Genomic DNA, 48,840 nt, shown 5'->3' with positions numbered 1-48,840 from the left:
TTCAGCTCGGGTGCCCCAAACACCACCAATATTCCTGACTTTGGAATATTGGCTTGTGGGACTTATATGGCCGGAAGCTGCGGCTCTTTCGCACGTTTCAGCTCGGGTGCCCCAAACACCACCAATATTCCTGACTTTGGAATATTGGCTTGGGGGACTTATATGGCCGGAAGCTGCGGCTCTTTCGCACGTTTCAGCTCGGGTGCCCCAAACACCACCAATATTCCTGACTTTGGAATATTGGCTTGGGGAACTTATATGGCCGGAAGCTGCGGCTCTTTCGCACGTTTAGGCTCGGTAACTCATCATTACATCCACAAAAATGGCTCAACATTCAAATAGACAGAAAACTATTCTGCCATCCGCCGGTTCAATCACAACTGCAATTTAAAACGAGTGGACCAAGACAAAATTTGTTTATTTGCCTTGGCCCACTCGTTTTTGTTGTTTTTGATAATAATCGGAGCCATGTTGTAGATAATTTATTTGAACAACATATGGTTAATGATACTTGTTAGTTAAACCTAGCACCTGAAGCTTTTCGGACACTTAATTGTTCAACACCCCGTCGAATTTCATCAGGCTGATTAACTATTAGACTCGCATGCGCTTGAGAAAGTTCCGGGACATCCCCAAAGCCATAAGTCACGCCCAATGTCTTGACCTGATTTTCATAGCCGCCAATCATATCGGTGTCCCGATCACCAATCATGACGCTGTCTTTATGATTGGCACCAGTCTTTTCTAAAGCATATTTTAAAACAGCAGTCTTCGTGATCCGGGTTCGCTCGTCACTGGTTGCGCCAAACTCACCATCAAAGTAGTGTCCCAAGTCGAAGTGATCACTAATTAAATTAATCATATCCTCAGGCTTGGCTGATGCAATATGCAAATGATACCCCGCATTTTTTAGAACACCCAACTCTTCAAGGATCCCTGGGTAAATATCCAACTGAAAAATACCAGCATCTTCATAGTATTCCTGGTAATATTTCAAGGCAGTTGAAACGTCATTCTCCGATAAATGCGGATAGAATTTATGAATGCTCGTCACCAACGCCGGCCCGATAAACTGCCTGTATTGATCATCAGTCAGCTCAGGCAGACCCATTTTATTAATAAAATACTTAATCGATTTAACAATGCCAACCTCAGAATCAGCAATCGTCCCATCAAAATCAAAGAATAGTTGCTTCATATTTTTATTTTTCCTACTTTCTAAAGTGTGCAGGAACTACCTCTAAAATATCAAATCAGTCATCTTTAACTGATCTTGGCAGTTCAATACCCATCATTATCACTGATTTATGAATCAAAATCAAGTGACTCAGCCGCGCTAATTGCCTGAGAGTAACTCGGACACGATTTAAGATGATCATTCAGGATGCCTAGTGCCTGCAACCACGAATAAACAATTGTTGGCCCAATAAACCGAAAGCCTTTTTTCTTTAAATCTTTACTAATCTTAACCGATAATGGCGACGTTGCGGGAACGTCCTTTAGAGAATCGTAATGGCCAATTACTGGTTGATTATTAACCATTTTCCATAAATACCGATTAAGTGACTCACCTCTTTGATGCCACGAAACCAACAGCTGTGCATTATTAATCGCCGCTCGAATTTTAAGCCGATTTCGGATTATCCCAGGGTTTACCAATAACCCTTCATATTCCGATTGACCAAATTTGGCAACTTGATTCACATCAAAATTCTTGAACGCCTTTCGAAAAGCTGCCCGCTTGTTCAAAACCGTTTGCCAGCTTAACCCGGCCTGCATCATCTCTAAAATCATGAGCTCATAGGTTTGTCGCTCATCAGTTGTCGGAAATCCCCATTCCTGGTCATGATAATCTCGAAGTGCCTGATTACCAGAATCAGCCCAATCACAACGCTTTCCCATCGCGAACCTCCAATATTCGAAAATATTTTCTTTGATACCAAATTTTGCTTTCATTAATAAGCTGTTGCACCATCTGACTAGTCGTTTCTCGAGTAGTTCCACTAATCTTTGATAATTCAATTAGCGTAATCGGATACGAAATTAAAATACTGCCATCTTCTTGGCGATCACCAATTTGCTGACCTAAAAACCAGATTGCATTCCAGACGCGGCATTTGGCACTGGTCGTTACCATTCGCTGAAGCTGAGTCTCCGTCATATCAATCATTCGACTCATTTCTTTGATAGCACTCACCATCATTTCCGGATTTTCCTGTAATAGACCTTCATAAAATTCCATTGGAATGACTGCCAACTTGACTTCGGTCATCGTTTCAACAGTGTACGCATAATCGTCATCTTCAAAAAGGCCAATATAAGGGAACGCCTTGTTTGGCCGAATGTACAAATATAACTGCTCCTCACCATTTTCATCCCAATGAAATGTTTTCACAACCCCACTAATAATAAAGTAATAGTTGTCTCGTGGATCGCCTTGATCAAATAAAATTTGTCCGCGATGATACTTTTTAATGGTCATCGCATCAATTAATTTGTGGATGCCCTCATCGTCTAATGATTTAAACTCGGGATGGCTACGAATTTTATCACGATACATTTGGTAATCACTTTTATCTTTTAAAATCATTCACCGATCATCCCCCCTACGCTTCAAATATAGAAGAAACTACCTGACTAATCACTGACATTAAGCTCAAAAACAGCTTTGCTTAAATCTTTTCAGATGTCCCTTAAAAATGCTTCAATAAAAGTGTACCGCAGTTAGAGATTTTAGACACGTTGCGCGCCTAATCGTTCTATGAATGACGGCTAAATAAGAGTCGAATTTTTAAGACATTTGGTTCGTGATTTTTAAATAACTACCATGTTAAAATGGGGACAATTAGCAGATCTCCACCATATAAGAGCAAGCCATATCAATACCTCCAGAAATCTCAAATGGCTACCATGCCAAAACATGTGCCAATAACCAGATCCCGACCATACAAACTACTAAAGCCCGGATTCCAAAAACTGGAATGGCTACCTTGCCGAAACGTGTGCCAACAAGCAACTCCCGGCCATATAAAGCATTTCAGCTAATATCCCTAAACCAGGGGTATTAGCTGAAATGCTTTATATTCTGGGAGCTAAACGTTTGTTGACACACTCTGTTTTACAATCACCGTTCCTTCCCCTTCTTTGATAAAGCCTTCGATATTATCCAGAGCCGTCACGACCGCTTCTTTTCCCGTTGTGTTAACAAAATCAACTGCCGCTTCCACTTTGGGCAGCATACTCCCTGGTGCAAATTGTTTTTGCTCAATGTATCGGCCTAATTCAACGGTCGAAACCCGCTTCAGTTTCTTCTGATTGGGTTGATTAAAATTCACGTAAATATTATCAACAGCCGTTAAAATGATCAGCGCATCTGCGTCTATCAACTCTGCCAACTTTTCGCTGGCAAAGTCCTTGTCAATTACCGCTTCCTTACCGACTAATCGATTGCCATCCCGAACAACTGGAATGCCCCCGCCACCAACAGTGATTGGGACAATCCCAGCATCAACCAATGTATTAACTGCAGCCGTTTCAATGACGCCTATTGGTTTGGGCGACGGGACAACTCGCCGGTAACCACGACCAGCGTCCTCTATAAATTTGAATTCAGGATTTTGTTTTTGAGCTAAATCAGCTTCAGCTTTGTTCATGAATGGGCCAATCGGCTTGGTAGGTTGACCAAACGCCGGATCATCGGAACTAACCTCCACTTGAGTCACCACCGTCGCAACGGCCTGGTCTAATCCCCGTTCCCGAATCACTTGATTCATCGCATTCTGCATCCAATAACCAATTGTTCCCTGAGTCATTGCAACACAAGAATCAAGTGGCATCTCCGGATTATCTTGGGTACTACCAGCCGCCTGCTGTAACAACAGATTTCCCACTTGAGGGCCGTTACCATGGGAAATAATGAGCTGATCGCCATTTTCAATAAACTTAACTAACTGTCTGGCCGTCTCAAGTAGCGCCCGTTGTTGTGCAGCAGCAGAAGCATCTTTTGAAAGGATCGCGTTACCTCCTAACGCGACAACTATTTTTCTTCCCATCGTGATTTCCTCACTCTCTTTTCTGAATCCAAAGGGCCGGGGGCAGACAGATGGTGTTTGCCGCCGACCCTTTAAATTTAATCAATTAACAGTCTTTTATTTATTCTAGTTCATTTTTTATAAGTTACTTGACTAAAACCGTGGGCCAACAAGCAGCTCCCGGCCATATAAGGCACCTCACCAAATATTCAAAACCAGAATATTCGGTGAGGTGCCTTATATTCTGGGAGCTAACCGCTTGTTGGCCCACTCTTTTTTACACTCGCGGGATAAACAAATTTCCCAAGGTTGCTGCCATCATTGCCTTAATTGAGTGCATTCGGTTTTCAGCTTCCTCAAATTGGCGCCCATATTTACTCGTAAAGACCTCATCAGTGACTTCCATCTCACTCAAACCATATTTTTCCTTAATTTCTTTTCCATATTGCGTATCTGTATTATGAAATGCAGGTAAGCAATGCATGAAAATTAATTGATCCTCCGGTGTCCCAGTCTTCTTCAAAGCAGCCATATTAACTTGGTATGGTAATAATTCATCAATTCGTTGCTTCCAATTATTTTCACCCATCGAAACCCAAACATCAGTATAAACAATGTTAGATCCCTTCATACCTTCATCCAGGTCATCGGTAATCAATAATTCAGCACCAGATTTAGCCGCAAATTTTTTAGCAAGATTTTGAATCTCGTCACTAGGGAACAAAACCTTTGGTGACACAATATGAACGTTAACCCCTAAGATCGCACCCGTTACTAATAATGAATGAGCCACGTTATTCCGCCCATCGCCCATAAATGTCAGAGTTAAGCCTTTAATCTTACCGAAATTTTCCTTAATTGTCATAAAGTCAGCCAGCATTTGAGTTGGATGCCATTCGTCAGTTAGGCCATTCCAAACTGGAACGCCGCTATCACGGGCCAAGATTTCAGCATCGCTCTGCTTAAATCCTCTAAATTCAATTCCGTCAAACATACTCCCCAACACCTTAGCTGTATCGGAAGTACTTTCTTTTTTACCTAACTGAATGTCATTTTGACCTAAATACTCAGGATGGGCACCCAGATCAATTGCAGCAGTTGTAAACGCGGATCGCGTTCTGGTAGACGACTTTTCAAACAGTAACGCAATATTTTTTCCCTCTAGATAATGATGTGGAATTCCAGCTTTTTTCAAAGCTTTTAAGTGTAAGCCAAAATCAACTAAATATTCTAATTCAGCAGCCGTAAAATCTTTTTCAGCCAGTACGCTACGTCCTTGAAAGACATTTTGCTTAAAATCGTTTGTCATAATCGTTCTCCTCATATTTGGATATTTTAGTATTAATTATTAGCGCTTTTATAAATCTTCACGAACAATTGGACAACTCATGCAACGTGGGCCGCCACGTCCCCGAGATAATTCACTCGAAATCACTTCCAGCACTTTTAACCCGTGTTTTCTCAGTAATTCATTTGAGACGTAATTTCGGTTATAAGTTACCACAACCCCAGGGGCAATTGTCAGCGTGTTTGAGCCATCGTTCCACTGCTCACGGTCAGCGATAATTGGATCACCGCCACCAGTAGGGATTAAATCGATATCATCTAAATTCAGAACATCTTTTAAAACTGCCTTTAAATCAGTTCGATGTTGAAGTTGCAGACCACTTTCGCCTTTCCCGGCTGTGATCGTCCAGGTATCAATTTTGCCACCTTCACCGAGAATTCCCGGATGAACCGTGAACTGATCATAGTTAACCATCGTAAATACAGTGTCCAAATGCATCATCGCATGGTTGTGGGGAATGCTAACTGCCAGAACGGTATCATACTGACTATTTTTAAATAGGCTACGGGCAATATCTTGAATCGCATGAGCAGATGTTCGCTCAGAAACACCAATTGCCATGACGTGATCATTTAGAACCAGCTCGTCACCACCCTCAATTCGGGTGTTATGATTACGATCACGCCAAACATGAATTCCCTTATTCGCAAATCTTGGGTGATAGTTAATAATCATTTCATTAAATAATGACTCACGCTGCCGGGCTGGAAATGTCATGTGATTAATGCTGATTCCTTCACCGATACAAGCAGACGGGTCGCGAGTAAAGTAAAGATTAGGCATCGGATCCAGATAAAACGGATAATCTTCCGTTTCGGCTGCACTGACTAAGTCGCTAGGATGAAAATCAATCTCATTTTTACGAACACCCGCCATGATTTTAATTATCATGTCCTGATTGCTCATACTATCAAGATATTCCTTCAACGCATCATGAGTTGCCCCATAAGGATAACCTGACTCGGCTAACATTTGCTCCAAAAATTGATCGCGTAATTCCGAACCACCCGCATCTAGTGCTTCCGCAGATAATTTTTCAAGATAAAGTGTTTCGACACCATTATCTCGAAGTGTCTCAGCAAAGTAATCATGTTCCTTTTGCGCCATTGGCAAATATGGAATGTCATCAAAAAGCAGCCTCGGCATCATTTCCGGCGTAAAGTTTTCAACTTCCCTGCCTGGACGTTTAAGTAGGACCGTCTTTAATTTGCCGATTTCTGAATAGTTATGAATTGGACTTGTCATTGATGTTACCTCCTATCCCTTACTTGAATATAACTATATCTTAGCCCTTTTCAAAAAGATTATCGTGTGATTTTTAGCATTAAAAATGCGGATTTTCTAACATTATTAGCATAATGGTGACTGCAATTGTATATTATCAATCTTACACCACGTAAGTTGCATTTTAAACACTATTTTTGAATCTTTATACATTTAGATTGCGGTTAATTAAAAGATAAGAATTTAATTAGAACGCCTTTGAGTTGATATTATCGTATTTTGTTCATATAGTTCATAATTTGTTCTAATTTTTTGATAGTAGCGCCCTGAATGTTCATGAACTATTCACGAATTAATCACAATTCTTTATTTCAATTCCTAAATGATATAAAAATGCCCGGCACCTGAATGATTGACACTCAGGTACTGGGCATTATTTTATTTGATGATGGTAACCCAACGCAACGTAAGCTTAAAAATTAATTGTCCTTAATTGAAGATACAAGAATATCTGGATTTGCATGTTTGGTAAACAAATCATTCAAGTCTCTAGCCGCATCGACTGACGGGCTGAAAATTACTATCGTATCATAACCAGCTAACGTACCCGCTACATCGTCCATATTTAGGTCGTCAATCACAGCGGCTAGAGGATTTGCATAACTCGACTGAGTATGAATGACGTTAACAAATTGAATTTGGCGAATATCGGTCACGGTGCCATTAATCATTCGATAAAGCCGTTCCAGCTCATTTTGATTACCAGATTTAAAAATCATATATCTCGAATTACCAGAACTATCAGGTTGCTTGACGATCTGCATCTCACGAATATCGCGAGACAAAGTCGCCTGCGTGACGTTAATTCCAGCTACCTTGAGCTTTGACATTAACTCATCTTGAGTCGTAATTGTATACTGATTAATAATCTGTTCAATTTTAGATTGGCGCGCTTCTTTTTTCATTTGAAGATTGCATCCCCTTCGCTAGGAGTTCGTTGTCAAGAAAGAGCTGTTCATGGCTGATGACCACTCGAGTTGAGCTTCACCTTTGTTTAAATATCCATGACTTACTCAATAATTGCATAACACTATCATAACAAATAATAAACGAAAGTGTCGCTTTTTTCCAAAATTGCGCCTGAAAGCTTAATCTTTTTGCGCCAAAAGCATCTAAAATATTGTTCAATAATTGTCCGTTACTCTGGCTTTAAGTTAAAGGGTGCCCACCAAAGGGTTCTTGACCATGTCACTTAAGGGCCGAATTTAAAAATCAGAAGTGATTGTATGTCGAAACGTGCAAAAGAGGGACAGCTCCCGGCCATTTATGGCACTTCAACCAATACCCCTCAAGACCAGGGACGGCTGCCATGTCAAAACGTGCACCAACAAGCAGCTCCCGGCCATATAAGGCACTTCAACCAATATCCCTTAAAATCAGGGATGGCTGCCATGTCAAAACGTGCACCAACAAGCAGCTCCCGGCCATATAACTAATAAAAGCCAACATTCCAAAAACAGGAATGGTTACTGTTCCGAAACGTGCAAAAGAGGGGCAGCCCCCGGCCATATAAGGCACTTCAACCAATATCCCTTAAAATCAGGGATATTGGTTGAAGTGCCTTATATTCTGGGGGCTAACCGTCCCTTTTTGCACTCTAATATTCACACACCATCTTCGAATTCTCCGGCTCCACCTTTACCCTCTTGTTATACACATAGACCTCAATGCCCTTGCCACTCATCAGTTCAATCTGGACCTCATCCTGATAAATTGTAAATAAGCATTCATTACCATGCAGGCGCAACTTAAACTTAATGCTGTTCCATGCCGATGGTAACTTCGGTTCCAAACTAAAGTGCTTGGCATTATTGACAATGCCCGCAAAGCCATACACAACACCCATCCAGGCCGCTCCCAAGCTGCCCGCGTGGATTCCATTTTGAGTGTTATGATGCGAATTCATCAAATCCGTTTTAACAGCCTGTGAAAAGAAATCATAAGATTGCCGGTGCTTGCCCACTCTCGATGCCGCGATGGCATACATCGCCTTCGAGAGGCTTGAATCATGAGTTGTAATCGGTTCATAAAATTCATAATCAGCTTTCAATTCCTCAATAGGATTCCCAAGTGGGAACAGAATATCAGCCATAATTGTGTCAGCCTGCTTATTGACTTGATAGCGATATAGCATTAATGGATGGTAATGCAGTAACAGTGGGAATTTACTTTGATCAACCTTACTAATATCCATTCGCGGTAACTGTTCAAAATCCTGGTACTGAATTTTAATATTCTTTTCCTTATCAAATGGCAGGTACATCAGATCAGCGGCTTCCTTCATTTGATCGATTTCTTTCCCCGAAACATTCAACTGGCTCAAGATATCATCATTGCTGAATTGGGTCGCATATTTGACAGCCAAGCGCAGATTAAATTGTGCCATCACGTTTGTATAGTAATTATTATCAACCAAGGCACTATATTCGTCCGGCCCTGTCACCTTATTAATGACAAAATGCTGCTTCCCATTAATTTCCGCAAAATTACCATATTGCATCCAAAAACGGGCCGTCTCCAAAATAATTTCGTACCCATACTTTTTGAGGAATTCTTCATCACCCGTAATCGTATAATATTGTTCGACTGAAAAGGCAATGTCGGCATTAATATGAAATTGCGCCATACCTGCAAGCCAGTATGAGCTGGACTCATAACCGTTAATTGTTCGCCAAGCATACATTGCACCCTTTTTTAAGCCGAATTCACTGGCCTGTTCCTTAGCAATTTGCAGGGTATGATATCGAAACATTAACAACTTCTTAGCAAGTTTCGGCTGCGTATAAGAGAAAAATGGCATCATGAAAATCTCGGTATCCCAAAAGAAATGACCACCATAGCCGTTGCCGGTCAAGCCCTTGGCAGGAATGCTGGTGTACTCATCACGCCCAGCTGATTGATTCAGTTCAAACAGGTTAAATCTCAATGACTGTTGAATGGCAGGATCCCCATCTATTACCACGTCACTATGCAACCAAAATGTCTGCCAGACCTGAGCTGAAGCCATTAATTCCGACCGAAAAGTCGTATCACGGATATAGTTGTCAAGTGCCGACACGTATTGATCTGAATACATCTGGGCGTTAACCAGCGGGTGAATATCCCCTATTGCAAATAAGAAGGAAAATTCCTTCTGACTGCCCCGTTTGGCAAAATACTTACTATGATAGCCATAATGTCTGTCTTCATCCATAAAATATTCAATCGGTGGATCAGGTAGCTTATTTTCACCAGCTTGATAAGTTAAAATCAGTCCCTGCTGACTTCGAAAAGTAGTGACCAAATAACTTGGTTGGCCATTATCATGAATAAAATCAAGTTGCATCTGACCCACACTTTGGTTAACCCGAACATCTTCATTTTGTTGGTGAGTCTGCTGATTAATATAGTCATGAACTTTAATGATTTCGACTTCCTCATCAAAATTTGTTGGAATAATTGAATATTTAATGCCATAAACATTTTGTTTGCTTAAGCTGGCAAAACTTTCAATAACTAAATTAAAGTTACGATTTTCAGGAGTCGTAACACTAAATATTTCATGAAGTAGACCGGTTTGCATGTCTAAATTCTTGTCAATATTGTCAACCTGGAAATGATCAGTTGCCGAATCTTCATCAGCTATCTTGATTCGAATATATCTTGGATCACAGAGCCGGTTAATGACTTGATCATTCTCAGGATATTCCGTATATTTTTCACCATACGAGACATCATTATAATCAAAAAAGCCATTCACGAAAAGCCCTGGTGACCCAATATAGTCGAGATTGTTTCCTTGCAATGGATTAGAATCCCGCACTCCCAAATGACCATTGCCGACGTTATAAATTGTTTCCAAATATAATGGTTCCTTATGTCTCAAATTTTGCAAGTGAATTTGAAATTCCGGTGATTGTTCGATTCTCATAAAAGTACCCCCTAAACACATGTCTCCAATCAAAATTGTACCTTTATTTTAACCCCGAACATATTTTTTTCATATTTTGTTGCCACTTAATTCACAATTTTATGATAGTACCATATGGTAATTGTTTTCTAATTATTAAGAATTGTTTTAATGATCAACTATATATATGTATACCCTTTACTACCAAGTTCTGAATTGATATACTTAATGATGACTTTTTGCTCATAATTAGACGGTGTATAAGTCAATATGAATGCACATTAGGGCAGAATATCTTATAATCGGTATGATAACTAAACAATTAAACTAAGAGAGAATCTTAAAGGAGAATAGTATTATGAACAGTAAACTACTTTCATTTCTTGAAGAAATTAAGGCCCAAGGAAATATGTCAAAAGCTGCCCAAGCACTTTTTGTTACCCAACCTTATATCAGTCGAGTAATAAAAAATGCCGAAGTTAACTTCGGTGTTCGTTTGATTGACCGATCATCACATCCAATTCAACTCACTTACGCTGGTGAACGCCTATTGGTATACCTGCAAGACGAAAACCGTCTCCGGGCAAATTTGGATCGTGAAATGACGCACCTTTCACAATTCAAATATGGTCATTTAACAATTGCATCCAACGAAATTGTAACCGACGATGTTTATCGGCCGGTGTTAATTCGCTTCTATAAAAAATATCCGAATATTCATGCTCAAATTATCCGAATGAACAGCCGAGATGCCGAAAAGCGCCTCCTATCAGGATCCCTTGATTTCTTCGTTGGTCATCCGCTACAAAGCCCCAAAGTTGAGTACGTGCCAATCGCTAAACTACCGCTTGTCTTTGTGATTCCTGAATCTTCAAAGGTGTTTAAGGAAGGTCAATTGTATGTTGACTATAACGAAGATGAATTGGCTCGTTTAACCGGTGAATCATTCATCAGCACCCCGCAGCGTGATAATTACCAACGACTAGTTACGAACTACTTAAGTGATTTGGGAATTTCAGCTGAATTCAGCATTGAAGTCCCTGATATCCACCTAGCATCTGACCTAGCTATTAACCACGTTGGCGCAATTGTGACACCAGAGCCGTTTGCTGAAGATAAATACATGTCAGATGAGCAAAAGAAACATGTTAATATCGTGAAGATCCCAACCGATAAAATAACAGCTGACTTTGGTATTTCATACATCAAGACTAAACAACAATCTGAGCCTGTTAACGACTTGCTGGATATTATCTCTGACGTTGTTGATCAATACACGCCAAAGAGATAGCCTAAATTAACACTTAGAACAATCACTGAATAATCCGATACATCAAACTAAAAGTCGAGATTAGGACAAATTAACTTCTGTCCTAATCTCGACTTTTTGATTGCGTGGAGCATTTAGCGGAAAGGTGTGTATCAGCCGTGCCAAAACGTGCACCAACAAGCAGCTCCCGACCATATAATCAATAACCATTTACCAATTACCAATTTTGGCTGCTGTGCCAAAACGTGCAAAAAAAGACTGATCCCGGCCATGTAAGACCAATAAGACGGATACCCCAAAATCAGGGGTATCCTCACACCGATGCTACCATGCTGAAACGTGCACCAACAAGCAGCTCCCGGCCATATAATCAATAACCATTTACCAATTACCAATTTTGGTTGCTGTGCCAAAACGTGCAAAAAAAGACTGATCCCGGCCATGTAAGACCAATAAGACGGATACCCCAAAATCAGGGGTATCCGTCTTATTGGTCTTACATTCTGGGATCAAAGCGTCTTTTTTTGCACTCTACTCTTCTTCCACCCGTTCCCTCAATCCCGTGTGATTTAGAAGAATGTTTAAAATAACCGCCGTAAAACTTCCAACTACCATTCCGTTACTCATAATGACCTGAACACTTGCTGGTAAATATTGGAATAAGCTTGGTTGGGTTGTTACCCCAATTCCCAAACCAACCGAAATTGCAATAATTAACAAGTTTTTGTTATTCAACTCGACCTTGGACAACATTTTAATTCCTTGGGCACCAACCATTCCAAACATCACTAACATCGCACCACCCAATACAGATGATGGGATTAACGTTGCAATAGCGCCAAACTTTGGAATTAAGCCTAAAATCATTAACATGAAAGCTGAGTAGTAAATCGGGGTTAATGTTTTGATACCGGACAATTGCACAATTCCAACGTTTTGAGAGAATGTTGAATATGGGAAAGTATTAAAGACACCGCCAAGAATTGCAGCAATCCCTTCTGAACGATAGCCATGTTCCAAATCACGATCTTCTAGCTTACGACCGGTAATATCACTTAACGCAAAGTAGACACCAGTCGATTCAATCATACAGGTTAAGGCCGCCAGAATTAACGTTGCAATTGAAGACCACTCAAACTTTGGCGCAGAAAAATAGAAGAATTGTGGCAATTGAGCCCAATGCGCTTGACCAACAGCCGCAAAATCAATTGTTCCCATAGCAATCGCAGTGATCGTTCCAACTAAGATTCCAATCAAAATTGAAATTTGTTTAAGGAAGCCTTTGGCCCAAATATTCAATACAATAATAACTAATGCAGTAAAGAAGCCTAAAAATAAATGAGTTGGGTTACCAAAGGCTTTAGCAGCTGTATCCCCACCACCGATATTTTGGAAAGCAACCGGCATTAACGTGAACCCAATTAAAGTAATCAATGAACCCGTTACAACAAGTGGAAAATACTTCCGTAAGTGGGCAAATGGCTTCGCAACCAAGATAATAAACAGTCCGGCAACAATAATGCCGCCATACATATACCCTAAACCGAAATTCTTACCAACTGACTGAAGTGGCGCAACGTACTCAACCGCGCAGCCCAAAACAACCGGCAACCCAATCCCAGTAATTGGTGTTCTCCGAATTTGAAGTAACGTGGCAACACCACACATAAAAATATCCATTGATACTAAGTAAGTCATCTGAACAGCATTGAACTTAAGCGCTGCACCGATCAATAATGGCACCAGAATATCACCGGAATACATGGCAAGCAAATGTTGAAAGCCTAAAATTGCATTGCGAACTGGTGATTTCTTGTCCGAAACAGAAACATTATTCATGATATTCTCCCTTTTATTCGTGTTTAAATCAATGAAATTATATTAACACGAATAAGATTCATTAACAATGGCAGAGCGTGAAAAAACAGGATTAACTCTGAGAATGTCAATGGCCTAAGAAAATTTGCAAGTTACCTTAGGCGGGCTTTAGAGCTGATGACTACTCTTCTTTTACGCATTCCTATTCAACAAAGGCTTAACCTTAGTGCCCTAGAATACTGAACTGCAGACCGAATACAGACACGTGTTATTCTCTGACAACACCTTCTGACTTAGTTATGAATCAAGACAGAATGTTCGGCTTTTCCAAACCATTATCTCGTCAGCAATCACTTCTGGTATCTATGTGTCTATATGTTGACAATAAAAAAAGCAGCCTGGACAAAATTTAATCCAGACCGCTTATCGTTCTTACTTATTTGAAATAATTATGTATAAAATAGCATGACTCAACACACTACCTAGTCTCTAACTGATAACCAAGATTCTTTAATTTAGTACCAGCCGTATGCTTTCCAATGTTTCTTAGCATTAACCCAACTACCATAACGTGCTTTAACGTAATGATCAGCAGTTTTTTCTTGGTTACCCTTTGAGTAGTCACCATGTAAGTATGATGAGCTTAATTGATAACGACCAACGTAACGACCATTTCGAGCATGGTATGAGCCTCGTGATTCATGGAAGGCAATCCATTTCTTGGCAGCTAGATTAGCCTTTGATAGATTTGATTTGTATACTTTAGTTGTGCTTGCATCTGCGATTTCTGGGGTTGCGGCAACATTGACTGTGCCATATAAAGTCAAGGCACTCATTAAAACAACAATTAATTTTTTAAAATTCATGAAAAATTTTCTCCTCCGTATTTACTCAACAGCAAAGATACTACGCTATTGTATTTACAGAGGTGTGACTAGAAAATTACAGACGTGTTAAACCTTATGTTACATCTGGTAATATTTGGAGCTAATTTCGATTACAACTAATGAAACATCAATTCCTTTACTACAATTTGGTTGAAACCATTTGGTCTGGAACCGGCAATGTTATAGAATTAGAAGCGAATTCAATTGATTGGGGAGGAATCAGCATGGCAGTTCATTTTAATAAAATTACTAAGGCCGGCTACGAAAAAATTAAAACCGAAATCCGTGATTTAGAAGACTCACGACCACGTCGAATAAAGATACTGGCTGACGCTCGGGCACTGGGAGATCTTTCAGAAAACGCCGAGTACAGTGCTGCCAAACGAGATTTACGTCATTTGGAAAGTCGACTTCGGTTTTTACGGAAACAACTTCAGTATGCCCAAATTTACACACCTTCCAATAACGATACCGTGGAAGTTGGTAAATACGTCACATTTGAATTTCTTGATGATCATGCCACTCAAACCTATCAGATTGTCGGGACTCCCGAAGTCGACATTGATCACGACAAAATTTCAATTGCCTCGCCGATCGGTTCCGCGCTGCTCAACCACCACTCCGGTGATATTGTGTCAGTTAGTGCGCCAGATCTTAATTACAAGATCAAAATTATTGATATTAAAATCTAGAAAGTTGGTTAGTTAGATGTCTCAATACATCCTTGTCATTTACACAACCGCCATTATTTTTCCAATTATTGCCATTTTCATTACGTTGCCCATCTTAGTAGTTAATTATCATCGTTACGGAGCGTTACCAAAATGGCGTATTTTTATGCTGTACACATTTGTCTTCTATATGATGTGTGCTTATTTTTTAACAATTCTCCCATTGCCATCCCGGAGCTTTGTTGCCCATTTAACAACACCTACTCATAACTTTATACCATTTACATTTATCTTGGAATTTTTCAAATATAATCCATTCGCATTACGCCATCCCGGCACTTGGTTAGCAGCCTTAAAAGCCCCCACTGTGATTCAACCCGCATTTAACATTTTGCTAACCGTTCCGTTTGGCTTTTATCTCCACTATTATTTCCGTCGAACTTGGAAACAAACGGTCTTGATCAGTTTTGGTTTGTCGTTATTCTTTGAAATCACTCAATTAACTGGACTGTATGGCATCTATCCGCGGCCTTATCGATTGTTTGACGTTGATGATTTAATGTTAAACACGCTGGGCGGCTGGCTCGGCGTTGGGCTGGCAAACGGATTAAGCGGGATTCTTCCAACTCAGGAAAGTGTCCGGCAAAGAACAATGGCAAAGAGCCAAAACGTTTCGGCCTTCCGTCGCTTGGCAGCCCTGGCTGTTGACTGGATAATTATTAGTATCGTTTCCGTACCATTTGACTTAATGATTAAATCATCGTCTGTGAACCGGCTGATAACACCCATTTTATGGTTGATTTTTATTTTATTAGCAGAAATGATTTTTCAGAAAACTCTTGGGATGCGACTCGTTAAAATTAATGTGATCAATAAACATGGTGGCCGTGCAAATTGGTATCAACTTATTCTTCGAAACTTTTTTGCTTACGGTGTCATCGGCGGCGTCTTTGGAGCCGATACTTACCTGCTTGACCTAACCGGTACCGCACCAATGTCTCAGATGGGCATGATTCACTTAGGCATACTAATCACATCGATTATCCTATTATTCGTGATGGTCGACTTATTAATTGATACATTTGCTAAAAGACACCGACTATTTTTTGAACACTTGAGTGGCACGGATACTCAAGGGAACGCCTAAAACTTCATGTAAATGCGTGTTTTAACAATATAAGGAGATTTTTCAATGACAGATATTTACGATGATGACTCATTTTTTAAGGCATACAGTAATATGCCGCGTTCAAAATATGGGCTGAATGCGGCAGGAGAATGGCATGAACTCCGCAAGCTGTTTCCAAATTTTACTAATAAAACCGTTTTGGATCTTGGCTGTGGTTATGGTTGGCATTGTCGGTACGCGGCCGATCACGGTGCCGCACAAGTTGTTGGCATCGATGCCTCAGCGAAAATGATCGCAAAAGCTAAATCCATGACTCAGCAAACCAACATTACCTATCGTGTTATGGACATGCTGGCAATTAATCAACTTAAATCTAAATTCGATGTCATCATTAGCTCCCTGGCAATTCATTATATTCAAGACTATGCCGGGCTGATTCAACAAATTCACAATCAATTGAAACCCAACGGTCAACTCATCATGAGCGTTGAACATCCCATCTTCACGGCTCAAGGTAACGAAGAATGGGTTGATGACCCAACCGGCAAACACCAATACTGGCCAGTTGACCATTATTTTGCGGAAGGTCAAAGGACAACCGATTTTCTTGGTTTCCCGATCAAAAAGTATCATCGAACACTGACAACATATATCAATACATTACTCGATCATGGATTTGAATTAGACAGGGTTATCGAACCTACTCCAACGGATAAAATGTTAGCCGATAGTCAGGAAATGCGGGATGAACTGCGGCGGCCAATGATGCTGCTGTTAGCGGCGCACTTAAAACCGTAAACGTAAAATGGACTGCTTGCTGGGCTACGTTTTAGCTAAATAAAAAGGGCAACAAGCTATTCCGGACTTGAATAACTGGATAATTCGGTGACACGACTGGAAGTTGCCTTTTTGTTTGGTAACAATCGTGTTTACACTAACAGAGACTGGGCAAGGGGATTATTGTCCCAGTCCTTTTTTGATCAGTTAAATGCATGCAAGTACTTGCGTGCATTTAAAAACACTGCTATACTTCTGGCATTGAATAAAGAAAGTAGGCATGATCAAAATGAATCTAAAAAAATTTTTGACGAGTCGTGGGGTTATCTTAGCAACAATTGTTTCAATTTTATATGGTTGTTTAATTTTTACAATATACTTTACCGGGTATCAAGCAATGCCTAAACACGTTGATGAATTAACCGTAACGGTGGTTAATCGAAATAAGAATACCCAAACGTTAGCGAATCAAGTTGAAAAAGCACTGCCATTTAAACATATCAAGAAAGTATCCAGTCTATCAACAGCTAAAACACAATTACATCACAAGAAGTCAGCTATGATTATTGAAATTCCGAAAAACTTCAAATCAAAAATCACCAGTAATTCTCCAACTAATTTGAATTTTTATATTGATGAAGCCACCCCATATTCGCAAGTGAGTGCATTGAAAACAGTTTCTCAAAATATTGGCAATACTGTTAATCAACAAGTCATCATTGAAAAAGGAAAGGCGATGTTAGCAAAAGCACCAATGACGAGCTTGGAAAAAACAGCTCAAACCAAACAGGCTCAACTTCAAAATCAATTGCAGGCGAAAAAACAGCAGATTGTACAGGCACCCCGCGCTCAGCAGCCAAGACTGGAAGCACTCCTAAAGCAACAGGAATTGGCAGCAAAACAAAAGCTCGAAACGCAGGTTAATCAACAAGCCAGCGGGATTCGCAACCAAGTGTCCAATGCGTATCAAAATGTTGATCGCTCTGTCGGAACCAACTTTGTTCGAGTCCACCCGGTTAAGACTGGAATGAATCATGCACTGGCACCGTTTATTGCAAACATTGCCGTTTATCTTGGAACCTTAATTGGGGCGTTGCTCCTTTATGGTACGTATGCCAAGTTTGCACCAATAATTGGTCGGTTTAAATCATTCTCATTCTTGGAAATAGCAGCCGTCTTGTTAGCCATCATCGGGTCACTATTTACATCATGGAGCATTGCCGGCTTTATGGGGCTGGGAGGTTCACAGTTTATCAATCTGTGGCTGAATCACGGCTTGGAAATCTTCGCATCACTTAATTTCAATTTGATTTTAGTATTATTGCTGGGTCAAATTGGAACCGCCTTAAATATCTTCCTAACGATGATTCAAGTTGTTTCGGGTGCTGGAATGATCCCGTTAATAACGCTCAATTCGTTTTTCAAGGCAGCTCATTATGTGTCCCCAATGTTTTACAGCGTTCAATCAGACTTTAATATTATGTTTGGCGGTAATCAAACCGGTATGTATTGGGGGCAACTGATTCTTTTGTCATTTGGCATTTTGATACTGAATATCGTAATCGTTACCTTCAGAAAGCATCAGCCCATTCTTGATTTTCATCAATTAAGTTAATCGGATATAATGGGCTTAACAAGTCGATTTTGAAAGGTAAGGTTGCTGATAATGGCCCAAAAATTAACAACGGATGAAAAAATTCTGAATGCTTTTTCCAAACTGCTTGAGGAAAATGGTTACACGGAAACAACCACAAAGAAGATTGCGCAAGCTGCTGGCGTCAACGAGAGTACCTTATTTCGTCACTTTAAGGATAAAGAACAACTTGTTAAGGAGCTGGTGCAAAAATATATGAGCGATATTGATACAGCCAACGCGGGATTCATCGCAAGCGGTGATATTGTGAGTGACCTGATGCAGGTTGCCGAGATATACAATCAATTCGTTGAAACCCATAAAGCGCTATTTTTAATTGGGATGCGGGATTCGTTTCAGTTCCCAAAATTAAAAGAAATGATCATTCAATTACCAATGAAGCTCAAGAAAATATTGATATCCCGAATGACAGAGATGAAGCGCTCGGGAGAAATCAACGAGCTGGTTAACGTCGACATTACTGCTGCGAATTATATTACTTTGATTTTAGGTCATGCGCTGATTCAAAACATTTATACTGGCACAGGATTGGATATTTCTCAAACCGATTTTGTCCAGAAAAATGTTCGCAACTTTGCGGAATATTTAAAGTAATCATTTAGACAATCTAATAACGAGACACCAAAAAGCAGAAACCCTTTGACACGGTTTCTGCTTTTTAATTGTTAACGTTTAATCAGTTATATTCAAAGGACATTCTCCAACCTTCTAAGCAACTAGCCGCAATAATTCAATCAAACAATGCTGCATTTGCCAACAGGCTAATCATCAAACGAATTAGGATTAAACAATGCATCAAGTCCAGTAAAAAGTACGGCCGCAATTTTTAAGCAGGCTTTTAAAGATGGATTATATTTACCACTTTCAATTAACCCAATCGTTTGACGGGTTAGCCCTGTTTGTCGGGCTAAATCGATCTGGGTTAATCCGCGCTGTTTTCGATATTGCTTAACACGGTTTTCTATCATAACCAATAACCCATTTCAATTAATATTCTTTAACCACTTTATGTTTAGCGTAAAAGTACATGCAAACACCCCAAACAAGGCCACAGGTAATCGCATCCAATACATTAAAGAAATAATTTTCCTTATCATGTAGTAGCCAAGTGTATCCGTACGTCATCACTAATGACATAACTACGGAAAAATTGACAACACTCAACCCGACTTGCCATTTTATATGGGTAATTAATCGACGATAATCCGTTTCTGAATAAACCTCAGTTTGATCGGAACCGCTTTTTCTTAATCGGTACATCACAAACATTGCTGGGATGATGACAATTCCAGCAATCAAAATTGTTCTGATATTTAAATTACCAGTGTATAGATCCCATCCAAATGAAATAATTAATGCAATACAACCAACAAGATATGTCACAATATATCCTTGCAAGCCAATGCTCGATATCGCTTTCTGCTGGGCCTCATCTCGTGCACCAGATAATCCCAAAATCCATTTTTCCAGCAAATTCATGTTGCCATCTCCTTACTTTCCTTGTTGATCCAAGTGACTTCTACGTGTATTCTAAAGTTAATGACCTTGTTTTTGTCTCGAATGCAATATATATATTGCATTTAGTTTAAAAGAGAATTGGAGAGATGTCAAATTGAAAATTAGATTATTTATTTCAAAAAGTTCACCCTATGTTTTAGGAACCATTTTGTTAATTATCGCCACAAACATCATTTTTAATAATCGATTCTTTTATATTGTGTCAGTGATTGCTCTTATCATATCAGGAACATATGGCTATTTATTAAAGCAGCTGATCCAAAGAACACCCCAAGGCCATAATATCTCTAAACTTCAAAAAGAATTTTACTCGTATCTTGGCACCGGCATCTTTGAACTCTTCATGACGACTGGTCCCATCGGTGGTGTTTTTATCATATCCAACAGCAATTTCACAACAAACTCAGCTTTAATTTACAAGTTAATCGCCTTTCTTCTTTCCGCTATAGTTGCCGGATTGATATACGTTTATCAAATATCTAAAACAACAAAATAGGCATTTAACGACATAAAAATAAGCTGTTAGTAAAAATCTAATCAACTAACAACTCAATTTATAATTATGATTCAAATATTACTTACTCTTCTTCAGCAACATCCCAATCACGCCGTTGTCGACCGCCCCTCTTGACTAATTTCTTAATTCCCGACAAGACAAACGTTGGAATTGCCGAAATCACGATAATCCCAGCATATAACCCCATCGATAACGATGCCGTTCCCATAACGTGATTAAAAAACGGAATTAACGTTACCAAAATTGAAGACGTTGCCGCAAACCCAACCGCTAGTGTCAATCGTGAGTTGCTAAATGGGTTCCGATCAAAAAGTGTGTTGGCACTTCGCGCATCGTAGACATGCCACAACTGACCAAAAACTAAGGTTAGAAAGGCAATCGTCTGACTTTGGGCAACACTAAAGCCTTGCGATGCTGCCCAAACAAAGGCAACAAAGACTAACCCGCCCATCACGCCGCCACGAACCAAGACGCGCCTCAGCATCCCATTTGCCAAAATTGACTGCTGCGTATTTCGTGGTTGCTGTTTCATGAGATCAGATTCTGGTCGATCATATCCCAACGCAAATGATGGTAGTGAGTCGCTAATCATGTTTACCCAAAGCACCATCAGGGCTGTTAATGTTGGCGTCACCGCCGTTACTTGCTCGATTGGTGCCGTAATCAAGAAAACGCCCAGCAGTAATGAGAGAACTTCAGCGACATTGGTGGTCAGCTCATGACGCATGAAATTTAAAATATTTGAAAAAATGGTTCGCCCAGATTCTACCGATTTCTCAATCGTTGTAAATTTATCATCCAGTAAAATCAAATTGGCGGCGTCTTTAGTTACCTCGGTGCCGTTAATTCCCATGGCGATCCCAATATCAGCTGCTTTCAATGCTGGTGCATCGTTAATGCCATCACCAGTCATTGCAACAACCTGCTTGTGTTTTTGCAGTTGTTTCACAATTCGTTGCTTATGTTCAGGCGTTACCCGGGCATAGACATTGGTATCCATAACGACTTTTGCCAAGTCTTCATCGCTCATCTTTTCTAAGGTTCGCCCGACAATTACCCGGGCATTATCCGATTGAATAATCCCAAGCTGCTTGGCAATCGCTTTGGCAGTCACGTCATGGTCACCAGTGATCATCACAACGTTCACTGAGGCGGCCGTTAACTTCTTAATTGACGCTTTGACTTCTTCACGCGGCGGGTCAATAATACCAACTACTCCAAGAAAACATAGCTCGCGTTCCAGCTCTTCACTGGTTGCCTCTAAAGCTTGTTTTTCAGTAACTTCTCTTTGGGTAATGGCAATCGTTCGTAATGCATCACCGGCAAAATCCAAGATGGTTTGATCAATATGATCTTGAGCGTTACTAATATCAGCTACATGGCCGCCAAGCAACACGTGTGTGGTTCTCAAGGCAACCACATCCGGCGCACCCTTTGTCAAACTATAATATTTGTCATCTTCCTTAATGACCACCGTCATCATTTTTCGGGTACTGTCAAACGGGATGACTCGAATAATATCAATGTCGTGGTCCCCAGACTTCTCGAGTAAGGCATCACGCTTAACTCCCTGTTTAGCTGCCAAGACAACTAAAGAAACATCAGTTGGATTCCCAAATGGCCGCCAATTTTGTTGATCATCCGGTTTAATTTCGGCTTCATTATTTAACACTGCTACTTCTAAGAAACGTTGATAATCATCAGGTTGACCCGGTTTGCCATCTGTTCCTAAAAAGTCACCAACTGGTGTATACCCATTTCCTTCAACCCGATAATTCTCACCATTTGCCAGAAATCGGGTGACCGTCATTTCATTTTTCGTCAACGTTCCCGTCTTGTCAGAAGCAATATACGTCGTTGCGCCAAGAGTTTCGACACTGCTTAGCGATTTAACCAATCCCTTACTATCAGCCAGCATCTTGGCCCCAATTGTTAAAACAATCGAGAGGACAACCGGCATTGCGTCTGGAATTGAAGCCACCGCAATGGCAATGGCTGTCGAAGAAATGCCGGCAAGACTATCAATTGCGATTGCACCGGTTTCAATCAACTGTTTCACTAAATCGTAACCGATTGTCAATAAAATGATCCCTGCAGCAATTATCAGCAACTTTTTACTTAAACTATGGACTGATTTTTCAATCGGTGTCTTTTGATCATCGATCCCCTGCATGAGACCAGAAATTTTACCAAGTTCAGTTTGCATGCCGGTTGCAACCACAACGCCAATCCCGTTACCATTAACGACCATCGACCCGGAAAAGCCCATATTGGTTTGATCACCAAGTTCAGTGTCAGCCGCCAGTGGATCAACTGTTTTGGTAATTGCATCAGATTCCCCAGTTAGATGTGACTCGTTGATTTGAAGTTCAGAAGCCTTCAGCCACCGCAGATCGCCCTCAATAAAGTCGCCTGCTTTAACACTGACGATGTCGCCAGGAACCAACTTAGTGGCAGCTAAGGATTTCCAAGTTTGACCACGCAAGACCGTCATATGATGTTGGCGTAAATTGGCCAAAGCATCCAGTGACTTTTGCGCTGAGCGAGTCTGATAAAACGTCAGACCACCGTTAATCGCCACAATCAATAGGATCGCCACTGCCTCATAAACCGACGCCATGGCGTGTTGGCGATCACCAGTCACATTAAAATCATACAAAGCACTTGCTAAAGCCAGTGTTGTTGCAATCAGCAAGACGATGATGAGTGGTTCTTTAAAACTTTTTAGAAACATCCGCCATGCGGGCTCACGTTCTGTTTGTTGCAATTGATTTGGTCCATATCGTTCCAGACGGGTAGTTGCCTGTTGGTCACTTAATCCAGTAAGTCGACTCGTCTCAAGTCTCTCAAGAATGACTTCCGCCGTTTGATTGACCCATTTCATTTATTTCCTCCTTATCGTTTAAATCATCCTGTCCTTATAGTTGTGCTTATAATTATAACAAAACAGGAAGCTTAATGTGTGAACAAAGTATGAAATGGTTATGCATAAAATGTGATTAATGGAAACATCTAAACATTTTTTCAGCATCAAATTCTCATTCAAAATCAGTCATCAGTTAACATTCCCTATAAAAGCTAAAGACCCAATAAATATCTTAAAACCGGTTAATCAAAACGTTGAATTAGTTTTCTTGAACATCTCCCAAGAAATAACCATCCCCTTTTTTGGTTATCAAAAAGTGATCTAACTTAATGGCAGCCACTTTTCTTCGCAACCTGACCAAAGCCGCTTGCAAGGCATTCTCGTCGACAAACCGATCATTATTCCAAAGTGCGGTCATTAAAATCCTTTTTGAAACAACTTGTCCTTGATTCTCGAATAGGGTCTGTAAAATAATTGTTTCATGCGCAGTCAAATTCATTTTGGCATCACCCAATGCGACAGTATCATGGGTTAAATCCAAGTGATAACCATTGAATTGACGATAGCTGCTTGCCTGATCAAATCGATAGGTTCGTCGAAGCCAAGATTGAATTTTACTATTTAGAACATCTAGGTCAAATGGCTTTTCAATAAAGTCATCAGCTCCAGTACTAATTGCAGCAACTGTATTTAACTTTTCTTCTGCAGATGAGACAAAAATAATTGGCACTGTTGAATATTCACGGAGTCTTTGCGTCCAATAATAACCGTCATAAACCGGCAAATAAAGATCCATCAAAATAATGTCAGGATTAACAGAATGAGCTTCCTTAATAATATTATTGAAGTCATCGGCAATATAGCACTTCAACCCCCGTTTATTCAGACCAAATTGCATTTGCTCAGCAATGATTCGATTATCTTCAATAATTAATACTTTATTCATCTCAACGCCCCCATTGCTACTTATTCTCAATCACTCTAAATAATGTCTATTTTACCAAAAAGGAAACTAAAATTTTAAGAGAACTGCGGCTTCATAAGGATTAGCAGATACCCGCCACTGTTGAGTATGCCCAACATTCCAAGTAGAATGCTGAGGATCTGTAGTCCCCCAGATAGAACCAGTAATGCGATACCAATCATCATCAGATAAACAAGCAAACTAATTCCCTGATAGAGATTTGCCAATAATCCGCTTTTAGTTATTAATGAGAATCCAATAACAACAATACCGACTAGAAAACACGTCAAAACTGCAAGCCACATCCCCGGTTTTCCAATCGTATTCTTTCCTAGAATTGGATAAGCCGCAATAATGATAACAATTCCAACGCTAAAAGATACATTCATAATCAATGATAAAGTTCTTTTCAACACATTGCTCATCCTTTCTTGGTCGAGAACCAAAGATCCCCGAGTTTTTATCATGATGATCAATAAATGCTAACATCAGCCAATTGATCACAATTTAACTAACTTCACTCTTTAGCTTAGCGCCTTTTATTCTTTTAAATCTGATATTTTGTCGATCAATCTGACAATTTTGTCAGAAAGCCCGATTTATTAAAAAGATGTGCCACGACCGTAAAAAAAGCCCCATAATCATTAGACTTCTTGTCTAGTAATTGTGGGACACTTCAACTCTGTCTTAGCTAAGTTGGATAATGAAGCAGAAACCATCTTATCAGTTCCGTTTATTTTTAAACTTGACATAAAGCAAACAAGCCACGATCACAATGACAACAACTAAAATTACAATTAACCACTGATCGACCATTGCCAACATCTGCGACCACGCCCGCCCCGCAAAATGGCCAATTAGAATTAAAACTGTGTTCCACACGAAGGTCCCTAAAATCGTTAGCCCGCTAAATCGGTGAAACGGGTAGCTGGTCATCCCCGCCGGAATCGAAATCAAACTTCTAACCACCGGAATACAACGGCCAATTAAAATTGCGGCCGCACCATGTTGATTAAAATAGCGGCTGGCTTTTTCAATATCTGAAGCTTTTAATCTGAGAATTCTTCCCAGTCGTCCCGAAACTAATTTTTCAAGTTGGGTCACACTCAGCAGCCGACCGACCCCATACAGCGCAACTGCACCAATAAAAGCCCCAATTGTTGCCGCGATAATTGCACCAAAGATTGTTAATTTGCTGGTTAAAGTCAAATAGCCGGTAAATACCAGTACCAGTTCTGAAGGAATCGGTGGAAAAATATTTTCAAATGCAATTAAAAAGGCAATTCCTAAATAACCATACTGATTAATCAATTCAGTAATTGTCGTTTCGCTCAATTGGGTTCCTCATTTCTTCACGATTAAGTCAGATCGTCTTATTCTTAGCCAAAGTATATCATATGCGAATTAATGATTGAATTTTCCGAGGAATCCTTTTCAAATCATTCTCACCAAGTTCTGTATTATAATGGAAGTTAATAACAAAGGAGGTTCCTTACTTTATGAAGACAATCAAGATCGGTAACACCAACTTCGAAGCATCTCAAGTCGCCCTTGGCATTATGCGAATGGGTGATCTTAGCACTGAAGATGCGGCCAAAGCGCTTGAAGCCGCTGTTGACGCGGGGATCAACTACATTGATTCCGCTGACATTTATCAAGGTGGTAACTCAGAAACCAAGTTCAAAGAAGCCTTGAAAGCTTCCGGTATTTCTCGAGATAAATTGTTCATTCAATCAAAGGGTGGTATTATCCTTGACCCTAAACGCAGTCATGATGGCCTCGTTTTTGGTGCCCGATACGATTTTTCAAAGCAGCATTTAATTGATTCGGTTGACGGAATTCTGGAACGAATGGGAATTGATTATCTCGATTCGTTCTTACTTCATCGACCAGATCCTTTAATGGAAGAAGCTGACATTGCCGATGCGTTTGATACCCTGCAACGTGAAGGTAAAGTTCGCCACTTCGGTGTGTCAAACTTCAACCCACAACAAGTTGAAATGGTTCAATCATGGATTAACCAACGACTGCTCATCAACCAACTGCAATTTAACGTGGTTCATTCAGGCATGATCCGTGGTGGTCTCCATGTCAATATGATTGATGATGCCTCAGTTGATCATGATGGTGGTATCTTGGAATATGCTCGCCGAAAACACATGACAATCCAAGCTTGGTCACCATTTAACTACGGGTTATTTGCCGGCATGTACATCAACGATCCAAAATATCCGGAACTTAACAAAAAACTAGAAGAGCTGGGAACGAAGTACCATGCTTCAAAGAACGCCATTGCGACAGCGTGGATTTTAAGACATCCAGCCAAGGTCCAAGTTCTGTTGGGAACGATGAATCCTGAGCATATTAAGGACAGTGCCGCTGGTGCGGATATCAACCTGACTAAACAGGAATGGTATGATCTTTACTTCTCTGCTGGAAATGATTTGCCTTAAAAACCAGAGTGGTCCAACAGGCGGTTAGCCCCCAGAATATAAATAGGCCCAATCAATATTCCCAAGTTCAGGAATATTGATTGGGCCTATTTATATTCTGGGGGCTGCCTGTTTGACCACGTTTCAGCTAAATAAAAAGTCCAAAGAAATATTCCCGATTTTGGAATATCAAGGTTAGGGGCCGGCTACCTAGACGAAACGTGGAATCAGAAGCAGACCCCGGCCATATAAGCAAACTAAACCCATATTCCAAATTCAGGAATATGGGTTTAGGGGCTGGCTACCTAGACGAAACGTGGACCAGCAAGCAGACCCCGGCCATATAAGCCCCCTAACTTGATTTTCCAAAATCGGGAATATCAAGTTAGGGGGGCTTATATTCTGGGGTCTAACCGCTTGCTGGCCCACTCTGTATTCCTTAATCATCTTGTAAACTAAATGACCATCATAGTAATCTCAGTGTAACCTTTTAGCGGTAGGATAGACTGCATGAGTCATTATTCGAAACAATATCAAAATTAAGGAGCTAAATTATGAAAGTCATGGGTCAACATCGATTATTATACTTAATGGGAATCGCCGTCACGTTTGGCATCGGCGGCTTGATTGGTCATCAGCCAATCAACGCCAACGCGGCCGGTTATCGGGTTGTCAAGACAACCAAGGTTAAACCGACAGCGTATCATCGGGCGTCATCAAAAGGTGCCATTTTTAATCTTCATCATACTAAAAAATTGCATGCCTTAAAAAAGTTTCCACACACAACTTGGTACACAACCAAGAAGGTTACGCTAAAACACGGTAAGACCAAGTCAATCTACTATAAGGTTAAAAATAAGACCAACAACGTTAAAGGGTACGTTTGGCATCGCTATTTGAAAAAAGGTAAAGCACCGTTTGGCTTGAAATATGCTAAAGCGGCGGTCGCAATGGATGCTAAAACCGGTAAAATTCTCTGGCACAAAAACATGAACACCCCAAGAGCAATCGCATCCGTTTCAAAATTAATGACGTTATACTTGGTCAATCAAAAAGTGACTAACACGTCCGCTACTTGGAAAAGTAAAGTGACGACTTCTTATTCAGGATTAAAATCACTTGGCCGATCCGCCGTTTACGGCAATTTTAAATTTACCAAGAATCATTATACGGTTAAACAATTATATGAGGCTGCTCTAATTGACTCTTCAAATAGCGCTGCAATCGCACTGGGTCAGTGGGTGGCTGGTGGGGCCACACCAAAGTACAATCGTAAATTTGTTAAATTAATGAACAAACAGGCCAAAGCTTGGAAACTGAGCAAAGCAACCTTTGTCACCGCTAATGGTATGGAGCAAAACGCCCTCAGAGGTTATGGATATTCAACCCCTGGCGGCAATGCCAATCGAGTTTCAGCTAAAGACGTCGCTTTAATTGCCAAACATCTGATTGCTGATCACCCCAGCGTTTTAACTTACGCCAAAATTGGTTCATTAAAGGTCGCGGGTCAACGGTGCTACAACTATAACAACCTGTTGCCGGGCCGCAAATATTACCAGTCCTCATTAAAAGTAGACGGTTTAAAGACCGGCTTCACTGATCTAGCCGGTTATTGTTTCGTCGGAACCGGCAAGAAGTCCGGCCACAATCGCATTATCACGGTTGTTCTGCATGATGCAAACGAATTTACCGAAACCCGTTCGTTGATGAATCATGTTTACAAAAATAACTTAATTTAAGGTTCAACACACATTAAATCATCTAATACCGATGTCTATCCGGTTAATTACTTTTTAAAGAAGGCCATTTTTAATGAAAGCTAATTTTAATCATCAAATTAAGTTACTGCTACTTTTGGCGCTTAGCTTTTTTGCAGTTCAATTCAGTCAGACGATAACCGGTAATGCCGCTAAAGTTGATCCAATGTACCGAATCGCTACCACAAAGAGCGTCAGCTTACGAATGAAGGCTGTCAATTATAAAACTAAAACGGCTTTCTGGAATCATCCTTACCGGTCTAATAAAGCTTCTAAAAAGACACATTGGCTGCGCAATTACTCGTCCCGATCGTTACTGGCAACGAAACAGGCAACCCTCAAAAACGGTCTGCAGTATTATTACGTGAAGGTTGCCCGCAAACCTTCCGTAGCCGGTTGGATTTACGCCAAAAACCTCACCCAAATGACAATGGTTAGTCTAGGTGACTCAATTACCAAAGGTTGGACCGGCTCAAGTTACGCGACCGCTCCTTATCCTCAACAAGTCGGCAGCCAACTGATGGTCAAGGATACCAACCTTGGTGAAAATAACGGTAAAGTTGTGGGTGATACCGATTTGGATTTAACTCAGATAGTAAGCCAAACTGATTTCAGTCATTATGACATCGCAACAATTGCTTATGGCGTTAATGATTATTTTCATTCATCCCTTGATGACGTTAAACAAGTTCTCGATGAGCAAATTAAAGCCATCAAGGCAAAATATCCTTCATTACAATTGTTTGGTATTCTGCCACTTGACTGCTATGTCACATCCTTTGGCACCGATCAGGAAACAGATGCTTACAATACAACCGGCTATCATGACTACACATTAGGTGAATTATGCACCGCAGAAGCCCAAGTTTATGCTCAAAACGGTGTTAAATATCTGGACTGGCGGACTGAAGCTCCTGATATTGTCCCAGCAACAATTAACAACACCATTTTTGGTGATAATTTATTACATCCAACCCAAGCGACATACGACAAAATCAGTACCGTGATTAGTGCATTTTTGGAGGAGAATGTCAAATAAACAGAGTGGCAATCATCCCAGCGATCTCCCTTCTTTCTTTCCCAAACCGCTTTCGTAATCTAGTTATTTCTGGTATCTTTGATAGCGGACACTACTAACGATTAGAGGGAAAAACATGAGCAAGCGAAGACGAAAAAAGCAGACCCGTTCATTGCAGGGCATTATCATTGCCCTGATTGTTATCGTCGGTGGCTGGTTGATTAGCGGCGGCCAACCCAGTGATATCAGTAACTTCATTCAAAACATTTCGCAAAATACGCTTAATCATACGAAAAACGTCAGTTCCAATGACGAACTTGCTAAACTGAATTATCATTCCGGTGATCAATCCTTTATTTATGTGAATCACAACAAAGCCAATCTCGATCCCGCCAAATGGAAAATAAATGAGGTCCGTTACGCTAATTTGGATAGTCTGAATCGGACCAGCCGTGGTAATTTGGCTTATTTGGAATCTCGTAACCTTGCTTCAGATGAAAACCGCGTGCGCCAATATGTTGAGCCGACCGCTTGGCATCAAAAGTTTGTCGACCGCCAGCCAATTATCAATCGTGGTCATTTGATTGCCTACTCCATTTCAAAGGGGATCAGTTCAGATGGTCGCTACAATCCACGTGATTCATCCGGTGATCAAAACAATCCCAAAAACTTATTCACCCAAACCGCCTTTTCAAATCAACGGGTCCAAACCATTTACGAACAAAAGATCCGCGATTCATTAAAAGCCGGCAAACGCGTCATCTTTTATTCCAAGCCTATTTTTCGGGATAACGAATTAATGGCTCGGGGGATTCATCTGGAGGCCTTGAGCACTGATAAATCGTTAAACTTTAACGTTTACCTATTCAACGTTCAACCAAATGTAAAATTTGACTATGCGACTGGTCGGTCAACGATTGATCGAAGTATGAAAGTGCCGGAACCGTAATTCTCTGGTTTAAAAATCAAAAATGCTTCTTAACGATTAAATCGACAATCGTTAGGAAGCATTTTTAGCGTTAACATGAAACTATGCCCGTTGTGCACCATCAATAACAAATTCGGCGCCATTGGCAAACTTCGATTCATCGCTGCCAAGATAGATACAAATTTCACCGATATCAACCGGTTCACCCATATGGCCAACAGGAATGGTCGACACAATTTGCTTCTCATATTCTTTGGGCACAATATCAGTCGCAATCCAGCCGGGATGGACACTATTAACTCGGATATCAACTTTCTGTTGTGCAAGTGACAGCGCCGTTGCATGAGTTAATAATCGAGTACCACCCTTACTTGCCGAGTATGCCGGGCTCAGTGGCAACCCAACCAAACCGGCAACTGATGAGATGTTAATAATTGATCCCTTAGCGTTACTGTATTTTTTCATTGCTTGAATTGCATATTTTTCGCCTAAAAAGTTGCCGGTTAAATTGATATCAATCGTTTGCTGCCAATCCTTTAAGCTTAAACTTTCAACTGGTCCGTTGACACCACCAACCCCTGCGTTGTTAACAAGGATATCCAGCTTGCCAAACTTATCAATTGTCTTCTGGATCGTGTCTTGCCAATCACCTTCATCGGCTACATTCATTTGGACAAATAACGATTTATCGTCACCAAACTTTTCAACGGCCTTCTTACCACCATCAACGTTATGATTAGCCGTTAAAACAACCTTGGCGCCTTCACGAATATAACATTCAGCGATTCCTAAACCAATACCGGCAACACCACCAGTAATAAGCGCAACTTTATCTTTTAAACGATCCATACTAAATTCCTCCTTGTCGCATAACATTTCAACCAAACTAAGGTTCCACATTTATGATATCGGTTACACTGGCAGATCGCAACAATTTGATCGGCTGTTCACAATTAAGTTCTGTTTGCCTTTTCTCAATGACACTGGCCATTACTAATCTCATCCATTTAATGGAACACGCCATTCAAAACATGCTAAAATACTACTAGTCAATCATCTAAACCAAACGCTTTGAAGGAGATATCATCATGCCCGAAATTACGCAATCCATGCATCAATTAGCAGAACCCCTTTGGCAGGAAAGCTTTAATCACCCATTTATTAAGGAATTAGCTGCCGGTAACCTGCCGACTGATACCTTTCGTTATTACCTCAAACAAGATCGTTACTATCTCCAAAACTTCGGTGATCTTCACAAACAAATCGCCGATCACATTTCAAGCCCTAAAATTAAGGAGTTCCTCTATGCGGGTGCCGAGGGACTGCACGATGACGAAGCTGATGTCCGCAAAACATTCTTCCAGGAATTAGCGATTACCCCGGCTGAAATTGAAGCAACACCAATCGCGCCCAACGCTTACAGCTACGTTTCCCACATGTACCATGAACTTCATGAGGGTTCACCTGCCCGAGCCGCGGCAGCGTTGTTACCTTGCTACTGGTTGTACAATGAAATCGGCAAAAAGCTGATTAAAAATGGCTCGCCGGTTAAAATCTACCAACAATTTATTGATACTTATGACAGCGATGGCTTTACCGATGCCACCAACGAAATGATTAAAATCGTTGATGAACTCGGCGCTGCGGCAAATTCTGATGAACAAAAGGGCATGAAGACAGCATTTGTTCGCAGTAGTTGGTTCGAACTCCATTTCTGGGGCATGGCATACGAACATCAACAATGGGCATAATTTTTCCGCATTGTCTCATTTAATTAATAACCGCGAGCAGGGGCTTGGACAAAAGATATTTGTCCAAGCCCCTGCTATTTAACTAAATTCTTACAACCCAATTTGTGAAAAATTATCGGTCTACATGAACCGCTGATTTCAACTTTACCAATGGTTCAGTCTTGATGGCCTCAATGAATGCTTGATCGTGGTCAATCACCAACATCGTCGGTTGAATCTTCAAAATGAGATCCTGAATTTGCTGGCGGGTAATGACGTCCAAATAATTTAGCGGCTCGTCCCAAATATAGAGGTTAGCTTTCTCACACAGTGATCTGGCCAGTGATACCTTTCGTTTTTGTCCCATGCTTAATTCACTAAGATCCTCATCAAATGCTGAACGCTCAAATCCTAATTTACGCAACATGTTTAATAATTCCGAAAGTGCAACATGATAGGCGGTGGCATAATCCGCAATTGAGCCACGTAACTGCTCAAAGTTCTGGGTCAAATATGACGTCTTAATTGTTGCATTAAACGAAATTGTGCCGTTTGAAACCAGCTTGTGTTGCCCCATTATCGCCTTAATCAGCGTCGTTTTACCAATGCCATTCGGGCCAAACAGTACCAATCGTTGACCCCTTTGCAAATCAAAAGATAATGGTTGATTCAAATCCTGACCATTTCGCTGAACTTGTAAGTCAGCTACCAGCAACAGATGTTCTTGGTGCGGTCTTTCGTAGTTCAAAGCAAGTTGCGGTATGTCATCAATATTTTTAAGCAGCCCTTTCTTTTCTTCAATGGCTGTTTCCTCCCGTTTCAGTGTATTTTGTGCTCGTTTCATCATCTTAGCAGATTTATGTCCCAAGAATCCTTTATCCAACTGAACGTTCTGCTCGCGTTTTTTATGGCTCCCCTTGCTCTTCTTGCTTTCGGAATGACTAGCCCACTGTTTGGTCTGATTGGCACTGGCCGTTAATCGTTTGACTTCAGTTTTTAAATGTTGCTTTTCAGATTGTTCTGAATCATTTTCACGGTCAAATTCACGTTTCCAAGTTTCGTAATTGCCATCAAACAATTGAATTTTAGCCCGATCAATCGAGAGAACATGATCAATCACTTGATCAATAAAGTAACGATCATGACTCACAACAATGAACCCTGTTTTTTGTTTTAAATAATCAGCAACCACCTGGCGCCCTTCGATATCCAAGTGATTAGTCGGTTCATCAATGAGCTCGAACGTCCCACTTTGACTAAACAGGACTGCCAATAGTGCCTTGGTCTGTTCACCCGGACTTAATGTGGCAAACGACCGATCAAGAACTTCATCAGTCAATTTCAACTTATCCATTTCAAGTTGAATCCGCCAAAGGTCACTTTCAGAATACCCGGCCAGTTGCATCAAGACATCAGCCGTTTTTGAGTCTGGGTGGGCAACCGGCTGCGGAAAGTAATTAAACCTGACATTTGATTGAATGTCACCCTGATAAGTCAGTTGGCCTAACAGCATTCTTAGGAAGGTTGTCTTACCCCGACCATTTCGACCAATCAATCCCAGTTTCCACGACTCATCAATGTTTAAACTAAAATTATTGAAAAGTGGTGTCAGCATACTATCATATCTGAATCCTAAATTTTGAATTTTAATTGTTCCCATAAGAGATCACCTCATTTGGCCATCTCATCAAACAGGTCATCTATTTAACATATAAAAAAGGCCGCATGCAAAAAAATTGCAAACGGGCCTTCTGAACTTTGAATTGTCGTGGATGTTTAATTAGAATGACACTAAATTTCGATTCTAATTCTCACATTGATTCTTGAAAACACATTCCAAGAATCGTTTAGATAACGATTGGTTAAATTCTTGACAATACTCTAAACCAGTTATCCTTACCATCTTACAAATCGCACAGAAAACCCCTGTCAACGAGACAGCGAGTCAGTATTAATTTCTGTATTAACGATTTGCAATTTTCAATGCGTGTCACACCTCTCTTATTAATTACTTTAGATGATAACCAATTTACATCACAATTGCAAATTTGGTGGATAATCAGAAACTAATTTACATACCCCGAAATGGGTGACATTACGATGTTAGTTCACTATAATGAAGGCGGTAAGAGAAACGCGGGCAATAGATTCCAACGTTTCAAAACGGTCTAAATTCAACTAATTGTTTGCGATTCTACATACCAATAATAGTAGGGGGCGCGATAGTGATGGATGAGAACTTAAAAATCACGTTGATTGGTTTGTTGACTTTGATAATTGGAACAATTTTTGCTTCAATTGTCGCAAGCTTTGGTTTTACTAACGTACTGCCTGGTCTACTTTCATTCTTAGTCGCAGCTATTATGGTTGTTATTGGATTTAGATTCACAGATCACCACCTTGCTTCAAGACATTGAGGTAAGGTGCCGGAGAGAGATTCTCACGATCGTCAGGGGAACTTGGCGGGGTGGGAATTTTTTTAGAGTGTGAAAAGCCGCACTCAGCTTCCAGAATATAAGGCACTTAAGCGGTATCCCTGATTTCGGGGATACCGCTTAAGTGCCTTATATGGCCGGAAGTTGCGGCTCTTTCACACGTTTTGGCTAAGTTGCCAGAGCAAGATAAAAATCAAATATTATATCTGACCGCAAACTACTTGCTTTTACCCATTTCACCTCAGTAAATCATTGCAATCCAAATTCCAAATTAGTTTACTGCACTCCTATTCATAAATACTCACTGCCTTCTTTAACCGCCAACTTGGACAGTTGATGTTCGCTCATGAATGTTGTCACCCACTGGGGATTAAATTTACTATAATTTCTCAACGCCCAACCAATTGCTTTTTGAATAAAAAAGGCATTGGTCTCAATGTCATACTCAATTGCTTTGGTTAGTAATCCCGTATCTAATGTCTCTTTTTCCAATAGTTGCAACGTAATAGCAACTCGGCGCATCCAAAAGTTATCATGTTGATAGAATAAGTTAAAGATCCGTTCCTTTTGCTCGGGATGAAGCCTGACATATTTTTCAAACGTTTTTCGCCATGAATCTACCGTATCCCACCAAGACTTAATTTGGATATACTTAGTCAATGTTTGAATATCGTCGAATGTTAGTCGTTTGACGTTTGCATCGCCAATATCAACGGCCACATACTGATATTCGCGAAACGGACGTTGATATAACGTTTCAATCTCAGCCAGCACTTCATTCAAAGGCGCTTTTTTCGACGATTTGATAAAAGATTTGGATTGTGCTTTTCGTTCCGGTGCTTTTAAGCCTAAAAATTTAAATTGATTACGCATATATTTTTCCATATAGATCTGATTTTCGGAATTACCAGTCATCGTAAACATGCTAAAGCCCCCTTAAGCCGTGTTCAATTCTGCTGACACAAATAGTATACTTATTTTAGGGAAGAAAATGGAGTGAAATCATGTTTATTAATCAAATCAACGAAAAAATTGCATTGAAATTACCGACTCAATCTGACGCGGAACCTTTACTGGAACTCATTGACGAAGACCGCCAATATTTAGGAAAATGGCTGCCCTGGGTTAAATTACTAGTTGCCACGTCAGATGAACGCGACTTTCTTCAAGATGGTGCCGAAAAAATGGCCCAAGGTAATTTCTGGTTTGCCGTCATTTTAGTTGATGGCGAAGTTGCAGGTATGCTCGATTTGCACGGTTTCAATCAGACACATCATCGTTGTCAAATCGGTTACTGGTTGGGCAGCCGATTTCAAGGCCGGGGCGTTATGACGATCTGCGTTGCTGCCCTGGAAAAAATTGCGTTTGAAGAATTAAACATGAACCGATTGGAATTAATGGCGGATAAGCACAATCAAAAAAGCCGCAGCGTAGCCGAACGCCGTGACTTTTATTTAGATGGGATTTTAAACCAATATGCATTTTATAACGGTGCCTATCGAGATATGGCACTTTATTCAAAATTACGACAGAAATAAATGATCAAGTTTAGTCGGAACGTGCAAAAGAGCCGCAGCTTCCGGCCATATAAGCCCTGCAAATTAATATTCCAAAATCAGGAATATTGGTGCTTTTGGGCTACCGTGCCTAAACGTGCAAAAGAACCGCAACTTCCGGCCATATAAGCCCTCCAAACCAATATTCCAAAATCAGGAATATTGATGCTTTTGGGCTGCCGTGCCTAAACGTGCAAAAGAACCGCAACTTCCGGCCATATAAGCCCTGCAAATCAATATTCCAAAATCAGGAATATTGGTGCTTTTGGTTACCAAGCCTAAACGTGCAAAAGAGCCGCAGCTTCCGGCCATATAAGCCCTGCAAACCAATATTCCAAAATCAGGAATATTGGTTTGCAGGGCTTATATTCTGGAAGCTAACCGCGGCTTTTTGCACTCTACCCCATTGCATTCTCCATCTGCCGCTTCATCAATTTAGGGTCAACAAAATTCGTATTTGGAATCTTAAACGTATTAATTGTCTTAGTACCTAAGCGCAGTAAACGTTGCTCAACACCAATTTCGTCGCCATCAAGGTGAATAATATTATAACTCGTCCCATCCACCACAAAATGCTGGTGCGGATTGGCACAATTAATATGATAGGCTGTGGAATCAGCCACAACGTTTAAGACGCCATTCTGTAGATACGTATTTGCAAAATGAACATGGCCTGAAAAGATCGCTCTAACATCCGTTCCGGAAATTACCCGTTTTAATTCATCACCATTTTGAAGAATACTGTATTTCATTTGCTTTACCGGTGCTCCCAGTAGTGGATGATGCATAAAAATTAGCCCTGGCTTTTCCGAATGGCTCAATCGATCACTTAACCACTCCAACTGAGCTTGATCCAAGTATCCCTGTTCAATATCGCCACACTTAGTATCCAGAAAGTATAAATGCCAATCATTACTTTCAACGTCAAAGTAATAACGTGGTAGTGATGGTTTACCTAAATAGCCTTCGTAAAATTGATCAGTTCGATCGTGATTGCCCAGAATCGCTTCAATCGGGGTCATCAATCTTTCTTCCTCTTGCTGAACAATATGATGAAAATGACGATACGAATCCTCGTCACCGTTATGAACCAGATCGCCAGTGATCACAATTAAATCCGGGTCAACATTAGTTACGTAAATATCATCAAAAACTGACTGTAACTTTTCATAAGGATCAATTAACTGATGATTTGCTGGTTTGGCCCCATCAACAGTTAAATGAGTATCAGAAATTTGAACAATTTTATAATTAGCCATCGCGTTCACTCCAAGTATGATTATTATTGCTCTAAGTTTAACCTATTTTAAGTACAACGGAACCGGATGTTTGTAAAGATTAGCGCATCTTTACGTATCAATTTGGTAAATGAATGGGTGCCGTTTTTGGCTACCGTGCCTAAACGTGCAAAAGAGAGACAGCTCCCGGCCATATAAGTCACATAACCCCATGTTCCAAATTCAGGAACATGGGTGTTCCTTGGCTACCGTGCCTAAACGTGCAAAAGAGGGACAGCTCCCGGCCATATAAGTCACATAACCCCATGTTCCAAAATCAGGAACATGGGGTTATGTGACTTATATTCTGGGAGCTAACCGTCCCTTTTTGCACTCTCTAAAACAGCTTCACCACCGTCTCAATCAACCTTGCCATCAATGCCACCAGTCCGACAAAAATATTCAGGATAAAGTTACCGATTTTTTGCCACCATGATTGATTTTTAACCTGTTTAACTGTCTTTTTATTTACGTTTGCTTTAATCGAATTAGCTGCCAGCATTGGTACCGCTGCCGTTCGACCACCCGATAGCTTAATCAGGGTATTACCAACAATTTCGCCCTGCTTGACCGGAAGCTTTTCTGTTGTTTTGGTATACTGCTTAGTGCTCTTGGTTTGCGTTGATCCCCTTCTCAGCCAGATTGCCGTTGCCTTCACCTGCGGCGTCGCGGTAACAACATGCTTATCAACACTAAATTGATGAGTAGTCAACGGGACTTTAACCATTCGATAATGGCGATCAATCGATTTAATCAACTTAACCATTGACGAGAAAATTGTATTACTATCAATAATTGTTGCAATGAGATGTCGGCCATTCTTCCAGTATGAAATAGTGAGACATAATCCAGCCGTATCCGTAAAACCGGTTTTTAATCCATCGACATGATTAGCTTTTTTATAGAAAGCACCTCCCGGCAGTAAGCGATTACTGTTAACCAGGACCTGATCGCCCACCTTCATCGCTGACTTTTTGCTCCAATTGGTAATTGACGGAAATTCAGTCAGTACTTTAGCGGCAACCGTTGAAATTGCCTTGGCACTCACCATGTTCTGTGCCTTATTACTTGATCCTGGAATTTGAAGATGATACTTCCTTAAATCAGTATTGTCCAAGCCCGAACTACTAACAAAGTTGGCATCAATGTGCCATTTTTTAGCCTGTTGATTCATCTGTTTAATAAATTGCGTATTATTACCATTGGCCACGGCTTGCCCCAGTGCAATGGCAGCTGAGTTTGATGATGCAATTAATGCCGCTTGATACAATTGCTTAACCGTATATTGTTTGGAATGCTTAATCTTAAATGTCCCTAATTCATAACTTTTGCTCATTTTAATTAATGGCTTACTAACCGCCACTTTTTGATTCCAGTTTAATTTGTGCCGATCAATAGCCTGTTTGGTTAAATACAAAGTCATCAACTTGGACAGACTGGCGATTGGCCGCTTCTGATTACCGTTCTTTTGATAAATCATCTGACCAGACTTGACATCCATCACATAAATTTCCTTTGCTTCAAACTGATACTGTTTTTTATTTGTTTTAGCATAAGCATTATTAAGTGGTGCCAAAGCCATAAACAATGTTGCGATCATAATCAGCAACCTACTTGTAATCTGCTTATGGGATGGGTTGACATGAGTTTGCAAAATAAGATCCACCTCTCTTGGATATTTAACTAATTTATCGTACCGCAAGCTGGTCAAAAGTGAAGTAGCGGGTAAGAATCTTTAGTGAAAATTAGAGTGTCTCAGCAAGTGATTTGTTTTCGAAACAGTCACCCCTAAGCAACCACCGTATCAATCAAAATTAAGATAAACCTTGCACATTTCAATAAATCAATTATACTAGTGAGTGAGGACTTACTCATTAAGAAAGAAGTGATCATAATGGCAATAACTATTCAAGTTAAAGATTTGCAACAAGGCTATGGCAAGACCATTGTCTTAAAAGACATCAACTTAACTGTTCATAACGGTGAGATTTTGGGGTTGATTGGTCCCAGTGGCGCTGGAAAGACAACGTTAGTCAGCACTATTATGGGGATGCTGACCCCTCAAAAAGGAACCGTTACCGTTTTGGGGCAACAAATGCCCAATCGAAAATTATTGGCTAAAATTGGCTACATGGCGCAAACCGATGCGCTTTACAGTACCTTGACCGCACGAGAGAACTTAAAGTTTTTTGGCGCCATGCAGGGAATTAGCAACGATGCGCTCAAAAAGCAAATTCCCTACGCTGCCGGCATCGTTAATTTAAACAGTGATTTGGATAAATACGTCAAAGATTATTCTGGCGGGATGAAACGTCGGTTATCATTAGCTATTGCCTTGGTCTCAGATCCCGAATTACTGATTCTGGATGAGCCAACCGTTGGCATTGATCCCGAACTTCGGCAGCAAATTTGGGCCGAGTTACGAAAGATTGCCAAGCAAGGCAAGACCATTTTGCTGACCACCCACGTGATGGAAGATGCCGAACAATCAGACCAGCTGATGATGATTCGAAACGGCGTTGCAATCGCTCAAGGAACCCCGGATCAATTAATTAAAGATTTCCAAGTCGACACAGTTGAAGCAGTATTCTTAAAAGCAGGGAGGCAGCAAGATGAGAACAGCCGCAATGATTAAACGAGTTTTAACCGAAATGTTACGTGACAAACGCACACTCGCATTAATGTTTCTTGCCCCACTCTTAATTTTGACATTGATGTATTTCCTTTTTCAATCCAATACAGATCAAACTGCGTCATTGGGTGTTCGAAATGTAGACAGTACGTTGGTCAAAGCAATTAAAAACAATCACATTAAGTTTCATCAGGTATCATCCAACGCAAGCGCTGAACAGGTTATCCGCGATCACGATTATGCTGGACTGATTGCTCAAAAAGGTAATAAAATCACCTTAACGCTTCAAAATAGTGATCAAAGTAAAAGTGCGATTCTGAAACAAAGTCTCCAGCAAGCTCAGGTCAAGCTAAAGATGTAAGCTGCCGGAACAGCAATTAAAGCCCAACAAAAAGCCCTAAAAGCACAACAGCAAGCTATCAAGAAAATGCAGCAGGCCTTGGCCGCTGCTAGTCAACGATCGGCAGCTCAAAGTCCCACTGCTGCTCGGCAACAACAAGCAGCCCAGCCTCAAACATCACCGGCACCTGCCAACAAACCCAAGGGTGCGACTAATTACACGGTTAATACCCACTATTTGTACGGCAGCAGCGATTCAACGTTCTTCGATACCCTCTTACCAATCATGATCGGATTTGTTGTCTTCTTCTTTGTTTTCCTAATCTCGGGAATTGCCCTATTACGAGAGCGGACAACCGGCACCCTAAATCGTTTATTAGCAACGCCGGTTAAACGTGGTGAAATTATTAGCGGCTACTTAGCCGGCTATGGTATCTTTGCTTTAATCCAAACATTACTAATCGTTGGGTTCAGCATTTACGCCTTCAAAATTCAAATTCTGGGCAGTATTTGGAATATGTTGCTGATTAACATTTTATTAGCATTCGTTGCATTGGCAATGGGGCTTTTTATCTCAACTTTTGCTCAATCAGAATTTCAAATGGTGCAATTTATTCCGGTGGTTGTGATTCCTCAAATCTTCTTCTCCGGAATTATTCCAATCGACCAGATGGCCAATTGGCTGCAGCCCGTTGCCAGAATCATGCCGTTATACTACGGCGCTAGTGCCATGAGCAATGTTATCGAAAAGGGTTTTACATTCATGGATATTCTGCCAAAGCTCGGAATCCTGATCGGGTTTGCAGCTTTATTTCTCATTTTTAATATCATGTCCATGAGGCGTTACCGCCAAGTTTAATCAAAAGGAGGCCACCGAATACGATGGCAATCAACAATATCCAGGCACTATTTGCCGAGAGTTTGAACGAACTCGAACTGACTGATAAACAGAAGGCCGTTCTGCGAGCCAGTTTAACGCTATTTTCCGAAAAGGGATTTAATAATACCAGCACCAGTGACATTGCACAGATGGCCGGCGTTTCAGAAGGCACTGTTTATAAACAGTTTAAAACCAAGGAGGGAATTCTTGCCGCAATCATCGGTCCTTTCATTCAGCGGGTTGTTCCGAAAGCCGCTCATGAATTTACTGAAGCAGTGATAACGCCACCTTACCCAGACTTTAGTCGCTTTCTTGAAACAGTCATTAAAAATCGAATGGATTTTGCCGTCGATAACATGCCCCAACTGCGAATTGTGCTTCAAGAAGCGATTACCAACCAAGAAATGTTAACCGGACTTGGTCATCTCCTGGATAATTTGATTTCCGGGCCACTCGGAACAGCATTCCGTCACTATCAAAGAAGCGGGGAATTAATCAAATGGCCCCTCATTCGAATTGCACGCTACCTTGTGACAACCGTTATGGGATACGTTCTTCCCGCAGCACTGGCCAATCAACCCATCAACACAAATCAAGCAAGTAAAGAAGCAGCAGAATTTCTAATAAGAGGACTAACACCCTAAGCTGATTTTTTTAATAATGACTAAAGGCCTCACCAAACCAAATTCTAATAAAATTTGGTTTGGTGAGGTCTTTATTTTTTAAAATCAGGTATAACAACAAGGAGTGCAATTGCCATTTACACTGTTAAGTCCATGCCCATCTCATCAATATGCCGCCGAACAACCTGCTCCTTAGCCCTCATTTGATATGTGGCACTATGGATAATACTGTTACTTCGGTTAACTTTGTTGTAAAGAGGTGCCTCATAGAGTAAAAATTTATGGGAAGCCAACATGTAATCCGCGGTAAATAACAGGTCTTCAGCTAAATCAATTGACTCATCAAATCGAATCCGGTTATCCCGAATAATTGACATCCGAAAGCCTTTGTTCCAAGTATAACCACCAATATTGTCACCACGGTAATTAATAGAATCATAAGCCCGCCGTTTGGTTACCGTCTCATACTGCGGATTTTGCTCACGATCGTAGCCACCTCGCCAGCCCCAGCTAAAGCCAACAATCATCAGGTCAACTTTAGGATCAGCCAACCCAGTCACCATGACCTCCAAGTATTTGGGGTCCAGCAAGTCATCGCCATCAACAAAGACGATAATGTCACCTTTAGCATGATCAATTGCATAGTTACGCGCTTTTGAAACTCCTTCATGCTTTTCAAAATAGTATGGTCTAATCCGATCGTCCTTTTTGGCAACGGCTGCAATCGTTTCAGCCGTTCGATCAGTTGACGCATCATCAACTAAAATAATTTCAAAATTTTGATAGGTTTGTTTAAAGACACTATTCAGCGTTTTTTCCAGATAGTTGCCCAAGTTATAGGTGGGAATTGAAATTGTTACTAAGGGTTTATCAGCCATGGTAAACGCCTCCATTCATATTTTGCAGTCAGTTTAATCTTTGAAGGGAGGTTGGTCAATTAATTACACTTAGTCTCGCTCACGCCCCTGATGATGATCTTGGTGGGACCACTTCATAACGTCAGCCGCTGATAAATTTAATTCCTTTTCAACTTGCTGAGAAAAATCCTGCCAAGCCTGCTTTTGAGCTTCCGGGTTGCTACCAATCGTCCTTGTCCGATTCCGATAATCATGAGCCAAACGTTTAAATAATCGCCGTTGACTGGCTGATAAATTCACAAACGCTTCCCTGCCATGACTACCCAAATCACCGATATCATTAAACTCCTCATTATCAGCCGCATGGCGAATAAATGACCGAATGGGAATAATGATGAAAAGAATCAGTGAAAATTTCGGTAAAAAATAACCAATGACAATCAAAACCGCATAAGAAACCCAAGATTCGTAAAACGCTCGTCCATAAATCACATTGTACAATTTTCGCATATCATCCTTGTCAGTGTATTTATCGTGGACAATTGACCTGACAATTCGCCGAAACAGGACTGAAATAATTAAATCCAGTACGCCGTACATTACAACCGTCATTGAATTGGTATCGATTGCCATTAGCCGAGTAAACGTTGGGATCAACGACGCAAAAAAGATTAAGATCAAATCAACAACGACCAGTCCATTTGAAACCTTCTCAACTTCATTAAAAACAACTGCGTGTTGATACCACAAGTTGGCAATAAAACAAAAACTAACCGCGTAAATGCCAATCGCCGTGAACAAACTTTGATAATTCAAGACACCATTGGTAATCTCAATTGGTAGCTCTAACACCATCACCGTAATCAAAATTGCAATAATCGCATCGACAAATACATCGAGGCGATCCTTTAATTTCTTTTGCATTTAGAAATCTCCATTTTTCAAAATATACACCAGTATAGTCTTTTGATGTGAACTTGGCTATATCCATCGAGCCATAATCACTGGAGAGCCAGCCTATCGCTGTAATTATGAGTTATCTCACATTGGAACTGACACTTTCATGCTTGTGATTCTTACATCGAAATGCGTGATAATAAACCGCTTCCCGCCATATGTAATAACAGTCATAATGAGCTATGCCCTGCGAGTTTCACCTGACATAATTCATTTAACCAAAATTGAGTTCAGATCCGGCACTTTCATTGTAAACGCTTTCACATAGAGATAAAATAATCGTAAAGTCAGAAGGGACTGATATTATGGATATCAAAAAAGTTGTTATTTTAGGTGGTGGTGTTCTGGGTAGTCAGATTGCTTATCAATCTGCTTTTTCAGGACTACAGACGATTATTTACGATATTTCAGATAAGGCAATTAGTAATGCAAATAACAAGATTGCCACATATCCTAATCAATACAAACACGATATCAAAGCTACCGATGAGCAAATTGCCAAAGCCAGTAAGCATCTTTCATTTACAACAAGCTTGAAATCGGCAATTACGGCTGCAGATGTGATCGTTGAAGCTGTTCCTGAACGCATAGATATTAAAGAATCAACCTTCAAAAAACTTATGCCTTATATTGGTGATAAAACTTTGTTGCTAACAAATTCATCTACCTTAATTCCAAGTCAATTGATTAATTTTGTACCCAATAAAGACCGATTTATGGCGATGCATTTTGCAAATTTAATTTGGCTACACAACGTAGCAGAATTGATGTGGGCTCCTGGAACACCACAGGCTACCATCGACGATGCCGAAGACTTTGCCAAAAAGATTCACATGATCCCCATTTTTATAAAAAAAGAAATTTCAGGATATGTGATGAATTCAATTTTCTTACCAATGATTAATGCAGCATTATCTCTTTGGGCAAATGGTTTTGCGGATCCAATTTCTATCGATAAGAATTGGATGGTTAGTATGGGAGTTGACCGTGGTCCGTTTGGATTCCTTGACATTATGGGGTTAAACACCGCGTTTAATATTGAAATGGAATTTTATAAAAATTCAAAAGACAGCAATTATAAGAAGATAGCTAATAAACTGGCCGAATATGTAGAGGCTAATAGGTTGGGAGTCGCTACTGGTGAAGGATTTTATCATTATCCAAATCCAGAGTATCAGAACCCTAATTTTGTGAAAATTCATCAATAAACATTTGGCTTGGCATAATAACGTTAGACCAACAACCATTTTTGAATGATGCGATTCCCTTAGTAATAAATGATTACTTTAGTGACAAATAGTTTGATAATTTAATTTTACTGCAATTCCAAAAAGTAATCATAACCTATGACTCGTTCACATTTAGGTTACTACAGCCGAAACGTGTGCCAACAAGCAGCTCCCGGCCATATAAAGCACTTCGGCCGATATCCCAAAACCGGGATATCGGCTGCTGACCGGGTTACTGTGCTGAAACGTGTGCCATGAAGCAGATCCCGGCCATATAAAGACAAACAACCGGATATCCCAAATTCAGGGATATCCGGTTGTTTGTCTTTATATTCTGGGATCTAAGCGCTTCATGTCACACTCTAGTTTTTTTCATGTTCCGCATGCGTCTTTGACTTTGCACTGTTTTGACCATAGTACGCATTCTTACCATGTTTACGATAATAATGCTTATCCAAGAGATATTGTGGTACATGGATTTCATCACGTGTTAGTTGCAATGCGTGATAACTAATTTCTGCTGATACCTCAAGCACCTTGGCATTATATACTGATTTGTCGGGTGTTGGGCCCCATGCAAATGGACCATGTTGGCTAACTAAGACAGCAGGAACAGCATCCGGATCAACGCCACGTTTTTCAAATTCATCAACGATAACCTTACCAGTATTCAACTCGTAAGCTTCCTTGATCTGTTCTTCTGTTAAGGCTGGTGCACATGGCACATCGCCATAGAAAGTATCGGCGTGGGTTGTACTTACAGCCGGAACATCCATCTTGGCAGCAGCGAAAGAAACCGCCCAAGGTGAATGGGTATGGGTAATTCCGCCAATATTTGGAAAATGGTTATACAAGTAAGTATGAGTTGGGGTATCACTTGATGGATTCATGTCACCCTCAACAACCTTACCATTCAAATCAACAACCACCATGTCTGATGCTTTCATCTTGTCATATGGCACACCAGAGGGTTTGATGACAAATAATCCCTTGTCACGGTCAATTCCGGAAACGTTTCCCCAAGTAAAAGTAACAAGGTCCAACTTAGGAAGCTGCATGTTTGCTTCATAAACTTCTTGCTTAAGTTCTTCTAACATGATTGATTCACCTTTCGTTTTTACTTCATTTTCATTGATTTAACAGCTTCACTTTCAACTGGCAAGGCAACCTTGTAGTTGTCGATGAATTTATCGTATCCCTGAACACTGGCAGGCTCTGGGAACAAGGTTGCTTTAGTTGCATCCTTAAATACCCGGTTGGCCAAATAGTCTTCAAGTGATTCGCCGTTCTTACGGTTGACACAGAAGAGCGCTAGGACAGCCATTCCCCATGGACCACCTTCACCGGCATTTTCCATAACAGAAATCGGCGTGTTAAGGGCATCAGCTAAGACTTGTTGGGCAACAACGGGCGTCTTGAAAATCCCACCTTGAGCAACCAACACATTGGTCTTAATGTGCTCTTCGCGTAATAAGATATCCATCCCAATTTTGAGGGGTGCAAATGCTGAATAGATTTGAGTCTTAATAAAGTTGGCCAAATTCAATTTTGCATCAGGTTTACGAACAAATAGTGGTCGACCTTCTGGCATCTTGGTAATATTCTCACCTGAAAGGTAGGCATAGTTAACTAGGCCGCCGGCATCCTGATCGCCCTTAACTGATTCGGCAAACAAAGTGCCATAAAGATCATCCGGTTTAAGCTGCAGGCCAAGTGCTTTGGCAAATTCGCCAAATAAACCAACCCACGCGTTAATATCAGAAGAACTATTGTTGGTATGAACCATGGCAACTGGGGCACCGTCCGGCGTGGTTACCATATCGATATCACGGTGAACAGCTTTCATTGGACGATCCAAGACAACCATTGAGAAAGCTGATGTGCCGGCTGAAATGTTACCAGTTCGCTTCTTAACACTGTTGGTTGAAACCATCCCAGTCCCTGCATCGCCTTCAGGGGGCGCAATTAATGATCCGGCTTCAAGTTGGCCGCTTTGATCCAACAATTTGGCACCATCGGCAGTCAATTCGCCAGCCTTCTTACCAGCAGGTAAAACAGTCGGCAAAATATCAGGCAGGCTCCAAGGATATTTTTGAACTTCCGGCAAACTGGTAAACTTGTCGATCATTTCCTTATTATAGTTAACAGCTTGATCGTCAATCGGGAAGACACCAGAAGCATCTCCCACACCTAAAACCTTTTCACCAGATAATTTCCAAGTCACATAGCCGGCCAGAGTCGTGATGAAATCAACGTTCTTAACATGATCTTCATTATTAAGAATTGCTTGATAGAGATGTGCAATACTCCAACGTTCTGGGATATTGAAGTTAAATAGCTTAGTTAATGCCTCGGCAGCTTGGCCGGTAATATTATTCCGCCAAGTTCTAAAAGGTACTAAGAGTTCGTTCTGTTTATCAAAGGCCATGTATCCGTGCATCATTGCACTGACACCAATTGCCCCAATTTTCTTTAAATCAACTCCAAATTTATCATGAACTTGAAGTGCTAAGGTTGCATAACTGGTTTGAATACCGTCCCAAACTTTTTCAAGCGGATAGGTCCAAATACCATTATCTAATTCGTTTTCCCAAAGATAATCACCAGAAGCAATTGTCTGGAAATCATCCGTAACCAAGACCGCTTTAATTCGGGTTGATCCCAGCTCGATACCCAGTGAAATGTTTCCGCTTACAATTTCATTTCGTACGCGACTTTCGTCCATCGTTAAATCCTCCAGAGTACTACATAGTATAATTACGTTTACTACCTAATTGTAAAATATTGATACGGATAAATCAATGGCTTTTAATATTTGTAGAATAAATTGGCGGTATTCAATCGCCACATCACTGTTAGAATGATGCGCACATATTTGAACAAAAGCATCCCTCATTGCTGATTGGGATTCAATTACCAGTTCACAAATTAGACAGCCAATCCCGGCCTTGTTACCATGAAATTACGTTAGTAAATTGGTTATCGCAGGAAAGTGGATTACTTAAATCCAGTTCTAATTGTCCTAAAATCATCAAACCGTTACCCCTTGATTTTCAAAATATTAGGAGGCATTAGCATGCAAAAAAATAGTGGTTTCTGGTACAAACTATCTGCAATCATTGCAATTGGCCAACTCGCATTTTCCCTTTATAAGCAAATCGACTCACTTAGAAAGGATCGTCAAAAGCGAAATTAATCCAAGTTAAAGGAAGTGATTATGATGCATTGGATATGGGTATTGATTGTCGGTGCCATCATCGGCGTAATTGCTGGTGCCATCACTAATCGAGGTAAATCCATGGGTTGTATCACCAATATTATCGCCGGCTTAATCGGCTCTTCGATTGGTCAAGCATTATTGGGCTCATGGGGACCTCACTTAGCCGGTATGGCGCTGGTACCTTCTATCTTAGGTGCCGTTATCTTAGTGGCAGTGGTGTCATTTTTTGTTGGCAGATCTGATTAAATTAACTAAAATCAGAGTGCGATAAAAGATAATTTCCGGCCGTATAAGGACTTATCTAAATGTCTAAGCCTAAAAAAATTTCATACTTAGCCGAAACGTGG

At 40.6% G+C, this 48,840-nt stretch carries 44 protein-coding genes and 1 pseudogene; 20 read left to right on the top strand and 25 right to left on the bottom strand.

Features of this window, described 5'->3' with window-relative positions; genetic code table 11:
* A partial coding sequence (locus FC85_RS16065) for a hypothetical protein (protein ID WP_235807822.1) occupies positions 1-342 on the top strand: 342 nt, incomplete at its 5' end.
* Between the two features lie 172 nt (positions 343-514).
* Here FC85_RS16065 and FC85_RS03375 read toward each other — a convergent pair.
* From FC85_RS03375 to FC85_RS03340, 8 genes are all read right to left on the bottom strand, one after another.
* Positions 515-1,198, bottom strand: a complete 684-nt coding sequence (locus tag FC85_RS03375) for an HAD hydrolase-like protein (protein ID WP_057864153.1) — start codon at positions 1,196-1,198, stop codon at positions 515-517.
* A 107-nt stretch (positions 1,199-1,305) separates the two neighbouring features.
* The gene (locus FC85_RS03370) at positions 1,306-1,902 is read right to left on the bottom strand and encodes a DNA-3-methyladenine glycosylase I (protein WP_057864152.1); all 597 of its coding nucleotides are present in this window, start codon (positions 1,900-1,902) and stop codon (positions 1,306-1,308) included.
* Positions 1,886-2,590, bottom strand: a complete 705-nt coding sequence (locus FC85_RS03365) for a Crp/Fnr family transcriptional regulator (protein WP_057864151.1) — start codon at positions 2,588-2,590, stop codon at positions 1,886-1,888. Before FC85_RS03365 ends, FC85_RS03370 begins: the two co-directional genes overlap by 17 nt.
* Positions 2,591-3,092: 502 nt before the next feature.
* A complete protein-coding gene (arcC, locus tag FC85_RS03360) occupies positions 3,093-4,052 on the bottom strand; it encodes a carbamate kinase (protein WP_057864150.1) in 960 nt (319 codons plus the stop codon).
* A gap of 256 nt (positions 4,053-4,308) precedes the next feature.
* On the bottom strand, positions 4,309-5,340 hold the full coding sequence (gene argF, locus FC85_RS03355) for an ornithine carbamoyltransferase (protein ID WP_057864149.1): 1,032 nt from the start codon (positions 5,338-5,340) through the stop codon (positions 4,309-4,311).
* Between the two features lie 48 nt (positions 5,341-5,388).
* Positions 5,389-6,624, bottom strand: coding sequence for an arginine deiminase (arcA, locus tag FC85_RS03350; protein WP_057864148.1), 1,236 nt, complete (start codon positions 6,622-6,624; stop codon positions 5,389-5,391).
* A gap of 458 nt (positions 6,625-7,082) precedes the next feature.
* Positions 7,083-7,568 carry an arginine repressor gene (locus tag FC85_RS03345; RefSeq protein WP_057864147.1) on the bottom strand — a complete coding sequence of 162 codons (486 nt, stop codon included), beginning with the start codon at positions 7,566-7,568 and terminating at the stop codon, positions 7,083-7,085.
* Positions 7,569-8,260: 692 nt separating this feature from the next.
* Complete coding sequence (locus FC85_RS03340) at positions 8,261-10,573, bottom strand: glycoside hydrolase family 65 protein (RefSeq protein ID WP_057864146.1); 2,313 nt, start codon at positions 10,571-10,573, stop codon at positions 8,261-8,263.
* 337 nt (positions 10,574-10,910) lie between these two features.
* Between FC85_RS03340 and FC85_RS03335 the strand changes: the two genes are divergently transcribed.
* Positions 10,911-11,843: a LysR family transcriptional regulator gene (locus FC85_RS03335; protein WP_057864145.1), complete on the top strand. Its 933-nt coding sequence runs from the start codon at positions 10,911-10,913 to the stop codon at positions 11,841-11,843.
* Between the two features lie 510 nt (positions 11,844-12,353).
* Here the strand turns inward: FC85_RS03335 and FC85_RS03325 are convergent.
* Complete coding sequence (locus FC85_RS03325; RefSeq protein WP_015639740.1) at positions 12,354-13,661, bottom strand: nucleobase:cation symporter-2 family protein; 1,308 nt, start codon at positions 13,659-13,661, stop codon at positions 12,354-12,356.
* A gap of 494 nt (positions 13,662-14,155) precedes the next feature.
* Positions 14,156-14,506: an aggregation-promoting factor C-terminal-like domain-containing protein gene (locus tag FC85_RS03320; protein WP_057864143.1), complete on the bottom strand. Its 351-nt coding sequence runs from the start codon at positions 14,504-14,506 to the stop codon at positions 14,156-14,158.
* A gap of 245 nt (positions 14,507-14,751) precedes the next feature.
* Here FC85_RS03320 and greA point away from each other — a divergent pair, with 245 nt between their 5' ends.
* The 5 genes from greA (at position 14,752) to FC85_RS03295 (ending at position 19,352) form a co-directional block, all read left to right on the top strand.
* Positions 14,752-15,219 (top strand): transcription elongation factor GreA, encoded by a 468-nt coding sequence (gene greA / locus FC85_RS03315; RefSeq protein WP_057864165.1) that lies wholly within the window; start codon positions 14,752-14,754, stop codon positions 15,217-15,219.
* 16 nt (positions 15,220-15,235) lie between these two features.
* Complete coding sequence (locus tag FC85_RS03310; RefSeq protein ID WP_057864142.1) at positions 15,236-16,345, top strand: VanZ family protein; 1,110 nt, start codon at positions 15,236-15,238, stop codon at positions 16,343-16,345.
* A 45-nt stretch (positions 16,346-16,390) separates the two neighbouring features.
* The gene (locus FC85_RS03305) at positions 16,391-17,125 is read left to right on the top strand and encodes a class I SAM-dependent methyltransferase (RefSeq protein WP_057864141.1); all 735 of its coding nucleotides are present in this window, start codon (positions 16,391-16,393) and stop codon (positions 17,123-17,125) included.
* Positions 17,126-17,393: 268 nt separating this feature from the next.
* Complete coding sequence (locus FC85_RS03300; protein ID WP_225427634.1) at positions 17,394-18,719, top strand: hypothetical protein; 1,326 nt, start codon at positions 17,394-17,396, stop codon at positions 18,717-18,719.
* 51 nt (positions 18,720-18,770) lie between these two features.
* Positions 18,771-19,352 carry a TetR/AcrR family transcriptional regulator gene (locus FC85_RS03295; RefSeq protein WP_057864139.1) on the top strand — a complete coding sequence of 194 codons (582 nt, stop codon included), beginning with the start codon at positions 18,771-18,773 and terminating at the stop codon, positions 19,350-19,352.
* 167 nt (positions 19,353-19,519) lie between these two features.
* Here the strand turns inward: FC85_RS03295 and FC85_RS03290 are convergent, their stop codons facing one another.
* Both FC85_RS03290 and FC85_RS03285 read right to left on the bottom strand, forming a co-directional pair.
* Entirely contained in the window at positions 19,520-19,726 is a 207-nt protein-coding gene (locus FC85_RS03290) for a helix-turn-helix transcriptional regulator (protein WP_057864138.1), read from the bottom strand.
* 19 nt (positions 19,727-19,745) lie between these two features.
* The gene (locus FC85_RS03285; RefSeq protein WP_057864137.1) at positions 19,746-20,237 is read right to left on the bottom strand and encodes a hypothetical protein; all 492 of its coding nucleotides are present in this window, start codon (positions 20,235-20,237) and stop codon (positions 19,746-19,748) included.
* Positions 20,238-20,370: 133 nt separating this feature from the next.
* Between FC85_RS03285 and FC85_RS03280 the strand changes: the two genes are divergently transcribed.
* A complete protein-coding gene (locus FC85_RS03280) occupies positions 20,371-20,772 on the top strand; it encodes a hypothetical protein (RefSeq protein WP_057864136.1) in 402 nt (133 codons plus the stop codon).
* Positions 20,773-20,854: 82 nt separating this feature from the next.
* Here the strand turns inward: FC85_RS03280 and FC85_RS03275 are convergent, their stop codons facing one another.
* The 4 genes from FC85_RS03275 to FC85_RS03260 form a co-directional block, all read right to left on the bottom strand.
* A complete protein-coding gene (locus FC85_RS03275) occupies positions 20,855-23,677 on the bottom strand; it encodes a cation-translocating P-type ATPase (RefSeq protein WP_057864135.1) in 2,823 nt (940 codons plus the stop codon).
* Between the two features lie 241 nt (positions 23,678-23,918).
* A complete protein-coding gene (locus FC85_RS03270; RefSeq protein WP_057864134.1) occupies positions 23,919-24,605 on the bottom strand; it encodes a response regulator transcription factor in 687 nt (228 codons plus the stop codon).
* Between the two features lie 74 nt (positions 24,606-24,679).
* The gene (locus FC85_RS03265) at positions 24,680-25,036 is read right to left on the bottom strand and encodes a hypothetical protein (RefSeq protein ID WP_057864133.1); all 357 of its coding nucleotides are present in this window, start codon (positions 25,034-25,036) and stop codon (positions 24,680-24,682) included.
* Positions 25,037-25,346: 310 nt separating this feature from the next.
* Positions 25,347-25,958: a DedA family protein gene (locus FC85_RS03260; protein WP_057864132.1), complete on the bottom strand. Its 612-nt coding sequence runs from the start codon at positions 25,956-25,958 to the stop codon at positions 25,347-25,349.
* 164 nt (positions 25,959-26,122) lie between these two features.
* Between FC85_RS03260 and FC85_RS03255 the strand changes: the two genes are divergently transcribed.
* The 4 genes from FC85_RS03255 (at position 26,123) to FC85_RS03240 (ending at position 30,779) form a co-directional block, all read left to right on the top strand.
* On the top strand, positions 26,123-27,076 hold the full coding sequence (locus tag FC85_RS03255) for an aldo/keto reductase (RefSeq protein WP_057864131.1): 954 nt from the start codon (positions 26,123-26,125) through the stop codon (positions 27,074-27,076).
* Positions 27,077-27,609: 533 nt separating this feature from the next.
* The gene (locus FC85_RS03250) at positions 27,610-28,794 is read left to right on the top strand and encodes a D-alanyl-D-alanine carboxypeptidase family protein (RefSeq protein ID WP_057864130.1); all 1,185 of its coding nucleotides are present in this window, start codon (positions 27,610-27,612) and stop codon (positions 28,792-28,794) included.
* Positions 28,795-28,867: 73 nt separating this feature from the next.
* Positions 28,868-29,851 (top strand): SGNH/GDSL hydrolase family protein, encoded by a 984-nt coding sequence (locus FC85_RS03245; RefSeq protein ID WP_057864129.1) that lies wholly within the window; start codon positions 28,868-28,870, stop codon positions 29,849-29,851.
* 115 nt (positions 29,852-29,966) lie between these two features.
* Positions 29,967-30,779: a DNA/RNA non-specific endonuclease gene (locus FC85_RS03240; protein WP_057864128.1), complete on the top strand. Its 813-nt coding sequence runs from the start codon at positions 29,967-29,969 to the stop codon at positions 30,777-30,779.
* An 81-nt stretch (positions 30,780-30,860) separates the two neighbouring features.
* On the opposite strand, the gene FC85_RS03235 is transcribed toward FC85_RS03240, so the two are convergent.
* Positions 30,861-31,607 (bottom strand): glucose 1-dehydrogenase, encoded by a 747-nt coding sequence (locus FC85_RS03235; RefSeq protein WP_057864127.1) that lies wholly within the window; start codon positions 31,605-31,607, stop codon positions 30,861-30,863.
* Between the two features lie 239 nt (positions 31,608-31,846).
* Here FC85_RS03235 and tenA point away from each other — a divergent pair, with 239 nt between their 5' ends.
* A complete protein-coding gene (gene tenA / locus FC85_RS03230) occupies positions 31,847-32,509 on the top strand; it encodes a thiaminase II (protein ID WP_057864126.1) in 663 nt (220 codons plus the stop codon).
* A gap of 112 nt (positions 32,510-32,621) precedes the next feature.
* On the opposite strand, the gene abc-f is transcribed toward tenA, so the two are convergent.
* The gene (abc-f, locus tag FC85_RS03225; protein ID WP_057864125.1) at positions 32,622-34,148 is read right to left on the bottom strand and encodes a ribosomal protection-like ABC-F family protein; all 1,527 of its coding nucleotides are present in this window, start codon (positions 34,146-34,148) and stop codon (positions 32,622-32,624) included.
* A gap of 568 nt (positions 34,149-34,716) precedes the next feature.
* Here abc-f and FC85_RS03220 point away from each other — a divergent pair.
* Entirely contained in the window at positions 34,717-34,905 is a 189-nt protein-coding gene (locus tag FC85_RS03220) for a hypothetical protein (RefSeq protein ID WP_057864124.1), read from the top strand.
* A gap of 309 nt (positions 34,906-35,214) precedes the next feature.
* Here FC85_RS03220 and FC85_RS03215 read toward each other — a convergent pair whose 3' ends face one another.
* Positions 35,215-35,847, bottom strand: coding sequence for a DNA alkylation repair protein (locus FC85_RS03215; protein WP_057864123.1), 633 nt, complete (start codon positions 35,845-35,847; stop codon positions 35,215-35,217).
* Positions 35,848-35,927: 80 nt separating this feature from the next.
* On the opposite strand from FC85_RS03215, the gene FC85_RS03210 reads away from it, so the two are divergent.
* The gene (locus FC85_RS03210) at positions 35,928-36,461 is read left to right on the top strand and encodes a GNAT family N-acetyltransferase (protein WP_057864122.1); all 534 of its coding nucleotides are present in this window, start codon (positions 35,928-35,930) and stop codon (positions 36,459-36,461) included.
* Positions 36,462-36,877: 416 nt separating this feature from the next.
* Here the strand turns inward: FC85_RS03210 and FC85_RS03205 are convergent, their stop codons facing one another.
* Together FC85_RS03205 and FC85_RS03200 are read right to left on the bottom strand one after the other, a co-directional pair.
* The gene (locus FC85_RS03205) at positions 36,878-37,738 is read right to left on the bottom strand and encodes a metallophosphoesterase family protein (RefSeq protein ID WP_057864121.1); all 861 of its coding nucleotides are present in this window, start codon (positions 37,736-37,738) and stop codon (positions 36,878-36,880) included.
* Between the two features lie 355 nt (positions 37,739-38,093).
* Positions 38,094-39,410: a D-alanyl-D-alanine carboxypeptidase family protein gene (locus FC85_RS03200; RefSeq protein WP_225427627.1), complete on the bottom strand. Its 1,317-nt coding sequence runs from the start codon at positions 39,408-39,410 to the stop codon at positions 38,094-38,096.
* Positions 39,411-39,650: 240 nt separating this feature from the next.
* Between FC85_RS03200 and FC85_RS03195 the strand changes: the two genes are divergently transcribed.
* From FC85_RS03195 to FC85_RS03185, 3 genes and pseudogenes are all read left to right on the top strand, one after another.
* Entirely contained in the window at positions 39,651-40,391 is a 741-nt protein-coding gene (locus tag FC85_RS03195) for an ABC transporter ATP-binding protein (protein ID WP_057864119.1), read from the top strand.
* Positions 40,369-41,586: pseudogene (locus FC85_RS03190) on the top strand (ABC transporter permease). The gene FC85_RS03195 and the pseudogene FC85_RS03190 overlap by 23 nt, the downstream one beginning before the upstream one ends.
* Before the next feature lie 23 nt (positions 41,587-41,609).
* Positions 41,610-42,251 carry a TetR/AcrR family transcriptional regulator gene (locus FC85_RS03185; RefSeq protein WP_057864118.1) on the top strand — a complete coding sequence of 214 codons (642 nt, stop codon included), beginning with the start codon at positions 41,610-41,612 and terminating at the stop codon, positions 42,249-42,251.
* A gap of 116 nt (positions 42,252-42,367) precedes the next feature.
* On the opposite strand, the gene FC85_RS03180 is transcribed toward FC85_RS03185, so the two are convergent.
* Both FC85_RS03180 and FC85_RS03175 read right to left on the bottom strand, forming a co-directional pair.
* On the bottom strand, positions 42,368-43,108 hold the full coding sequence (locus FC85_RS03180; RefSeq protein ID WP_057864117.1) for a glycosyltransferase family 2 protein: 741 nt from the start codon (positions 43,106-43,108) through the stop codon (positions 42,368-42,370).
* Between the two features lie 69 nt (positions 43,109-43,177).
* Positions 43,178-44,011, bottom strand: a complete 834-nt coding sequence (locus tag FC85_RS03175; RefSeq protein WP_057864116.1) for a TMEM175 family protein — start codon at positions 44,009-44,011, stop codon at positions 43,178-43,180.
* Positions 44,012-44,349: 338 nt separating this feature from the next.
* Here FC85_RS03175 and FC85_RS03170 point away from each other — a divergent pair, with 338 nt between their 5' ends.
* Positions 44,350-45,252, top strand: coding sequence for a 3-hydroxyacyl-CoA dehydrogenase (locus FC85_RS03170; protein ID WP_057864115.1), 903 nt, complete (start codon positions 44,350-44,352; stop codon positions 45,250-45,252).
* Positions 45,253-45,635: 383 nt separating this feature from the next.
* Here the strand turns inward: FC85_RS03170 and FC85_RS03165 are convergent, their stop codons facing one another.
* Both FC85_RS03165 and FC85_RS03160 read right to left on the bottom strand, forming a co-directional pair.
* Entirely contained in the window at positions 45,636-46,370 is a 735-nt protein-coding gene (locus FC85_RS03165; protein ID WP_057864114.1) for an L-ribulose-5-phosphate 4-epimerase, read from the bottom strand.
* A gap of 20 nt (positions 46,371-46,390) precedes the next feature.
* Positions 46,391-47,998, bottom strand: a complete 1,608-nt coding sequence (locus FC85_RS03160) for a xylulokinase (protein ID WP_057864113.1) — start codon at positions 47,996-47,998, stop codon at positions 46,391-46,393.
* 495 nt (positions 47,999-48,493) lie between these two features.
* Between FC85_RS03160 and FC85_RS03155 the strand changes: the two genes are divergently transcribed.
* Positions 48,494-48,739: a GlsB/YeaQ/YmgE family stress response membrane protein gene (locus FC85_RS03155; protein WP_057864112.1), complete on the top strand. Its 246-nt coding sequence runs from the start codon at positions 48,494-48,496 to the stop codon at positions 48,737-48,739.
* Positions 48,740-48,840 lie beyond the last annotated feature (101 nt).

Origin of the sequence: Lentilactobacillus diolivorans DSM 14421, from assembly GCF_001434255.1 — a bacterium.
Lineage (GTDB): Bacteria > Bacillota > Bacilli > Lactobacillales > Lactobacillaceae > Lentilactobacillus > Lentilactobacillus diolivorans.
The sequence above is the reverse complement of the archived record's forward strand: the minus strand, read 5'-3'. Positions and strand labels throughout refer to the sequence as shown.

Bases quoted from the DNA above. Each gene is read 5' to 3' on its own strand.
- FC85_RS03375 (WP_057864153.1), bottom strand. From the start codon at position 1,198: ATGAAGCAACTATTCTTTGATTTTGATGGGACGATTGCTGATTCTGAG.
- FC85_RS03370 (WP_057864152.1), bottom strand. From the start codon at position 1,902: ATGGGAAAGCGTTGTGATTGGGCTGATTCTGGTAATCAGGCACTTCGA.
- FC85_RS03365 (WP_057864151.1), bottom strand. From the start codon at position 2,590: ATGATTTTAAAAGATAAAAGTGATTACCAAATGTATCGTGATAAAATT.
- arcC (WP_057864150.1), bottom strand. From the start codon at position 4,052: ATGGGAAGAAAAATAGTTGTCGCGTTAGGAGGTAACGCGATCCTTTCA.
- argF (WP_057864149.1), bottom strand. From the start codon at position 5,340: ATGACAAACGATTTTAAGCAAAATGTCTTTCAAGGACGTAGCGTACTG.
- arcA (WP_057864148.1), bottom strand. From the start codon at position 6,624: ATGACAAGTCCAATTCATAACTATTCAGAAATCGGCAAATTAAAGACG.
- FC85_RS03345 (WP_057864147.1), bottom strand. From the start codon at position 7,568: ATGAAAAAAGAAGCGCGCCAATCTAAAATTGAACAGATTATTAATCAG.
- FC85_RS03340 (WP_057864146.1), bottom strand. From the start codon at position 10,573: ATGAGAATCGAACAATCACCGGAATTTCAAATTCACTTGCAAAATTTG.
- FC85_RS03335 (WP_057864145.1), top strand. From the start codon at position 10,911: ATGAACAGTAAACTACTTTCATTTCTTGAAGAAATTAAGGCCCAAGGA.
- FC85_RS03325 (WP_015639740.1), bottom strand. From the start codon at position 13,661: ATGAATAATGTTTCTGTTTCGGACAAGAAATCACCAGTTCGCAATGCA.
- FC85_RS03320 (WP_057864143.1), bottom strand. From the start codon at position 14,506: ATGAATTTTAAAAAATTAATTGTTGTTTTAATGAGTGCCTTGACTTTA.
- greA (WP_057864165.1), top strand. From the start codon at position 14,752: ATGGCAGTTCATTTTAATAAAATTACTAAGGCCGGCTACGAAAAAATT.
- FC85_RS03310 (WP_057864142.1), top strand. From the start codon at position 15,236: ATGTCTCAATACATCCTTGTCATTTACACAACCGCCATTATTTTTCCA.
- FC85_RS03305 (WP_057864141.1), top strand. From the start codon at position 16,391: ATGACAGATATTTACGATGATGACTCATTTTTTAAGGCATACAGTAAT.
- FC85_RS03300 (WP_225427634.1), top strand. From the start codon at position 17,394: ATGAATCTAAAAAAATTTTTGACGAGTCGTGGGGTTATCTTAGCAACA.
- FC85_RS03295 (WP_057864139.1), top strand. From the start codon at position 18,771: ATGGCCCAAAAATTAACAACGGATGAAAAAATTCTGAATGCTTTTTCC.
- FC85_RS03290 (WP_057864138.1), bottom strand. From the start codon at position 19,726: ATGATAGAAAACCGTGTTAAGCAATATCGAAAACAGCGCGGATTAACC.
- FC85_RS03285 (WP_057864137.1), bottom strand. From the start codon at position 20,237: ATGAATTTGCTGGAAAAATGGATTTTGGGATTATCTGGTGCACGAGAT.
- FC85_RS03275 (WP_057864135.1), bottom strand. From the start codon at position 23,677: ATGAAATGGGTCAATCAAACGGCGGAAGTCATTCTTGAGAGACTTGAG.
- FC85_RS03270 (WP_057864134.1), bottom strand. From the start codon at position 24,605: ATGAATAAAGTATTAATTATTGAAGATAATCGAATCATTGCTGAGCAA.
- FC85_RS03255 (WP_057864131.1), top strand. From the start codon at position 26,123: ATGAAGACAATCAAGATCGGTAACACCAACTTCGAAGCATCTCAAGTC.
- FC85_RS03250 (WP_057864130.1), top strand. From the start codon at position 27,610: ATGAAAGTCATGGGTCAACATCGATTATTATACTTAATGGGAATCGCC.
- FC85_RS03245 (WP_057864129.1), top strand. From the start codon at position 28,868: ATGAAAGCTAATTTTAATCATCAAATTAAGTTACTGCTACTTTTGGCG.
- FC85_RS03240 (WP_057864128.1), top strand. From the start codon at position 29,967: ATGAGCAAGCGAAGACGAAAAAAGCAGACCCGTTCATTGCAGGGCATT.
- FC85_RS03235 (WP_057864127.1), bottom strand. From the start codon at position 31,607: ATGGATCGTTTAAAAGATAAAGTTGCGCTTATTACTGGTGGTGTTGCC.
- tenA (WP_057864126.1), top strand. From the start codon at position 31,847: ATGCCCGAAATTACGCAATCCATGCATCAATTAGCAGAACCCCTTTGG.
- abc-f (WP_057864125.1), bottom strand. From the start codon at position 34,148: ATGGGAACAATTAAAATTCAAAATTTAGGATTCAGATATGATAGTATG.
- FC85_RS03220 (WP_057864124.1), top strand. From the start codon at position 34,717: ATGGATGAGAACTTAAAAATCACGTTGATTGGTTTGTTGACTTTGATA.
- FC85_RS03215 (WP_057864123.1), bottom strand. From the start codon at position 35,847: ATGTTTACGATGACTGGTAATTCCGAAAATCAGATCTATATGGAAAAA.
- FC85_RS03210 (WP_057864122.1), top strand. From the start codon at position 35,928: ATGTTTATTAATCAAATCAACGAAAAAATTGCATTGAAATTACCGACT.
- FC85_RS03205 (WP_057864121.1), bottom strand. From the start codon at position 37,738: ATGGCTAATTATAAAATTGTTCAAATTTCTGATACTCATTTAACTGTT.
- FC85_RS03195 (WP_057864119.1), top strand. From the start codon at position 39,651: ATGGCAATAACTATTCAAGTTAAAGATTTGCAACAAGGCTATGGCAAG.
- FC85_RS03185 (WP_057864118.1), top strand. From the start codon at position 41,610: ATGGCAATCAACAATATCCAGGCACTATTTGCCGAGAGTTTGAACGAA.
- FC85_RS03180 (WP_057864117.1), bottom strand. From the start codon at position 43,108: ATGGCTGATAAACCCTTAGTAACAATTTCAATTCCCACCTATAACTTG.
- FC85_RS03175 (WP_057864116.1), bottom strand. From the start codon at position 44,011: ATGCAAAAGAAATTAAAGGATCGCCTCGATGTATTTGTCGATGCGATT.
- FC85_RS03170 (WP_057864115.1), top strand. From the start codon at position 44,350: ATGGATATCAAAAAAGTTGTTATTTTAGGTGGTGGTGTTCTGGGTAGT.
- FC85_RS03165 (WP_057864114.1), bottom strand. From the start codon at position 46,370: ATGTTAGAAGAACTTAAGCAAGAAGTTTATGAAGCAAACATGCAGCTT.
- FC85_RS03160 (WP_057864113.1), bottom strand. From the start codon at position 47,998: ATGGACGAAAGTCGCGTACGAAATGAAATTGTAAGCGGAAACATTTCA.
- FC85_RS03155 (WP_057864112.1), top strand. From the start codon at position 48,494: ATGCATTGGATATGGGTATTGATTGTCGGTGCCATCATCGGCGTAATT.